General features: G+C 70.9%; 42 protein-coding genes and 5 pseudogenes. 21 read left to right on the forward strand and 26 right to left on the reverse strand.

Annotation, left to right across the window (positions count from 1 at the left end; genetic code table 11):
- Positions 1 to 71: 71 nt before the first annotated feature.
- Positions 72 to 968, reverse strand: a complete 897-nt coding sequence (locus ACFV0T_RS36075; RefSeq protein ID WP_385788815.1) for a DUF4097 domain-containing protein — start codon at positions 966 to 968, stop codon at positions 72 to 74.
- Between the two features lie 871 nt (positions 969 to 1,839).
- Here ACFV0T_RS36075 and ACFV0T_RS36080 point away from each other — a divergent pair.
- The gene (locus tag ACFV0T_RS36080; RefSeq protein WP_385788816.1) at positions 1,840 to 2,640 is read left to right on the forward strand and encodes a BTAD domain-containing putative transcriptional regulator; all 801 of its coding nucleotides are present in this window, start codon (positions 1,840 to 1,842) and stop codon (positions 2,638 to 2,640) included.
- Here ACFV0T_RS36080 and ACFV0T_RS36085 read toward each other — a convergent pair.
- The 5 genes and pseudogenes from ACFV0T_RS36085 to ACFV0T_RS36105 form a co-directional block, all read right to left on the reverse strand.
- On the reverse strand, positions 2,630 to 4,159 hold the full coding sequence (locus tag ACFV0T_RS36085; RefSeq protein ID WP_385788818.1) for a tryptophan halogenase family protein: 1,530 nt from the start codon (positions 4,157 to 4,159) through the stop codon (positions 2,630 to 2,632). The two genes, ACFV0T_RS36080 and ACFV0T_RS36085, sit on opposite strands and share 11 nt — an antisense overlap.
- A gap of 792 nt (positions 4,160 to 4,951) precedes the next feature.
- Positions 4,952 to 7,912 (reverse strand): BTAD domain-containing putative transcriptional regulator, encoded by a 2,961-nt coding sequence (locus ACFV0T_RS36090; protein ID WP_385788820.1) that lies wholly within the window; start codon positions 7,910 to 7,912, stop codon positions 4,952 to 4,954.
- 427 nt (positions 7,913 to 8,339) lie between these two features.
- A complete protein-coding gene (locus ACFV0T_RS36095) occupies positions 8,340 to 8,504 on the reverse strand; it encodes a hypothetical protein (protein WP_385788821.1) in 165 nt (54 codons plus the stop codon).
- Positions 8,505 to 9,243: 739 nt separating this feature from the next.
- Positions 9,244 to 9,621, reverse strand: a complete 378-nt coding sequence (locus ACFV0T_RS36100) for a hypothetical protein (RefSeq protein ID WP_385788823.1) — start codon at positions 9,619 to 9,621, stop codon at positions 9,244 to 9,246.
- Between the two features lie 214 nt (positions 9,622 to 9,835).
- A pseudogene (locus ACFV0T_RS36105) lies at positions 9,836 to 10,279 on the reverse strand (HD domain-containing protein); the annotation flags it as partial.
- Positions 10,280 to 10,400: 121 nt separating this feature from the next.
- Here ACFV0T_RS36105 and ACFV0T_RS36110 point away from each other — a divergent pair.
- The gene (locus ACFV0T_RS36110; protein WP_385788825.1) at positions 10,401 to 10,751 is read left to right on the forward strand and encodes a hypothetical protein; all 351 of its coding nucleotides are present in this window, start codon (positions 10,401 to 10,403) and stop codon (positions 10,749 to 10,751) included.
- Between the two features lie 676 nt (positions 10,752 to 11,427).
- Here the strand turns inward: ACFV0T_RS36110 and istB are convergent.
- On the reverse strand, positions 11,428 to 12,012 hold the full coding sequence (istB, locus tag ACFV0T_RS36115) for an IS21-like element helper ATPase IstB (RefSeq protein ID WP_385788884.1): 585 nt from the start codon (positions 12,010 to 12,012) through the stop codon (positions 11,428 to 11,430).
- Between istB and ACFV0T_RS36120 the strand changes: the two genes are divergently transcribed.
- Complete coding sequence (locus ACFV0T_RS36120; RefSeq protein WP_385788827.1) at positions 11,945 to 12,100, forward strand: hypothetical protein; 156 nt, start codon at positions 11,945 to 11,947, stop codon at positions 12,098 to 12,100. The genes istB and ACFV0T_RS36120 overlap by 68 nt on opposite strands.
- On the opposite strand, the gene istA is transcribed toward ACFV0T_RS36120, so the two are convergent.
- From istA to ACFV0T_RS36135, 3 genes and pseudogenes are all read right to left on the reverse strand, one after another.
- Positions 12,086 to 13,093: an IS21 family transposase gene (istA, locus tag ACFV0T_RS36125; protein ID WP_385788829.1), complete on the reverse strand. Its 1,008-nt coding sequence runs from the start codon at positions 13,091 to 13,093 to the stop codon at positions 12,086 to 12,088. The genes ACFV0T_RS36120 and istA overlap by 15 nt on opposite strands.
- A 58-nt stretch (positions 13,094 to 13,151) precedes the next feature.
- Positions 13,152 to 13,849, reverse strand: a pseudogene (locus ACFV0T_RS36130) (ATP-binding protein).
- Entirely contained in the window at positions 13,821 to 14,123 is a 303-nt protein-coding gene (locus tag ACFV0T_RS36135; protein WP_385788830.1) for a hypothetical protein, read from the reverse strand. Before ACFV0T_RS36135 ends, ACFV0T_RS36130 begins: the two are co-directional and overlap by 29 nt.
- Positions 14,124 to 14,378: 255 nt before the next feature.
- On the opposite strand from ACFV0T_RS36135, the gene ACFV0T_RS36140 reads away from it, so the two are divergent.
- The gene (locus tag ACFV0T_RS36140) at positions 14,379 to 14,795 is read left to right on the forward strand and encodes an RlpA-like double-psi beta-barrel domain-containing protein (protein WP_385788832.1); all 417 of its coding nucleotides are present in this window, start codon (positions 14,379 to 14,381) and stop codon (positions 14,793 to 14,795) included.
- 351 nt (positions 14,796 to 15,146) lie between these two features.
- On the opposite strand, the gene ACFV0T_RS36145 is transcribed toward ACFV0T_RS36140, so the two are convergent.
- Entirely contained in the window at positions 15,147 to 15,314 is a 168-nt protein-coding gene (locus ACFV0T_RS36145) for a hypothetical protein (protein WP_385788834.1), read from the reverse strand.
- An 828-nt stretch (positions 15,315 to 16,142) separates the two neighbouring features.
- Between ACFV0T_RS36145 and ACFV0T_RS36150 the strand changes: the two genes are divergently transcribed.
- The gene (locus tag ACFV0T_RS36150) at positions 16,143 to 16,667 is read left to right on the forward strand and encodes a VOC family protein (RefSeq protein WP_385788836.1); all 525 of its coding nucleotides are present in this window, start codon (positions 16,143 to 16,145) and stop codon (positions 16,665 to 16,667) included.
- A 119-nt stretch (positions 16,668 to 16,786) separates the two neighbouring features.
- On the opposite strand, the gene ACFV0T_RS36155 is transcribed toward ACFV0T_RS36150, so the two are convergent.
- Positions 16,787 to 18,772 carry a hypothetical protein gene (locus ACFV0T_RS36155; protein WP_385788838.1) on the reverse strand — a complete coding sequence of 662 codons (1,986 nt, stop codon included), beginning with the start codon at positions 18,770 to 18,772 and terminating at the stop codon, positions 16,787 to 16,789.
- A gap of 330 nt (positions 18,773 to 19,102) precedes the next feature.
- Here ACFV0T_RS36155 and ACFV0T_RS36160 point away from each other — a divergent pair, with 330 nt between their 5' ends.
- Positions 19,103 to 19,525 (forward strand): hypothetical protein, encoded by a 423-nt coding sequence (locus ACFV0T_RS36160; RefSeq protein ID WP_385788840.1) that lies wholly within the window; start codon positions 19,103 to 19,105, stop codon positions 19,523 to 19,525.
- Between the two features lie 549 nt (positions 19,526 to 20,074).
- Here the strand turns inward: ACFV0T_RS36160 and ACFV0T_RS36165 are convergent.
- Positions 20,075 to 20,941 (reverse strand): LLM class flavin-dependent oxidoreductase, encoded by an 867-nt coding sequence (locus tag ACFV0T_RS36165; RefSeq protein WP_385788842.1) that lies wholly within the window; start codon positions 20,939 to 20,941, stop codon positions 20,075 to 20,077.
- 276 nt (positions 20,942 to 21,217) lie between these two features.
- On the opposite strand from ACFV0T_RS36165, the gene ACFV0T_RS36170 reads away from it, so the two are divergent.
- The 3 genes from ACFV0T_RS36170 (at position 21,218) to ACFV0T_RS36180 (ending at position 23,398) form a co-directional block, all read left to right on the forward strand.
- Complete coding sequence (locus tag ACFV0T_RS36170; protein WP_385788886.1) at positions 21,218 to 21,412, forward strand: hypothetical protein; 195 nt, start codon at positions 21,218 to 21,220, stop codon at positions 21,410 to 21,412.
- Positions 21,413 to 21,797: 385 nt separating this feature from the next.
- Positions 21,798 to 22,121, forward strand: a complete 324-nt coding sequence (locus tag ACFV0T_RS36175; RefSeq protein WP_385788843.1) for a 2Fe-2S iron-sulfur cluster-binding protein — start codon at positions 21,798 to 21,800, stop codon at positions 22,119 to 22,121.
- Complete coding sequence (locus ACFV0T_RS36180; RefSeq protein ID WP_385788845.1) at positions 22,118 to 23,398, forward strand: NAD(P)/FAD-dependent oxidoreductase; 1,281 nt, start codon at positions 22,118 to 22,120, stop codon at positions 23,396 to 23,398. Before ACFV0T_RS36175 ends, ACFV0T_RS36180 begins: the two co-directional genes overlap by 4 nt.
- Before the next feature lie 312 nt (positions 23,399 to 23,710).
- Here ACFV0T_RS36180 and ACFV0T_RS36185 read toward each other — a convergent pair whose 3' ends face one another.
- Both ACFV0T_RS36185 and ACFV0T_RS36190 read right to left on the reverse strand, forming a co-directional pair.
- Positions 23,711 to 24,481: an LmbU family transcriptional regulator gene (locus ACFV0T_RS36185; RefSeq protein WP_385788847.1), complete on the reverse strand. Its 771-nt coding sequence runs from the start codon at positions 24,479 to 24,481 to the stop codon at positions 23,711 to 23,713.
- A 96-nt stretch (positions 24,482 to 24,577) separates the two neighbouring features.
- Positions 24,578 to 25,117, reverse strand: a complete 540-nt coding sequence (locus ACFV0T_RS36190; protein WP_385788848.1) for a winged helix-turn-helix domain-containing protein — start codon at positions 25,115 to 25,117, stop codon at positions 24,578 to 24,580.
- Between the two features lie 1,078 nt (positions 25,118 to 26,195).
- On the opposite strand from ACFV0T_RS36190, the gene ACFV0T_RS36195 reads away from it, so the two are divergent.
- Entirely contained in the window at positions 26,196 to 26,885 is a 690-nt protein-coding gene (locus ACFV0T_RS36195) for an HAD family hydrolase (protein ID WP_385788850.1), read from the forward strand.
- Positions 26,886 to 27,332: 447 nt separating this feature from the next.
- On the opposite strand, the gene ACFV0T_RS36200 is transcribed toward ACFV0T_RS36195, so the two are convergent.
- Entirely contained in the window at positions 27,333 to 28,373 is a 1,041-nt protein-coding gene (locus ACFV0T_RS36200) for a ParB/RepB/Spo0J family partition protein (RefSeq protein WP_385788851.1), read from the reverse strand.
- Between the two features lie 1,607 nt (positions 28,374 to 29,980).
- On the opposite strand from ACFV0T_RS36200, the gene ACFV0T_RS36205 reads away from it, so the two are divergent.
- Complete coding sequence (locus ACFV0T_RS36205) at positions 29,981 to 30,658, forward strand: ScbR family autoregulator-binding transcription factor (RefSeq protein WP_385788853.1); 678 nt, start codon at positions 29,981 to 29,983, stop codon at positions 30,656 to 30,658.
- 566 nt (positions 30,659 to 31,224) lie between these two features.
- Here ACFV0T_RS36205 and ACFV0T_RS36210 read toward each other — a convergent pair.
- The gene (locus ACFV0T_RS36210; protein WP_385788855.1) at positions 31,225 to 32,493 is read right to left on the reverse strand and encodes a HEAT repeat domain-containing protein; all 1,269 of its coding nucleotides are present in this window, start codon (positions 32,491 to 32,493) and stop codon (positions 31,225 to 31,227) included.
- Between the two features lie 439 nt (positions 32,494 to 32,932).
- Here ACFV0T_RS36210 and ACFV0T_RS36215 point away from each other — a divergent pair, with 439 nt between their 5' ends.
- Positions 32,933 to 33,661, forward strand: coding sequence for an HAD family hydrolase (locus ACFV0T_RS36215; RefSeq protein ID WP_385788857.1), 729 nt, complete (start codon positions 32,933 to 32,935; stop codon positions 33,659 to 33,661).
- A gap of 478 nt (positions 33,662 to 34,139) precedes the next feature.
- Positions 34,140 to 34,391 carry a hypothetical protein gene (locus tag ACFV0T_RS36220; protein ID WP_385788858.1) on the forward strand — a complete coding sequence of 84 codons (252 nt, stop codon included), beginning with the start codon at positions 34,140 to 34,142 and terminating at the stop codon, positions 34,389 to 34,391.
- Between the two features lie 835 nt (positions 34,392 to 35,226).
- On the opposite strand, the gene ACFV0T_RS36225 is transcribed toward ACFV0T_RS36220, so the two are convergent.
- Both ACFV0T_RS36225 and ACFV0T_RS36230 read right to left on the reverse strand, forming a co-directional pair.
- A complete protein-coding gene (locus ACFV0T_RS36225) occupies positions 35,227 to 36,567 on the reverse strand; it encodes an MFS transporter (protein WP_385788860.1) in 1,341 nt (446 codons plus the stop codon).
- The gene (locus tag ACFV0T_RS36230) at positions 36,564 to 37,103 is read right to left on the reverse strand and encodes an ArsR/SmtB family transcription factor (RefSeq protein WP_385788861.1); all 540 of its coding nucleotides are present in this window, start codon (positions 37,101 to 37,103) and stop codon (positions 36,564 to 36,566) included. Before ACFV0T_RS36230 ends, ACFV0T_RS36225 begins: the two co-directional genes overlap by 4 nt.
- Between ACFV0T_RS36230 and ACFV0T_RS36235 the strand changes: the two genes are divergently transcribed.
- From ACFV0T_RS36235 to ACFV0T_RS36245, 3 genes are all read left to right on the forward strand, one after another.
- A complete protein-coding gene (locus ACFV0T_RS36235) occupies positions 37,071 to 37,712 on the forward strand; it encodes a hypothetical protein (protein ID WP_385788863.1) in 642 nt (213 codons plus the stop codon). The two genes, ACFV0T_RS36230 and ACFV0T_RS36235, sit on opposite strands and share 33 nt — an antisense overlap.
- Positions 37,713 to 37,785: 73 nt before the next feature.
- Positions 37,786 to 38,187, forward strand: coding sequence for an SMI1/KNR4 family protein (locus ACFV0T_RS36240; protein ID WP_385788865.1), 402 nt, complete (start codon positions 37,786 to 37,788; stop codon positions 38,185 to 38,187).
- Between the two features lie 282 nt (positions 38,188 to 38,469).
- Positions 38,470 to 38,598 (forward strand): hypothetical protein, encoded by a 129-nt coding sequence (locus ACFV0T_RS36245; RefSeq protein WP_385788867.1) that lies wholly within the window; start codon positions 38,470 to 38,472, stop codon positions 38,596 to 38,598.
- Positions 38,599 to 38,934: 336 nt separating this feature from the next.
- On the opposite strand, the gene ACFV0T_RS36250 is transcribed toward ACFV0T_RS36245, so the two are convergent.
- Both ACFV0T_RS36250 and ACFV0T_RS36255 read right to left on the reverse strand, forming a co-directional pair.
- The gene (locus ACFV0T_RS36250; RefSeq protein WP_385788869.1) at positions 38,935 to 39,453 is read right to left on the reverse strand and encodes a relaxase domain-containing protein; all 519 of its coding nucleotides are present in this window, start codon (positions 39,451 to 39,453) and stop codon (positions 38,935 to 38,937) included.
- Between the two features lie 427 nt (positions 39,454 to 39,880).
- On the reverse strand, positions 39,881 to 41,098 hold the full coding sequence (locus tag ACFV0T_RS36255) for a pentapeptide repeat-containing protein (protein ID WP_385788871.1): 1,218 nt from the start codon (positions 41,096 to 41,098) through the stop codon (positions 39,881 to 39,883).
- A gap of 288 nt (positions 41,099 to 41,386) precedes the next feature.
- On the opposite strand from ACFV0T_RS36255, the gene ACFV0T_RS36260 reads away from it, so the two are divergent.
- The gene (locus tag ACFV0T_RS36260; RefSeq protein ID WP_385788873.1) at positions 41,387 to 41,662 is read left to right on the forward strand and encodes a hypothetical protein; all 276 of its coding nucleotides are present in this window, start codon (positions 41,387 to 41,389) and stop codon (positions 41,660 to 41,662) included.
- Positions 41,663 to 41,983: 321 nt separating this feature from the next.
- Here the strand turns inward: ACFV0T_RS36260 and tpg are convergent.
- A pseudogene (gene tpg, locus ACFV0T_RS36265) lies at positions 41,984 to 42,505 on the reverse strand (telomere-protecting terminal protein Tpg).
- 66 nt (positions 42,506 to 42,571) lie between these two features.
- On the opposite strand from tpg, the gene ACFV0T_RS36270 reads away from it, so the two are divergent.
- The gene (locus ACFV0T_RS36270) at positions 42,572 to 44,371 is read left to right on the forward strand and encodes a S8 family serine peptidase (protein WP_385788874.1); all 1,800 of its coding nucleotides are present in this window, start codon (positions 42,572 to 42,574) and stop codon (positions 44,369 to 44,371) included.
- Positions 44,372 to 44,896: 525 nt separating this feature from the next.
- On the opposite strand, the gene ACFV0T_RS36275 is transcribed toward ACFV0T_RS36270, so the two are convergent.
- The 4 genes and pseudogenes from ACFV0T_RS36275 to ACFV0T_RS36290 all read right to left on the reverse strand — a co-directional run bounded on the left by ACFV0T_RS36275 (position 44,897) and on the right by ACFV0T_RS36290 (position 48,946).
- Positions 44,897 to 45,115 (reverse strand): hypothetical protein, encoded by a 219-nt coding sequence (locus tag ACFV0T_RS36275; RefSeq protein WP_385788876.1) that lies wholly within the window; start codon positions 45,113 to 45,115, stop codon positions 44,897 to 44,899.
- Between the two features lie 1,330 nt (positions 45,116 to 46,445).
- A pseudogene (locus tag ACFV0T_RS36280) lies at positions 46,446 to 46,936 on the reverse strand (IS5 family transposase); the annotation flags it as partial.
- Positions 46,937 to 47,376: 440 nt separating this feature from the next.
- On the reverse strand, positions 47,377 to 47,673 hold the full coding sequence (locus tag ACFV0T_RS36285) for a hypothetical protein (RefSeq protein ID WP_385788878.1): 297 nt from the start codon (positions 47,671 to 47,673) through the stop codon (positions 47,377 to 47,379).
- 766 nt (positions 47,674 to 48,439) lie between these two features.
- Positions 48,440 to 48,946, reverse strand: a complete 507-nt coding sequence (locus tag ACFV0T_RS36290; protein ID WP_385788879.1) for a hypothetical protein — start codon at positions 48,944 to 48,946, stop codon at positions 48,440 to 48,442.
- Between the two features lie 358 nt (positions 48,947 to 49,304).
- Here ACFV0T_RS36290 and ACFV0T_RS36295 point away from each other — a divergent pair, with 358 nt between their 5' ends.
- From ACFV0T_RS36295 to ACFV0T_RS36305, 3 genes and pseudogenes are all read left to right on the forward strand, one after another.
- Positions 49,305 to 49,688: a hypothetical protein gene (locus ACFV0T_RS36295; protein WP_385788881.1), complete on the forward strand. Its 384-nt coding sequence runs from the start codon at positions 49,305 to 49,307 to the stop codon at positions 49,686 to 49,688.
- Positions 49,689 to 50,102: 414 nt separating this feature from the next.
- The gene (locus ACFV0T_RS36300) at positions 50,103 to 51,098 is read left to right on the forward strand and encodes an N-acetylmuramoyl-L-alanine amidase (RefSeq protein ID WP_385788883.1); all 996 of its coding nucleotides are present in this window, start codon (positions 50,103 to 50,105) and stop codon (positions 51,096 to 51,098) included.
- A 36-nt stretch (positions 51,099 to 51,134) separates the two neighbouring features.
- Positions 51,135 to 52,105, forward strand: a pseudogene (locus ACFV0T_RS36305) (N-acetylmuramoyl-L-alanine amidase); the annotation flags it as partial.

The raw sequence follows: 52,105 nt of genomic DNA on the forward strand, positions 1-52,105 counted from the left end.
GCCGGGGGGTGTGCGCCGCCCGTCCGCGGGCTCTGGCTGCCGCGGGGCTGCGGGGTGTGTCCCTTGCGGGTTCAGGGGGTCTGTTCGCCGCCGGTTTTCGGGGTTTCCTCGCCGGGGGCGAGGGCGGCGCGGCGGATGACGATGTCGCCGCTGTCGGTGCGGGCGTATACCTCGACGGCCGGCCCGCCGCAGTCGGCGCTCATGCCGCCGAGCAGTTCGAGGGAGCGGTAGACCGTTCCGTGGCGGGAGTCGAGGTCCAGGCGGGTGCCGGCGCCGCCGGCGATGGCGACGTCGAGGGCGCCGGAGACGGTCTCCAGCACCAGCGGCCCCTGTCGGGCCTCGTCGATACGGATGTCGCCCTGCGTGGTGCGCACGTCGAGCGCGCCGTGCGCGCGCCCCACACGGACCTGTCCGCTGAGCGCCGACACGGACGTCTCGCCGCCGACCTCGCCGAGGTAGGTGGCGCCCCGGGTGCGGTGCAGGCGTACCGCGCCGTCGACGGCGGCGATCCGCACGTCGCCGCACTCGGCGACGGCGTCGAGGTCGCCGCGGACCCGTTCCACGGTGACGTTGCCCAGCAGCGAGTTCAGATACAGCGGTCCCGTTTCGGCGAAGCGCAGGTGACCGCAGGCGGTGGTGATCCGGCACTCCCCCAGCCGGCCCTCGCCGATGAAGTCCGCGGCCAGGGCGTCGCCCTGCACCTCGGATCCGGCCGGCAGCTCGATGTCGACGCGCACGTTCCCGCCGCCGGGCGGCAGGCCGGACGGGTTCGCCACGGACACGACCAGCTCGCCGTCGCGGTAGCCGACGACGACCGCGGCCGCGGTCACCACGTCACGGAAGTCCGCACGGTCGCCCGGACGCACCCGCACATGGGTGTCGGTGCGCTCGCTCGCGGCGATCCGTACGGTGCCGACGCTCAGTTCGATGGTGGCGAGGATCGGGTCGGGTGTGTCGAAGACCGGCATGGTGATGCCTCAACGAGACGGCGCGCGGCCGCAACGCAGGCAGAGGTGTGCCACGGAAGCGGGAACGGCAGCGCGGGATGGACGGGAGAGGTGCGAAAGCGTGCGGAGGGGGCGGAGGGGGCCTGTGCGGCCCGGCCCGGCACGGACCGCGGACGCGTCCGCCGTACTGCCCGGACCGGACGCGGGCCGGGCGGGGCGGGAGGGGGCCGGATGGGGGTGCCGCCGGCCGCACGGGGGCGGGAAGGGGCAGGTGACGGTGGTGCGGGGGCTGTCTGTTCGCCGTTACGGTGACGACGCTAGCCGGGGCGCCCTATCGGTCCGTTATCGGATCGGTATCGCTCCCGGCGCATGCCGGAAACACCCGGCGCCCACACCTTCGCGACTCGCCTCACCAGGCCTTTGCCCCGTCCCGGGGCAGGCCCGGCGGCGGCGCGGGCGGCAGGGTGCGGGCGCGTACCGCGTGCGGGATGCGGCACGGCCGCGGCCCTGGGCAGGGCGGGGGCGCGGGGTGGGGTGAACGGGCTTCTGGCGCAGAGGTCCTGACGTCCTGTCGGTTGCCGGCTGCCGTTGGTGCGGCGCGGAGTGCGGCGTACGGTGCATGCGGCGCGGTACAGGGCGAAAATCCCGTACCCGCGCCTTTCCGCAGCACATTCCGCGCTCTGCCCGTCGCGCGGTGTCCGGCGCCGGGCCGCCCCGGGCGGCCGTCCCGCGCGGGCCCGTGGGCGGGGGCGGGGTGGTGGTGCCGGCCCGGCTGGTGTGGCGTGCCGCAGGGGGGTGGGTGTGGCGTCCCGTCGACGGGACAGCGGCCGAGCCGCGGGCGGTGCCCGCGCGATCCTGCACATCTCGTCAAGGACGTCTGTGAGGTAGGTCGATGGAGTACCGCGTTCTGGGCCCCGTACAGGTACGTGAGGGCCAGGTGGAGCGGCCGCTGGACGGGGTGAAGCAGCGCACCGTGCTGGCGGCCCTGCTGATGGCGGAGGGCTCGTTCCTGGCCGACACCCGGCTGAGCTGGTTCCTGTGGGGGGAGCATCCGCCGGCGACGCTGACCGCGCAGCTGTACACGCATGTGTCGCGGCTGCGCCGGGTGCTCGGGCCGGGGGCGGTGCTGACCCGCCGTGCGCAGGGCTACGCGCTGGGCACCGGGGGCGCCCGGGTCGATCTGGTGCAGTTCCGGGAGCTGGCCGCTCAGGGCCAGACGGCGCTGGCCGGCGGGGACTACGGCGAGGCGGCCGGGGTGCTGCGGGAGGCGCTGGCGCTGTGGCGCGGGCCGGTGCTGGCGAACGTGTCGGAGCATCTGGCCCGCGCCGAGGGCCCGGCGCTGGAGGAGGCGCGGCTGTTCGTGCTGGCCGGGCGGGTGGAGGCGGATCTGGCGCTGGGCCGGCATCCGCGGCTGGTGCCGGCGCTGACCCGACTGGTCGCCCGGCACCCTCTGCATGAACGTTTCCGCGCCCAGTTGATGACGGCGCTGTACCGGTGCGACCGGCGGGCGGAGGCGTTAGCCGTCTACGACCGAGGGCGGCGGCTGCTCGTCGGTGAGCTCGGGCTGGAGCCGGGCGTTCTGCTGTGCGCGGTCCACCGTGCGGTCCTGGTGTCGGATCCCTGTCTGCACCGTCCCCTCGATCAGTGGCGGCACGGGGCGGACGGCGCCCCAGGGCCCGGGGTCAGGCACTGATCCGGCTGACGTAGTCGTACTGGGTGGGCAGGGCCCGTACCAGGGCGCGGGCCCGCTCCTTGACGGCTGCGAACTCGCGGCGTGCGGGCCGCTCGTCGGCCAGGGCCAGGGCGGCCGGCGGGTGCGGTGCGAGGGCGCCGGTGCCCAGCAGGATGGAGGTGTAGGCGTGCCGGGGCAGGCCCGCCGGATGCGGCGGGGCGCCGGCGGGGTGTTCGCGGCGGTGTGCGAGATGGGCGGCCAGGGCTCGGGGCGGCTCGCAGGTCTGGGCGTCGCGCCAGAACTGGGTGTGGCCGCGGGCGGCGCCCAGGTAGTGCAGGGTCAAAAAGTCGCGGGCGGCGTCGAGTTCGCGGGCGGTGGCGGGGTTGTAGTCGTCCCGGCCGGCCGCCATCGCATCACCCGAAGCGTCGCCTCTGGTGGCGGGGAGGTGGCGGACGAGGCGTTCGAGGGCGTGGTGGACGAAGGAGATCCCGGTGGCCTCCAGGGGTTCGACGCGGCCGGCGGCGGCGCCGACCGCGACGCAGTTGTGTTTCCACGCCTGCAGGCTGCGTCCGCAGGCCAGCGGGGTGTGCGTGGCGGGCACGCCGGCCGCTTCGGGGCCGGCCGCCTCGCGCAGGGTGTGTTCGGCTTCCTGGGGGGTGCAGTAGGCGCGGGCGTAGACGTAGCCGGTGCCGATACGGCCGGCCAGCGGGATGCTCCAGGTCCAGCCGGCCGCCTGCGCGGTGACGGCGGTGTAGGGCGCGATGCCGTGCGCTTTCATGTCGGCGGGCACCCGCAGGGTGACCACGCTGTCGCCCGGCAGGGTGTCCTGGTAGGAGACGAAGGGCACTCTCAACGCCTGGCCGAGAAGCAGGGCCCTGGTGCCGGTGCAGTCGACGAACAGGTCGCCGGTGACGGCCTCGCGGCCGGCGGTGCGCACGTGGGCGATCCCTCCGCGCTCGTCCAGGGCCACGTCCACGACGTCGTCGGCGAGGTGGCGCACGCCCCGCTCGAGGGCGTAGCGGCTCAGGCGGCGGGCGAGGGCGGCCGCGTCGACGTGGTAGCCGTAGGGGGCGGCCGGCATGGTGCCGGTGGGCGGGGGGCCGGTGAGGGGGTGCGGGCCGCGGCCGGCGTCGCACAGCCAGGCGGCGACGAAGCAGTCCCGGTCGAAGCGCCCGCTGGGCCCGATGCGCGGCCACCACTCGGTCAGCGGGAAGCCGCCGGCCTCCCGGGTCTGCTCGAACGGCAGGTAGAAGTGGTGGCGGGGGCGGCTGAAGTCCTGGAAACGGACGGCCAGTTTGTACGTGGCATCGCAGGCCGGCATCCAGTCGTCCTCCGCCAGCTGCAGGGTGTCGAAGAACTCCCCCAGATCACCCAGGCTCGCCTCGTCACCCTCGCCGTCCTCGTGGCCGTCGGCCGTGCCCCCGGCCACGAGGGTGACCTCGACGCTCTCGCCGCGTACGGCTTTCAGATACGAGGCGGTCATCCATCCGGCGACGCCCCCGCCAACGATCACGATCCTTTCGGCGTGCTTCGCACTCACGTCAGCACCTCGGTTCCCGTGGTCACCTGTGAACCTGCCCGGTTTCTTTCAGGCTCGGCCGCCCACTGTGGCAGCCGGATCTATACGGCTTCTATATCCGGGCCCCCGCCCCCGTTCCCGGCCGGCAGGAACGGTTCTCCGGCCCGTGCACGCACCGGCGGCGCCGTCCTGGCAACAGGACAGCGCCCGCCGTCACCGACACCGACCGGCGCGGCGGCGCGAGGAGTTGCCGGGCGGCGGCGGGAGGGCGAGACGGGGCCGGGACACGGGCCGGGGGATCCGTCCGCGTGGCCGGCCCGGACACCACGAGGACGGGAGGAAAGGACGCGGCGGCGGGAGGCGAGGCCCGCAGGGCGGCAGGGCGGCAGGCTCGCGCACGGACGGGAGGACGTGGGTGAGGGGGCGGGCGGGGGCGGTTGCCGACGTGCTGTCGCAGTCAACCGCCGTAGCGCCCCTCCCCCGACCTGCCTGCCTGCCTGCAGGGCAACCCGCCCGCACGGCCGCAGGGCGCTGGGGGCACGGAGCGCTGGGGGCGCTGGGGGCTGGGTACGGAGTGCGGGGTACTGGGTGCGGGGTACTGGGTGCGGGGTGCGGGGCCGGACCGTGGGCGGCCCCTCCACCCGTCCGCCCCTGCACCCTTCCACCCCGCCGCCTCACCGCCCCGCTGTTCCGCCGTCCGCCGGTCTTGCGGTGGTGCGGTGGTGGGGTCGTGAAGGGGACGGGCGGGGGCCGGTTCTGCCGGGCCGGGGGCGTGAGGGTGAGGGTGGGGTGGGGTGGGGTGTGGGGTGGGGTTTAGCTGACGAGTGCGCCGAGTGCTTCTGCGGCGCGTAGTTCCCACACGGTTGCGCCGGCGGCGGCGAACCGCTGCTGGGCGGTGCGCAGGTAGGTGCGGGCGGCGTCGGTCTTGCCCAGGCCGTGGCTGACCTCGCCCAGGACCAGGCCGATGCGTCCGGCCACCAGCGGGCTGCGGCATTCCTCGGCGATCTCGAGTGCGTCGGTGAGGGTGGTCTCGGCGAGTTGCGCGTCGCCGCGGCTCAGGCGGGTCTCGCCGAGGCCGAGCAGGGTGTGGGCGAGGCCGACCATGTCGGTCTTCTCCTTGACGATGCGTACCGCGCGCAGGAACGCCTCCTCGGCGGCGGGCAGTTCGTCCAGGGCGAGGTGGACGCGGCCCAGGCGGTAGAGGGCCTGGGCCAGGTTGCGGGTGTCGGGTGCTCTTTTCTCCTCGAGGCGGACGGCTTCCTGGGCGCACCGCATCGCCGCTTCGAGGTGGCCGCGGTCCAGTTCGGCCTCGGCCATGTTGTGCAGGGTGTGCACTTCGCCGAAGAGGTCGCCGGCGGCGCGGAAGAGGACGAGTGCCTCGGTGAAGCGCGGCATGGCGGTGTCCGGGTCGCCGCGCATGCGGTCGCTCTGGCCCAGGGAGCGCAGGGCCATCGCGCGGCCGTGGTCCTCGCCGGCCTCGGTGTAGAAGCGGAGCGCCTTGTCGAGGTAGGAGGCGGCGTTCTCCAGGCGGCTGTAGCTCAGTTCCAGGGTGCCCAGGCCGAAGTGCATCGCTCCCTGGCCGCACAGGTCGCCGACGGTGTGGGCGGCTTCGGCGGCGGCCTGGCAGCAGGTGCGCCAGTCGTCGGTGTAGCTGCGGGTGCCGAAGAAGACCAGGGCGCTGACGGTGAGGTCCCAGGCGAGTTCGGCCTGGCCGATGCGGGCGGCCTGCTGGACGGAGGCGACCAGGGCGAGGCGTTCGGCCTCGAACCATTCCAGCGGTACGGCGAGCAGTTCGTCGGTGAGGGCGGAGTCGATGCGGCGGCGCTGGACACCGCTGTGCACCCAGGTGTCCTTGCCGGCGCCTTCGCGGCGGTCGGCTTCCTCGGCGATGGTCAGCAGGGTGCGCAGGTAGCGGGTGAGGGCGGCGAGCCGGTCGGGTTCGGAGTCCTCCTGCCGGGCGCGTTCGCCGGCGTAGAGGCGGACCAGGGTGTGGAAGCGGTAGCGCAGCTGGCCGGTGGCGTCGACGTTGACGACTTCGAGGAACTGGGCGTCGACGAGGTCCTCGATGAGGCGTTCGGCGTCCAGGACTTCCTTGTTGAGGACGGCGGCGCCGCTCCAGGCGGTGAAGTCGGGTACGTCGAGCAGTCCGAGTCTGCGCAGCAGTCTGGCCGCCTCGGACGGCAGGTAGCGGTAGCTGAGGGCGAGGCTGGCGCGCACCTGTGACTCGCCCTGGCTGAGCTCGTCCAGCCGGCGGCGTTCGTCGCTGAGCCGGCCCACGAGGTAGCGGGCCGTCCAGTGCGGTTTGGAGGCGAGGCGGGCGGCGGCGATCCTCAGGGCCAGCGGCAGCCGGTCGCACAGTTCGACCAGGCGGGCGGCGTCCGCGCGGGCGGGGGCGATCCTGCGTTCGCCGACGATCGCGGTGAGCAGGTCGACGGCTTCCTCCTCGGACAGCGGGCCGAGGTGGATGCGGGCGCGGGAGGGCCAGGTGAGGAGGTCTTCCATCTGGTCCCGGCTGGTCGCCAGGACGCAGCAGCGTTTGCCGCCGGGCAGCAGCGGGCGCACCTGTGCGTAGGTGCGGGCGTTGTCCAGGACGACCAGGACACGGCGGTCGGCGAGCAGGCTGCGGTAGAGGGCGGTGCGTTCTTCCAGGTCGTCGGGGATCTGTTCGCCGGGCACGCCGAGCGAGCGCAAGAAGCGGCTGAGGATCTCGTGGGCGGTGACGGGTTCGCGGTGTTCGTCGTAGCCGCACAGGTCGGCGAAGAGCTGGCCGTCGGGGAAGTGTCCGGCGGCGCTGAAGGCCCAGCGCATGGCCAGGCCGGACTTGCCGATGCCGGCGGCGCCGGTGACCAGGCCGATGGAGCAGGAGCTGTCGTCGTCGCTCACCAGACTGTCCAGGGCGGCGAGTTCCTCGCTGCGGCCGGTGAACGCGGGCACGTCCGGCGGGAGTTCGGAGGGGATGGCGGGGGTCACCAGCGCCGGGCGGCGTGCGGCGGAGGAGGGGGCGGGGGCCAGGGAGGGGTCGTCGCGCAGGATCGCGTCGTGCAGTTCGTTCAGGTCCGGTCCCGGGTCGATGCCGAGTTCCTCGATGAACTGATCGCGTGCGTCGCGGTAGGTCTCCATCGCGTCCGCGCGCCGTCCCGAGCGGTACTGGGCGAGCATCAGGTGGTGGCGGGTGCGTTCGCGCAGCGGGTGTTCGCGGACCATGGCGGCCAGTTCGGGGATGAGTTCCTGGTGGCGGCCGAGTTCGAGGTGGACGAGGGTCAAGTCGTCGTAGGCGTTGAGGCGGTGTTCTTCCAGGCGGGCCGCCTCGTCCTCGACGGGCTGTCCGCCGACGCCGGCGAAGGCGGGGCCGCGCCACAGCCGCAGCGCCTGCGCGTACAGCTGCGCGGCGTCGGGCAGCCGGCCTTCCTCGGCGGTCTGCTCGGCCTGCTGGACGAGGCCGGAGAAGTCGGCGGAGTCGAAGCGGTGGCCCTCGGTGTTGAGCACGTATCCGGGATGCGCGGTGACGATGACGTCGTCGGTGACGCCCGCGCTCTTGAAGAGTTTGCGCAGGGCCGCGACACAGATCGCGACCTGGGTGCGGGCGGTGGGCGGCGGACTGCTGTTCCAGACCGCGTCCACCATCGTGTCGACCGGGACGACACGGCCGGGGGTGAGCGCCAGCAGGGCGAGGATGGTCCGTTGCCGGCCGCCGCCGAGCGGGACGGTTTCCTCTTCCTCCCCCGCACTCACCGCGAGGGGCCCCAAGACCTTGAAGCTGAGTTGTCCGCCCACTCCGGCTCCCCCTTGTTGAAGTCCTCAATTCCGGACGACAACCAATGTAGGTCACCGGGCGACATGTTCCCCTCCGGTGCAGTGGCGATATCGCCTTAACAGCCGGAGAAGGCAGCAGTGTTGGACAGGGGGTGGCCCTCTGCGGGCTTTTAAACGGGATGAGTTCTCGAACACCCGGTGATGCGTGAACCGAGTCGCGGAGTGGTGCTATTCGTTCCGCCGTGGACTGTGCGGCTTCTTATGGGAAGTGCCGGGTGGAGTCAAGTGAGCGTGCCCTGCGGGCAGTAGCTGCGCTGCCGGGAGCGGGTGTTGCGCGCGCAGCGGGTGCGCTGCGGGTGCGTTGCGGGTGCGAGCGGGTGTGCTGCGCGGGGCGGGCGTGCTGCCCGGTGAGCGGGCCTGGCCGGCCGGGGTTTCGCGGTGCCGTTTTCTACCAGCCGCCGCGGTCGTCCGGGGTGACGACGACCGGCCCGTCGGCGGCGGTCACCGTCGTGGAAACCTGCGTCACGGCCGGGAGGATCACGGTCAGGATCGCCGCGCCGGAAACCAGCGCGAGGGAGACGGACTTCGCGGCGGCACTCAGGTTCTTCCTCATTGTCTTCGTTTCCTGTCTGTGTGGAGCTCAGATCCCTCTGAGCTGCGCTTCCTTGCGTCTGACAGAAAACTTAAAGAACGGCCCTTTCAGCCCGTTATCGGATCTGCTTCGCCTCCCGGGCGCGGCGATAACGACCCGCCCGCCGGGCGATAACGCCCCGCCCGCGGCAGCGATAACAGCCCCCTTTGCAGGCGCTGTCCGTCCCCTCCTCCCTCCGCCGCGGCCGTCCTGCGGGCGAGGAGCATGCCGACCGGCCTTCCGGCGCCCCCTCCTGTGCTGCGAGCCCCGCCCCGCAGTCACCACCCACCCGCCTGGCATCGCACCGCCTCCCCTCCCTTCCCGGTCGGGACCGGACGGCGGGCGTCAGCAGGGCCGGGTCAGGGCTTGGCACTGATGGCGGCGGGAGTCCGCGCCGTGCGGCTGTCCTGGGGTGGTGCGTGGCTGGAGGGCTCACTGCCGCGAAAAACGGAGACGGCGCAGCATCCCGCGCCGGTGGACCGGCATCCGGGCGCGGCCGTACACAGCGACGCTCGGACTTGCCGGCAAGGCGCCGTGCTCGAAGGGGGCAGGGCGGTCGTGGATGACTGCCGCTCGGCCCGGCCGCCTTCCGCCCGGCTGTGCCGACGGGCGAGTCCGGCGCGGATGGCGCAGGTGGCGCAGGTGGTGAGGGTGGCGCGGGTGGTGAGGTGTCGGGGTGACCGGGTCGCGGGCGGCGCAGGCCGAAGGGAGGGCGCTGTCTTCAGCGGTCGACGGCCCACCGCGCGTCCGCGGGCCAGGCTCCCGTGCCGACGACGTGTTCCACGAGCCTGAACGCGTCAGCGACGGGCACGGTGTCTTCGTCCGGGTACTGCTCGTGCTGCCCGTTGGACAGAACGAATCCCCTGCTCGGTCCCACGGCGCCTGGATCCACGGCATGGCCGCCGGGATCGCCCACTGTTTCGAGCAGCATCACCATCGCCCGCTCCGTGTTCGTCACGAAGCCCAGCGAGCGTCCCGCCGAACCGGTCAGCCACGTCTCCGGCTGTCCGCTGCCGGCCCTCGCCCGGAGCATCTCCCCCACCCGCTCCAACGGCACGCGGACGGGGCCGGCGCCGTCGATCACCCAGGACTCGATCACGCGCACGACGCTCTCACGAAGGGACCGGTCCCGGGCCGCCTCGTGCCACCGGCGGTGGTGCGCCGGACGGGGAGCAGCTGCCGCCGGCGGGCCGGCACGGTTCTGCGCCACTGCGGGCTCGCGGGCCGCGGCGCGGATCGGGACGCTGCGGCCGGCGCGGAAGGGCCGGTGTGCGGCCGGGGTTCCTCGTCACGGTGCCGGCCCTCTCCTTGTCTCAGCCGTAAAGCGGGAACGACGCCTGGGACGCGAGGCGTTCGCCGGCGCCGTCGCCGATGCGGGAGAGAACGTCGTCGAGGGCGACGAACTCCTCCCACACAGCCCGGCCGCCCGCTTGGGCCTGCCGGGCAACGAGCAGATCCTCCAGGCCGGACACGCGCTGGTTCTTCCAGATCTTGTCGGCGAGGCTCACCAGGAGGTCCTCCACGCCGGTCTGCGGCTGCGTCCAGGACGCGTGTGTCGCGGCGAAGCGGGCGAGCGCCGGGCTGACGCCACGGCCGAGCAGAAGGGCCTGTCCGGCCTTCTCGTGCGCCGCTCCGGGCCCGGAAAGCTCGCCCATGTGCACGGTCTTCCCGATGTCATGGGCCGCGGCCCCGAAGAGCACCGCCTCGCGGTCGAAGAGCACGGCCGGGCAGTGCTCCTGCATCCAGTCGGCCAGCTGTGTGGACGGTCAGGCGATTCCCCACGCTCGTGGTCACGTCATTCCCCAGGTGCCGACGGGGTCACCGCTGCGTGACCGAGGACCGGTGTGGTGCTCTCGACTGAGGGTGGAGGATGCTCCCATGAGCTTCGATCTTGCAGTGCTTGCGATGGATGACTCGGCTGACACTGCGGCAGTGCGTGCGATGTTCGAGCGGTGCAACTCCCTGAATCATGACGAAGGTGAGCTTGATGAGCGGATAGTCGGGTTCTATGAGCGGTTGCGCTCGCGGTTCCCGGACTGCCCGCCCTATTCGGAGGACTCGCCCTGGATGTCGACGCCGTTGGCCGTCGGCATCGATCACGTGATCATGAATCTGAGCTTCTCCTCCGGGAGCGACGCCGCGGTCAAGGCGATCGAGGAGCTTGCCGGAGAGTGCCGATTGGTTCTATGGGATCCGCAGTCCCAGGATGCCTGCATGCCCAGAGGCTGAGTCACGAGCTGCTGGCGGGCTTCCCACTGGTGGCTTCGTTCACGTGAAGTAGCAGCGATTGGTCAGCCGTTTGGGCAGCAGTTGGTGATCTTGAGTACTACGGATGTTCACCAGAAATGACGTCACCTGACGATCCGCGGCTCGCCGGACTCCTTCGTCAGGACCTCGACCTGCCCCCGGTGTTGCCCGGCCTTCTTCCGCCTCTGAATCCATATCATCATCAGGTACTACTGAAGGGGGCCGTCCGCTCTGGAGCACCGGGGGCATGTGTGAACTGGTTGATAGGCATACGGCTGCGATCGTGGCGCGCAAGAAGGCAAGGCTGGGACCTCGACATTGTGAGGGCACTGCGGCTGCCGGTGCCGCGCCCAACGCAGGAACGCGCCTTCGAGCTCATCCGGCAGAGGAGCTGGGAGGCGGCGATCGACGAAGTCCGTACAGCGACTGGTTACGACCGTCGGGACGCCAGGTGCGTCGTACTCGCCCTCGCGTACGCCTGGAGGCTTCCGACTGGCCGGTTCTCCCACACTCATCGTTTCCCGACACCATGACCTGCCGTCAGCCCCCACCTTGATCATTCATATGGGTCCGGAGAGAACCATTGTGCGGACCGTCATCAACAAGCACGGCCCTCCCCAAAGAGAGCGGAGAGCCGACGAGTTGGTGCCCGCCGTGGTCAGCCGATCTTCGCCGGTTCCTCGGCCCGGGCACGGGTGCTGGCGAGGCGGTAGGAGTCGGTGCCGGTCTCGATGATCGCACCGTTGAAGGTGAGGCGGTCGACGATGGCCGCGCAGAGCCGGGGGTCGGTGAAGGTCTTGGTCCAGCCGCCGAAGGACTCGTTGTAGGCGATGGCGACGCTGTTCTTCTCCTCGCGTTCGGTCAGCACCTGGAAGAGGAGTTCGGCGCCGTGGCGGTCGAGTTCCATGTAGCCGAGTTCATCGATGCAGAGGAGGTCGACGCGGCCGTAGCGGGCGATGGTCTTGTTGAGCTGCTTCTCGTCGGCGGCCTCGACCAGCTCGTTCACCAGTTTCGTGGCGAGGGTGTAGCGGACGCGGTAGCCCTTCATCGCGGCCTCGGTGCCCAGAGCGATGAGCATGTGGGACTTGCCGGTGCCGGAGTCGCCGATCAGGCAGAGCGGCTGGCTCTTCTTGATCCATTCGCAGCTGGCCAGCGTGTGGATGGTGGCCGCGTCGATGTTCGGGTTGGCGTCGAAGTCGAAGGCCCGAAGGGACTTCTCCCGCGGGAAGCCGGCTGCCTTGATCCTCGTTCCGACCGGCGGCGGGCCCGGTCGTCGCACTCGGTCATCAGCAGTTCGGCGAGGAAGCCGCGGTAGGTCATCTGGTCCTTGACCGCCCGGTCGGCGGCGTGAACAGCCGGCCCGTCTCGAACGGCTCCTGGGGCAATGGCATCAACAGCGGCTGCTCGACTGCGAAGTACTCGTCCACCGTCCGCGGCCGCGAACCGATCCTGCGGTGCCCGTCGTGCAGATCCCACTGGTCGACCATCTCGTTCAGTTCGGCGAGGGAGTCGACTTCCGGGACCGGGGTGAAGTGGTTGCGGCGGAAGTAGCCGGTCATCCCTTCGACGCCGCCCTTCTCGTGGGCGCCTTCGATGCCTGGACGGCAGTAGAAGCTCTCGATGGTGAAGTGCGAGCGGAAGGCGATCCACCGGTCGGTCTCCACCCGGGCCCGGCTCAGGCCCAGCACCTGGGCGACGGCAGACTTCAGGTTGTCGTAGCGGATCTTGCTTCGAGGGACACCGCCCAGTGTGCGAAGCGCGTGCACGTGCCCTTCGAAGAAGGCTTCCTGGCCGCAGGAGGCGAAGACCCGGTGGACGGCTTTGCCCGAGTAGGACAGGCGCAGCGAGAACAAGTAGCAGGTCACCAGTTCGCCGGCCAGACGCACGGTCACGTCGCCGAAGTCGACCTCCGCCTCGTGGCCGGGCAGGTGGGTCTGCGGCACGAACGCTTCCACCGGGCCTTTGCCCGACGCCGCGAGGATCTCCGGCTTCCGGTCGGAGACGTAGCGCCGGACCATCGGGTAGGACACGTCGGCGCCGTGCTCCTCAACCAGCCGGTGGAAGATCCGGGTGATCGTATGCCGCTGCTTGCGCGGCGCATCGAGGTCCGTCCGCAGCATCTCGTCGATCACCGGCTTGTACGGATCCAGCGCAGTCGGCCGCGGCGGCGGCTTCTTCCGCGGCTCCGGCCAGACCGAGTCCACGGCCTTCTTCACCGTCCGCCACGACACGTTGTGCTTGCGCTCAAGCTCACGCATCTTCATGCCGGCACGGTGATCACGCCGGATCGCCGCGTACAGCTCGACCTTGGACATCTGCGGCATGACCAGGACCTTTCACCAGGAGCATCCCGATGCTGCCCTGGCAAGTACCTCACTGCTGTCAAAACTCGTGAACATCACCCGACCGTGGACCTGGGTGCCTCCCAAACCCGTGAACAACTGACGGCACTACTCGTGAACAAAGCCACACTGGTGGCGCTCGGAGGGCGCTTGTTGGGTGGCTGGGTCCGTTCATGATGACCTGGTGGCTGGTGTTGATCAGCCGGTCCAGGAGCGACTCGGCGACAACAGGGTTGGGGAACAGGGGATACCAGTCGCTGGGCGCTCGGTTGCCGGTGATGATCAGGGATCGTCCCTGCCGCTCGCTGACCAGCTCGTAGAGGTCGTCGGCCTGGGCGGCGGTCATCCGGCGCATGGCGAAGTCGTCGAGGATCAGGACGTCGGGGCGGATCAGCTCGCGCATGCGCTTGTCCCAGGTGCGGTCCGCGCGGCCGCCGGCCGGCTCGGCCACGATCCGGCCGGTCCGGGCGAAGCGGACGTTCGCGCCCTGTCGGACGGCGAGGTGCCCGAGCGCCTGGGCGATATGGGTCTTGCCGACCCCGACCGGCCGAACAAAATTACGGACTCTCCCGCATGGAGCCAGCACAGGGCGGCCAGGTCCCGGATCTGGGCGGCGGGGAGCTTGGAGGAGGCGGTGAAGCCGAACTCCTCCAAGGTGGCCTGCTGCTCGGACTTGGCGCGGTGCAGGCGGCGTTGGGAGGCGGCGGTCTCACGGCGGGTGATTTCGTCCTGACACAGGACCTGGGGGGAAGTCCAGGTGTCCGAGCTCTCCGCCGTGGGCCTGGGCCAGGCGGGCGTCGAGGGTCTCCAGCATCCCGGACAGCCGGAGCACCGTCAGCGACTCGCGCAGGGCGGTGTCCATCAGCGTCGTCGGGCCCTGGTCCTCGCGGAGTCCGCCCAGCGTCTGGGTGGGAATGTCGGTGGGGAACAGGCCCCCGGGGCCATGGAGGAACGCCGCGGCGCCGGCGTCGCCGGTCTCCGGCTCTGGGTACTGACCGCGGCCCGCTTTCACGCCCGTCAGGGGATGGCTGTGCCGGCGTCGCACAGCAGCGTTGCGCCGGCAGTGCGGGAGGCACCTGCCACGTCCTGGCGGGGCCGAGGCAAAGGGCCGCACAAGAACGGGTGGCCTGTGAGCGCTCGAAGGCCGTCTCGGGGTGCACCGGCGGCCTGCACCGGGCTCGCCCGTCCGAACCCCGCCTGCCGATGACCAGCCGCACACAGCACTAAAGTAGTCACTCACGGTAGTCGCCCTTGCCGGGAGAGTCACATGCGCACCGTGATCATCACCTTCGCCGCAGCCGCGCTCCTGAGCCCCGGCGCCGCGCTGCTGCCGGCAACATCAGCCCGAGCGGATCCCGCCGAACACACGGGGCAGGCCACGCAGAACGATTTCACCCACGGGGAAGTGGCCTGCGGCGGCCGCTACAACGGTGCGGATTTCGTCGTGCGCATCAGCTCCGCCGACTGGGACGCGGCAGCCCACTGCGGTGAGCAGATGAGCATCACCGACCCTGCCGACGGCAAGAGCCTTGTGGCGACCGTCGTAGACGTGTGCGAGCGGTGCGGGACGGGGGACCTCGAACTGACCCCCGGCCTGTTCCAGGCCCTGTTCAACACGGCCGACACCACCGTCCCCGTCAGCTGGACGTACGTCACCGGGCGGCGTGTCCCAGCGGCGCTGTAGTGGCGTGATGAGCCTTGACCGCACGGCAAGCGCCTGCCGTCGGGGAAGAAACGGCCTGACGAGGGCCCTTTTTGCGGGGAGAGGGTTCTCGAACACCCGGTGCGGCGCGGGCCGGGTCGCGAGGCGGAGGCAGTCACTGCGTCGCGGACTTGCGGCTGCTTGCGGGAAGAACCGGGCGGAGCAGGGGCGGCTGCCCTGAGGACAGCGGGTGCGCTGCCGGCAGCGGCTGCGCCGGCGGGAGCGGGCGGCGGGTGGCCGCGGCTGTGCCGGCGGGAGCAAGTGGCGGGTGGCAGCGGGTGTGCCGGGTGCTGTGCAGGGCCGGTAACGGCCTTCGTCGGAGCGCCTTTTCTTCTACCAGCCGCCGCGGTCGTCCGGCGTCACGACGACCACACCGTCGGCCGCGGTCACCGAGTGGGAGGAAACCTGCGCCGTCACCGGGACGACCACCGAGAGGATCGCCGCCGCGGAAACCAGCGTGAGGGAGACCGACTTCACCGCGACACCCAGGTTCTTCGTCATTGTCTTCGTTTCCTGTCTGTGTGGAGCTCAGATCCCTCTGAGCTGCGCTTCCTTGCGTCTGACAGAAAACTTAAAGACCGGCCCTTTCAGCCCGTTATCGGATCTACTTCGCCTGCCAGGCGCGGCGATAACGAAGGCCCGTCCGGCGATAACGAAGGCCCGGGACGCCGATAACGAGGGCCTTGCCCGGGGGGCCTTGCCCGGGGTGCTTGCGGCCGGGGACGGGGCCGAAGGGCCTGCGGCCGGAGACGGGGACGGGGGCCCGGTGGCGTGGCAGGAGCTGTGCCGCCCGGCGGGTGGCAGGCACAGAGCGCCATGACGGGCCCGCGGCGGGCGCCTGCGCCCTGTCCGCCCTGGCCCGCAGGAACAGGCGCGGGTACGGGCAGAGGCGGGGGCGCGGCAGGGGTGGTGGCAGGGCACCCGGTGGCGCGGCTGGGGTGGTGGCGCGCGGGAGGAGGCGGAGGCCGGGGCCGGGGGCTGCCCGCAGCCGGCGCCGTGTCCGTCGCGCGGCGGAGTTCCTGCCGCCGGGTGGCAGCCGAACCCGGTCGAGGCCCGGTTCACCGCCCGGCGCTACCTCGCGCCCGGGCAGCGCCGGCGGGTGACAGGGCGAGCCGTCCAACTCCGGCTCCCGGCGCCACCGGTGAGCCGTTCTCCTCCTCGGTGCGAGGTTCTGGAGAGAGAGGCGGCCGGGACCAGGGCGCTGACGGAGGGCCGTGCTGATTCCGGGAGTATCTAGGCCCGGAACTGTCCTAGATGATCCCTAGGGTCGGCACGTCACGAAGCACCAGTCGGCACGTCACGAAGCACCACAGGAAGGGGACGGCAGCGATGAGCCGGACGGCACCCGAGGGCTACACCAGCGTTGCACCGTGGGTGGTCACCGACGACACCGGCGCACTGCTCGATTTCATCACCGCCGCGTTCGGCGGCGAGGAGCTTGCCCGGGTGCCGGTCGAGGACGGCAGCATCGGTCACGGTGAGATCCGGGTCGGCGACACGGTCGTGCTGGCCTTCGACCGGCGGCCCGACTGGCCGGTGATGCCCTGCCTGCTGCGGGTGTACGTCCCGGACGCGGACGCCGCCATGGCTGCTGCTGTCGCGCACGGGGCACGCGTGGTCACCGAGGCTGCCGACAGTGCGTGGGGGGATCGCGGGGGCAGGGTGCGGGACCCGTTCGGCAACATCTGGTGGGTGATGAGCCGCATCGAGCACGTCGCACCGGATGCGGCCTGGCAGCGCATGTCCGAGCCGAGGTACGCCGAGGCGATGCGCACGGCCCAGGAGACCCTGGACGCCACGCTCAGCGGCCGGCAGGCGGGGGTGGCCAGCACCCCGCGGCGCCCCACCCGCTGAGATCGGTTTCCGGCCCGGCTGCAGGCGGCGGGAGTCGAGGGCCGGCAGCGGTGCGCAGGCGCGACCATGCGTGAGTGCCGGGCCTGCGGCGTGCCGAGGCCCGCACAGGCCGCGCGGGCCTATGAGCGCAAGGGGTCCCACGCCGGGCTGAGGGAGATCGCCCGTAGCTGCTGCATCGTCAGGGCGGGCGCCGGGCGGGTGACGGCACCGTCCTCGCCGGCCGTGTTGGAGGCGCTGATGACGATGCGCAGACCGCCGCCGCCCATGGTGTCGACCGTCCACGTCAGGTGTCCCGTGACGCCGCGGCCGTCCGGTCCCTGCCGTCTGGCGATCATCGTGCCGTCGGGCAGCCGCTCGGAGCCGTTGTAGAGCGTGTTGACGTCCTCGTCGACACCCGTGCAGTGCCGGACGTCGATGCGGACGTAGCTTTTGCCTTTGCCGTCGTCGACGACGGCGTACGCGCCGTCGATGCCCTTCTCGACGACCTCGGTGCCCTTGGGCAGCAGGCGCACGAAGGTGTCCAGGACCCTCTGCACGGGCGGCGGGGGCAGCCGGCACGGCTCCTGCACGAGCGTGCGCCGGCGCTGGTCCTCGAGGAGGGCGCCCACCACCCGCCGCCACGCCGGGGCCGTGGCCACGTGCTTCAGCTCCTCGCCGGACAGCGGCGGCTCACCCCGGGTGAGCGCAGAGCCGTCGTTGGCCGGGGAGTTCCACTCGCTGACCCGGATGTACTGGCCGCCGGGGGTGAGCAGGGAGGCCGACCACAGCCTGGTGGCCGTGCGCCGGTCGGGATACTCGTATCCCTTGAACAGCTGCAGCCGTGAGCCGTCGGGCAGCCGGCTGACGACGCAGCTGTCGAACCAGAGCGGGTCCTTGCCGGGGCATCCGATGGTCAGCTCGGCCTGAACGCCCGGTTCGAGCCAGGCGACGAAAGCGACGCTGACGGCCGCCGGTCCCCGGCCGTCGTCGTAGACGACGTGCGCGTACGGGTCGAACTCCTCGCCCAGCCCGCGTCCGAGCCGGTCGGTGATCTCGCCTTCGGGCAGCAGGCTTTCGAGCGTACGGATCATGTCGGCCCGGGAGGTGGGGTTCGCGGCCGGTGCCGGGGCCGGGTGCCGCGCGGTGCCGGCGGTGACCGCCCACGGCGCGAGCAGCGCCCCCACCAGCCCGGTGACAGCGATCCCGGACACCAGGGCGGTGCGCCGCAGCAGCACGCGTCCGCGTGCCGCCCCCGCGGCGGCGAGCCCCGGCGGCCCGGCGCCTATCTCGGCGGCGATCTCATGCAGGGCGCGGCTGAGCCGCCTTTCGAACCCTTCGAACCCGTGGTCCCCGTCGTCGCTGTGGTCCCCGTCGTCCCCGTGGTCGCTATGGTCCCCGTGGTCGCCGTGGTCGCCGTGGTCGCCGTGGTCCCCGTGGTCCCCGTGGTCCCCGTGGTCCCCGTGGTCCCCGTGGTCCCCGTGGTCCCCGTGGTCCCCGTGGTCCCCGTGGTCCCCGTGGTCGCCGTGGTCGCCGTGGTCGCCGTGGTCGCCGTGGTCGCCGTGGTCCCCGTGGTCCTCGTGGTCCTCGTGGTCCCCGTGGTCCCCGTGGTCCTCGTGGTCGCCGGGCTCGACGTGATCGCCGGGCTCGGCAGGGTCTTCGCCGAGCAGCTCGCGCAGCCGGCCCACAGCCCGCGCGCACTGTGTGCGGACGTCGGCCGGGCGCATCTTCAGGGCGGCGGCGGTGTCCTTCACGGACCACTGCTGCCCGTAGATCAGAACGGCCACGGCCCGCTCGCCGGCGGGCAGTCGCCCCAGCGCCTGCAGCAGCGGCGTGCCGGCGGCGCCCGGGCCGTCGGGCGCGTCGGGCGCTGCGTCGGCCGGCTGCGCGGCCGGGCCGGGGCGCCGGCGGGCGAGGCAGGTGCGGGTCAGGACGCTCTGCGCGTGCCTGTCAGGATCGCCGGCCCGCCACCCCCGCACCCGCCGCCCGTGCAGGCGGCCGAGGGTTGCGTGCACCAGGTCCTCGGCGAGGCGGGGGTCGCCTGCGGTGAGCAGATACGCCAGCCGGTACAGCTGCCCGGCACGCGCCGCCCCGGACTCGGCGTTCGCCTGCGTGCGGGCCTGTCTCATGCGTGGTTCCCCCCTGTGCGCCGTCCGGACGCGCACCGGCCGCTTCGCTGATCGCGGTGAGCCGAGGGAGTTTCCCACGGGCAGATTTACGTCAAGGGACAGCCAGGCGGCCGCAGATCAGGGAAGCGGTGACCATGCGGTGTCCGCCGCCGGTCCGCCGCCGCCCAGTGCTCTGACCGCACACGTTCACCGACTCGGGCAACCGCACCCCCGCTCGCACGGGCGGTAATCTCTGCGCCCGGCCGGATGTTGCGCCGGCAGTCGAAGGGCAGGGGGGCCATGGGAGTCACGCGCCAGGACAGGGCGGGGCCGGCCCCGGCGCCGGCGCCGGTGAGAGAGCCGAGTCTGCTGCCGGCCCTGGGGGTGTTCATCGTGCTGGCCGCAGTACTGGAACGCTGTCTGTCGCTGTTCGGCGGACCGCAGACGTACATCCTCTGCGATGACCTTGCAGAGCTGTCCGGACGACTCGACCGGGAAGCGGGCGTGAACCGGTGGCTCCTGCTGGCCGGCCTCGTGCTGTCCGTGACAGCCCTGGCCATCTCACGCCTACACCGTGTACGCCGCGGACGCCGCGGACGGGTTCTTCCCGTGCTCATGCTGACGCCGGTTCTGCTCTCGGTGGTCGCGGCGGACGGCTACGCGGCGCGCGCGGACGCCGTCGCCCTGCAGATCTCGACAACTCAGACGTGCGACGAACCCACGAACGTCTACGACACGTCCCGAGGCTGGTTCGACTGGAACCCACTCGGCTGACCGTGCCCGAGCACGTGAGGTGCTGTGACCGCACAGACACCTCAGGGCATTCAACGTGCCAAGCCCCATGCGGACATGACCGCCCGTCAGCCGCCTCACCCAGCCGCACACCGCCCGCCCGCCGAGGACGAGCGCGACGTCCGGCACAGCCGCGGCGGGCGGGGCGGGCGGCGCAGCCGGGGCGGGCGGGGCCGGCAGGGCGGGCAGGTTGACGGCGACGCTCGCTCACGCGTGCGGCAGGCGGAGCCGGACCCCGGTAGAAGGTGAGGCCGTGCTCGCCTGCCACCAGCCCGCAGGGGTGGCCCTGTCCACGAGAACGGGCTCTGGTCCACTTCTTGTGGCGAGTAACGCTGCGTTATGGCTCGATATCGAAGAGCGCGAGGGTGGGAGGCGCTGGGACAAGCACTGTGCGAAGACGGTTGAGGTTCGTGCGCCATTGCTTCCGCTCTTCGGGACGGGCCCAGTTGGGTGTAGCTCTTCTGCGGAGAGGTGCCTGAGTTCTGTCACCGGCTCCTGGCAGGCCGGCACCTGCGCCTTGGTGTGGGGCGCCTAATCGAGTACCGGTGGCCCCGCCTCGATGCGCCGCAGCACCGGAGCCAGGCAGTCCACATCGGGGCCGGGATCGAGTTGCCTTTCGTCCCACCAGGTGGCACCCGCGTCGCGCAGCGGGCCGATCACATCCTTGGCCTTGGCAGAGTCCGCCGGAGTGGCGCCGCCGACTACGAGGTCGAAGGGGCGCTGGGTGTCGCCTTCTCGATGACCGCGCACATAGGTGATCAACTCCCGCACGTCCTCGCGGTCCGGCGGGTATCCATGCAGGGCGTTCTTGAACAGAGGAACCGCGCCGTCCCACCGCGCGGCCCGTCGCATGGGCGGACGGTTCGGCCAGAATCCCCCGATCCACACCGGCGGCCGGGGCCGCTGCACGGTGGCGGGCTGCAGACTCACGTTCCGCGCCTGGTAGTGCCGACCGTGATGGTCGACGGCCTCGCCCGTCCAGAACCGCCCCAACAACTCCAGCCCTTCGTCCAGTCGCTCGGCGAGCACACGCCGATCGGTGGAGTCGCCGAAGCTGCCGTACTCGTCCTCGACCGGCCCACCCAGCCCCGCGGCGAAGACGACCCTGCCTCCGCTGAGGTTGTCCAAGGTGGCCACCTGCCGCGCGAGTTGCTGCGGCCGATAACGAGCTACCGGAGTGAGCAGCGTCCCCACCCGGATCCGTGACGTCGCGAGTGCGGCCGCCGTCAGCAGCATCCACGCGTCCCCGAAGGGCCGCCCCGAGTACCCCCGGTAATGGACGTGGTCCCAGACGAAGAGCCCGTCCCACCCGGACTCCTCGGCCGCCGCCGCTACGGTTGCCACGTTACGGGAGTCGGCGAAGTCGCCGAAGTTCGGGATATTGATCGAGAAGCGCATCCGGGCATCGTGGGCTGCCCCCACCTGCCCAGGCAACGGATTATGCGCGGTCACACCGTGGAATCCATCGGTGCCCCCGGCTGCGGGGGCACCGAGGAACGAGCAGCCGGGGCCGGGCGCGGAACCGAGCCCGGGGATGAGCAGGTGGAGGACGACTGCGCGTCTACCCCGCCCCCGACCGGCACCGATACCAACTCGCGGTGTGAAGCACGATCTCCCTCAGCAAGAGCTGCACCCTTCGTCGATTCGCGGGGATCTGCGCATCAGGCACCGACAATGCGATCACTGAGCGAGGAGGACGCGCTTGCGGAGGAGTTCGAAGCCTGCGCGGCCGAACATCTGCCGCTTGAGCATCTTGATCCTGTTGACATGGCCCTCCACGACGCCGGGGTTCCGGCGCCCGTTGCACAGGCCGGCGGGCGGCCGGCAGCACGCGCGGGACTGCTGCGTGAAGGTGACTGCGGCCTGTGAGCGGCCGGCGCAGACCGCGCACCGCCCCGGTGCGCGCAGTGTCCTCAAAGACGGGAGCCGGCGGTCATGGGAGCCGGGGGCCAGGAGAGTTGGGGGCCACGGGAGTTGGGGCCATGGGAGTTGGGGGCCATGGGAGCGGCGGGGGTGATGGCCCGGCGCGCCCCGCGGATCCGCCGCGTCCCGCGGATCCGTGGGGCGTCCCGCGGATCCGGCGCGTCCCGCTGGTGCGCCGTGTCCGTCATGTGGAGCCCGTACCGGCGTGACGTGGGCGTTAAATCACCGTGTTTTCCGGGAAGTTAAGGCGGTCGGTGACGATCGGGATGTCCGGGGCCGGGCCGTGCCCCGTGTGCCTGTGCACGCTCGCCGAACTCTCCGAGGAGACCTCATGCCCCGTATCACCTACGTGGCCGCCGACCAGAGCGAACGAACCCTCGACCTTCCTGTGGGCACCACCGTCATGCGTGGCGCGCTCTTGCACGACGTCGACGGCATCGCCGGCCAGTGCGGCGGATACGTGCAGTGCGCCACCTGTCACGTCTATGTCGGCCCGGACTCCCCCGCCGCGCTGGATGCGGTGGACTCCGAGGAGGACATGATGCTGGAGTTCACGGCGTGTCCGCGCACCCGTGACAGCCGCCTGAGCTGCCAGATCAAGGTCACCGAGGACCTTGACGGTCTGCGCGTGCGCCTTCCGGAGCAGCAGCTGTGACGGGCGGGCGGGAGCGGGGCGGCCGGATCGTCATCGTGGGGGCCGGGCAGGCCGGCTACCAGAGCGCCGCGTTCTTGCGTGAGCGCGGCCACGCGGGTCCCCTCACCCTCATCGGCGACGAGGGCGTCCTGGCGTACGAGCGGCCGCCGCTGTCCAAGGCCTACCTCACGGGTGAGGTAGGCGAGGAGCAGCTGTGGCTGCGGCCCGAGACGTTCTACACCCGCCGTGCGATCGAGCGGGTCACGGGCAGTGTCGTCGCGCTGGAGCGGGCCGCGCGCCGGGTCCGTCTCGGTGACGGGCGCGTGTACGGCTACGACCATCTGGTTATGGCGACGGGGGCCCGGGCCAGGACGCCGGCGGTGCCCGGCGCCGGGCTGCGCGGTGTGCACACGCTGCGCACCCTGGCCGACGCGGCGGCACTGAAGACGCAACTCGCCCGCGCTGGGCGGGTGGTCGTCGTCGGCGCCGGGTTCGTCGGTCTCGAATTCGCGGCGGCGGCACGGCAGTCGGGATGCCAGGTGACGGTCCTCGAAGCACGCGGGCGTCCCCTGGCCCGCACCGCTTCGGCGCCGGTGGCCGCACATGTCGCGCGTCTGCACGAGGCGCACGGCAGCAGACTCCTCTTCGGCCAGGACATCGTGCGCTTCCACGACGGGGGCGGGGGGCGGGTGGCGGCGGTGGAACTGGCCGGCGGCCGCCGGCTGCCCGCCGACCTGGTGCTGGCCGGTGTGGGGGCCACCCCGTGCACGGCACCGGCCGAGGCGGCCGGACTGCGGGTCGAGGACGGGATCGTCACCGATTCCTGGCTGCTGACCAGCGATCCGCACATCTCCGCCATCGGTGACTGTGCGCTCTTCCCGCATCCGCGTGCCGGGACCCGGCTGCGCGTCGAGTCGGTGCAGAACGCCGTCGGCCACGCCCGGCTGGTCGCCGACCGGCTGACCGGCACCATCCGGACGTACGACGACCTGCCCTGGCTGTGGTCCACCCAGTTCTCCACGACCCTGCAGATCGCGGGGCTGGGCCACCGCCACGACGACGAACTCGTCCTGGGCCAGGACCCGGACGCGTTCTCCGTCCTGCTGTTCAGAAACGGGGCACTGACCGCGGTGGAGTCCGTCAACCGGGCGGCCGACCACATGGCGGCCCGCCGCCTCCTGGCCGGCAACATCCCACTGGGACGGCTGGAGGCAGCCGCCCCCGGCTTCACCCTCCACGGCCACCTCACAGCCCGCACCAGCCACCCCACCAGCCGTCCCGTACCAGCGGCCGCGTGAAAAAGGCGGGGCCACCCCTGCCCCTCGCACGCCACGGCAGGACCACGCCCTACCTGGCACGGTCTTCGCCTCCCATGCTGCGACGCGGCACGCCCCGACCGGGCGGCCGCACCGGCACCGCGGGTGTGCCGGCACCCGACCGGTGCCGGCACACCCGCCACCACCGTCCACCGTCCGCTGTCCACCGTCCGCAGCGCGCCCACGGCGCGCCCGCACCACGCCCCGCGCCGTACGGGGAGGGCGGGCGGGGTGTGCGGGGTTGCCTCAGGGCGGTGGGTGATGCGGCGTCGGGCGGGGGTGGGTGATGTGGCGTCAGGGTGTGGCGGGCGCCGGCCCGTCGGCGGGTGCGGGCGACCGGTCGGCGGGTGCGGGCGGTGCGACGGCGGCGGGCGGCGCGGTGACGGCGGCGGGTGCGGTGACGGTGACGGCGGTGATGACCAGTTCGGCGGCCGAGTCGAGGGTGGCGAGCACCCAGGCGTCGATGGCGACGCCGCTGTGCTCGGCGGCCTGGTGCCAGCGTTCGTAGCGCTCGCGCGGGACGGCGAGCTGGCGCAGTCCGGCGCCGTCGGGGGCTTTCGCGGGCTCGGGGCCGCGGGCCTCGCGCAGCGCGGTGCGCAGCTGCTTGGTCGTCCACGAGGATTCCTCGGCCCTGCTCAGCCACCGGTCCTGCTCCTGGGCGGGCAGGGAGGCCACCTCGGCGTGGTGCTGGAAGGTCAGCCGCGCGTGCCGCCTGCTCATGTCGAACCGGCGGGCCACCCAGGCGTAGTTGCGCAGGGTCTGGTACTGCAGTCCGGCACCGCGGATGCCGTGCTGGTAGCGGTCGGCGTAGTGGTCTTTGCCGTAGGTCAGCCAGTCGCCCAGCCACCAGGCGGAGGAGTCCACCACGCCCGCCAGCTGGCGTCCGGCCCGTTCCCATTCCTCGAAGGAGAGCACGTCCGGGATCTGCAGTCCCACCCTCGTGGTCAAAACCTGCTCGGGCCGCGCCCGGTGCGGGCCGCGCTGCGGGGGCGGGGTGGTGCGCGCCGCCCGGGGTGCGGGCTGCGGCAGGGCCGTCGTGGCGCTCTCGGCGCCGGTACTCACCATCACAGAGACCCCCGTCTCGATCAGTTCCGTCTAGGCGTCCAACGAGCCGCTCGGGTACACGGCCGGACGGCGGTGCGCCGCGGCCGGCGAAAAGGGTCAGGACGTCGCCGCGGCCGCCTCGGCGTCCAGGACGTAGCCGCGGCCCCACACGGTGCGGATCGTCAGCCCCAGCGCGTTGATCCGGTGCCGGATACGCATCATGTGCAGGTCGAGCGCGTTACGGCTCATCGATCCCTGCCCGTGGCCGAGCCGGGAGCGAAGCGCCTCACGCGGCACGACCTGGGCGAACTGCGCCACCAGCAGCGCCAGCAGCGCCGCCTGCATCGGCGAGAGCGTCACCGACCGGGACGCGAAACGCAGCACACCGTCCTCGTCCAGCTGGGGCGCACGGTTGCGGCGGTAGCGGTGCACCAGCGCGTCGGTACGCGCCTTGAGATCGGGAGAGGTGACCGGAGTACGCACCCAGTCCTCGTAGATGTCGTCGCAGACCGGGGCCTCCAGACCCGCTTCGACCACCAGGATCCGGGGCGTTCCGCGCGAGCGGCACTCCTCACGCAGATCCCGCTGCGCGGGCCAGCGCAGGAGCTGCACCTCCCCGAACACCTCGCTGCGTGTCCTCGCCTCTTGCGTGATCATCCGAACCCCGTTTCCTCGGCAGCCCACGTCGCGAGGGCCGGGCGTCGCGGTGTCTCCTTCGGGTGCGGGCGTGACGCGCCGGCCGGTCCAACAGGGCACCCGGCCCCCTGTCGTGCCTCCGCACGGCCGAAAAAATACCAGCAATCAGGTTTCTTTACAACGGATCCGGCCACCCGCCGACCGCCCCCGCACGCACCGCCCGCGCACCCGCAGGCCCGCCGCCCGGGCCCCGGCGACAGGCCTGCCGCGCCCCGGGAAGGAGCCCCGCCGCAGGACTTCCCGGAGCGCGGCGGCAGGGGCGCGGCGGCCGGGGCGCGACGGCAGGCCGGCGACAGCCCGCCCGGAAGGGCCGGCCGCCCGGAGGGGGCCGCCCGCCCGCGGGCCCGGCCGTTCGCCCGGGCCCGGGCGGCGGCTGCCGCGGCACCGAAAAGGGGCCTCGCCCGCAGGGCTTCCCGGGGCGCGGCGACAGACCGCCAGCGGCCGCCCAAAGGGGGCCGCCCGCGCGCGGGCTGGCCCTCCGTCCGGGCCCGGGCGGCACGCTGCCGCGGCACCGAAAAGAGCCCCGCCCGCAGGGCTTCCCGGAGGGGGCAGCGGCCGTCTCGCGCAAGGGACTTCACGAAGAGGGCCTCCTGCGGCACGACAGCCGGGGCGGCCGGGCGGCCGGGCGGCCGGGCGGCCGGGCAGTGTCACCCTCCGACGGGCCGGCAGGGGCTCCACGGTGCGCCCGGCCACGCTCAAGGGCGGCGCGGCGGGTGCCCCTCCGGGCCTGGCGCGGGCATGCCCGGGGCCGGGGTGCGCGGCGGACGGGACACCCGCCTGCACGGGCAACGAATCCGGCCCGTCGCGGAGGGCCACGTCGGGCCGCGTTCAGGTCAGGCTGTCTGTGAGCACTTGTTTCGGCTCCAGTGCACGGAGTTGGAGTTGTTTCTGGCCCCAGCGGCGGGCCGCAGGGGGCGTGTGCTGGTGTGATTCACGCCCCTGCGGCAAGGTGTTTGGGCCCCACGTGGACTGCCCGGGTCGCCGATCTCGACCGTCCTGGGCTTGCGGCCGGCTCGCCGGCGCCGCCAGGATCGGCTGCATGATCAAGGGTGTGATGTTCGATTTCTCCGGGACCCTCTTCCGGATCGAATCGGCCGCGCAGTGGCTGCGCACGGTGGCAGCGAAGGCCGGTCTGGACGTGCCCGAGGGTGAACTCGACGCGTGCGTCAGCCGGCTGGAGGAGTTCGGGGCTCAGCCCGGAGGGGTTCCTCCGCGCACAGTGCCGCCCCGCCTGGAGGCACTGTGGCGGGAGCGCGATCTGACCGCCGAACGGCACCGGGCTGCCTTCACAGCCCTTGCCCGGGAAGCGCAGCTGCCTGCGGCCGACCTGGCCCAGGCCCTGTATGAACGTTCCCAGGTGTCCGGGGCATGGCTGCCTTATCCCGACACCGGGGAAACCCTCCGCGCCCTGCGCGCGCGAGGCATCCCGGTCGCTGTCGTCAGCAACATCGGCTGGGACATACGCCCTGTCTTGCGCGACCACGGTGTCGATGCCCTCGTGGACGCCTACTTCCTCTCCTTCGAGCGCGGGGTGAACAAGCCCGATCCCCGGATCTTCCAGATGGCGTGCGACAGGCTCGCAGTGGCACCCGGCGATGCACTCATGGTGGGAGACGAGCCTGTTGCGGACGCCGGCGCCGCCACGCTGGGGTGCCGGGTCCACCTGGTCGACCCGCTGCCCGTCGACCAGCGTCCGGGCGCGCTGGCCGAGGTGCTCCAGCTCCTCTGACGTGGCCCGACCGGGACGGCTTTCGGCGCGATGCCGAGGGCCCGGCGACCGAACACCGTTCGGTCCCCGGGCTCGACACCGCGCAAACGTACCCGCTTGCCAGTCCAGAACGACGTCATCCCCGGTCCGATCACGCCGCACGATGCGAGGCGCAGGCCCCCCTGACCCCGGCCTGAACCGTCTTGTCCTACCGGTCAAGCCAGAACCGCCCGGTACGTCAGCGGAGCCCCGAAACGCTGGGGCGCCGGCGCCCGAAGAAGCGCATACCAACAGGCCAGGTCAGGCCGGGCCGTGCCGGGGCGCACCGAGCCGGGCCGGCTCGGACCAGGTCGGACCGTGTCAGGTCAGGTCAGGTCAGGCCGGGCCGGGCCCGCTCGGGTCGGGTCGTGTCGGGTCGGGTCGGGTCGGGTGTGCCGTGCACGCCGGCGGTGCCGGTGCGGGCGCCGCTCACCCGCGGGGTGTCTCGAGGGCGTGGGCGAACCGCAGCCAGAGTTCGGCGCATTGGCGTGCGGCCTGCGCCAGTGTGTCCTTGCGGTGTTCGGGCACGCCGCGCGCCAGGCGCGCCCAGCGGGCGTCGTCGCCGATGGCGTGGGCGGACAGCAGGTGCAGCAGCATCCGGCCCGCGTCCGTGCGCAGCGAGGGGTCCTTGCGCATGCCGGACAGGGCCTGCCCGACACCCGGCAGGGAGGTGCGCCGTGCGCCGCGCACACCGGACAGGCCCGCCGCGGCCACGGCCGGGCCCGGAACCGGGGCGGGGGCCGGGACCGGGGCCGGGACCGGGGCCGGGGCGGGGGCCGGGACCGGGGCCGGGGCGGGGGCGGGGGCGGGGGCTGTACCGCGGGGGGCCGTCCTGCCCGCGGGGGGCACCGGGTCCAGTCCGCGGCGCATCCGGTCACGTACGTCCTTCGCGGTGGCGGCGGCGATACCCGCCCGCCCGGCGATCTCCCGCAGCGAGGCACGGGGATTGGCGGCGATCACCCGGCTCGCCCGCAGCCGCCCCTCGGCCGCGTGCAGCGGCCGCACCCGCCCGTCCCGGCCCACCCGGAACCCCAACTGCCCGTCACCCTGCCCGTCACCCTGCCCGTCACCCTGGCCGGCCTGGCGGCGGCGCACGGCGGCGACGGAACCCGCGGACAGCCCGGCATCGGCGGCGATCCGCCGGTCCGACCAGGACGGATGGCATGCCAGCAGGCGCCGCGCCGCGGCCATCCGGTCCTCACGCGTCAGCGGCAGCCCACCGCCGGCCGTGTTCAGCCGCACCGACAGCGCGAACACGTCCTCCTCACCGCCCTCGAAATACTCCACCGCGATCACCGCGTCACCGCGCAACTGCGCCGCCCGCAACCGGTGCATCCCGTCCACCACACGCATCGTCGCCCGGTGCACCACGATCGGCGCCGGCACCTCCCCCAGCCCGGCGAGCAACCGCACATGCCGCACATCCTCCCCGCCCAGCCGCGGCGAATCACCGGCCACCAACACACCCACCGGCACCACACCCCACCCCCCACCAGACATCCCCCCACCAGGCGCCTCCCCGGCACACATCCCCCCACCAGGCACCTCCCCGGCAGGCATGCCCCCAGCAGGCACCTCCCGGGCGGGCGTTCCACCGGCAGGCATCCCCCCGGCAGCCGTCCCCCCGGCAAGCGTCTCCCCGGCAGGCATTCCACCGGCGGGCCGGGCTTCGGCAGCGACGGCGGCACGGGACACAGCGGCAGCACTGACAGCGGCACGCGTCCCCCCGACAGCCGTCCCCCGAGCGGACGTCCGCCCGGCAGGCGTCTCCCGGACAGGCGTCCCCCCGGCGGCCGTCCCCCGAGCAGGCGTCCCCCCGGCAGGCGTCCCCCCGGCGGGCGGGCCTTCGGCGGGCGGGCCTTCGGCAGCAGCGGCGGCACAGGACACAACGGCAGCACTGACGACGGCGGGCGTCCCCCCGGCGCACGTCTCCCCGCCAGGCGCCTTCCCGGCGGGCGTTCCACCGGCGGGCCGAGCTTCGGCGGCAGCAACGGCGGCACGGGTCACGGCGGCGGCACTGACGACGGCAGGCGTCTCCCCGACCGCCGTCTCCCGGGCGGGCGTTCCACCAGCAGGCGCCTCCCCGGCGGGCCGGCCTTCGGCAGCAACGGCGGCACGGGACACGACGGCGGCACTGACGACGGCAGGCGTCCCCCCGACCGCCGTCTCCCGGGCGGGCGTTCCACCAGCAGGCGCCTCCCCGGCAGGCCGGCCTTCGGCGGTGACGGCGGCACGGGACACGACGGCGGCACTGACGACGGCAGGCGTCTCCCCGACCGCCGCCTCCCGGGCGGCCGTTCCACCAGCAGGCGCCTCCCCGGCAGGCCGGCCTTCGGCAGCAACGGCAGCACTGACGACGGCGCGCGGGATGCCGGCCGCGGGCGGGAGGTCGCCGTCAGCCGGTGCGGGACGTCCCGGACCTCCCCATCCTGCGCCCGAAGTACCGCCCGCCCCGCGGGGGGCGCCCGGCCCGCGGAGGGCACCCGGCCGCAGACCCGCGCTCCGCCCCGGGACACCCCCTGCCGGCAGCGCCGTACTCCCGGTCCTCCCGGTACTCCCCGGCACCTCACGCATAGCGTTCACCCTCAATCCATTGCAACGAACCGGGTGCGGACTGTTGCATTAGACTCAAGACCATTGCAACGATTTCTCGGCAACTAGCTGCAATGACAGCAATCATGCGCAACAGCTCTGTTGTGTACTCAATGAATGCAACGTAGCGTTTCCATCATCAGAAACGGCGAGCGGGAGGAGTGCACGCCCACCGGCACGAGAACGCGACGCGGGAGCCCGCCCCCTCCCGCCGCCCCCCGCGTGAGCCGCGCCGGCACGCCGGCGGCACCCGACCGGCCGCACGGCCCGGAGATACGGCCGGGGAGCACGCACCCGGAGGCGACCCCGCCCATGGAAACATACCGGTACGGCGGTTTACAACTCCGGCGCAGGGCACGTCACGCGGTCACCGTCGCGCAGTGGTCAGGGGCGACTACAGCAGGTTAGATGATACAGAACCAGCGTCCTGGTTTTATATTTTGGGGTTGTGTGGTGCAACCAGTCGTCCCGAGGAGCCCCCGGCAATGAAACAGGAACGTGCCGCCCATACCCGCCGGTCGCTCATCCACTCCGCGGCCCAGGCGTTCGAGCAGCACGGCTACGACCGGGCCAGCCTCGCCGAGATCAGCGCCAGCGCAGGCGTCAGCACCGGCGCCCTGCACTTCCACTTCACCAACAAAGCCGAACTCGCCTCGACCGTCGAAACCAGCGCCGCGATCCTCCTGCGCAACAGCGCGGCAACCGCCCGGCAGCCCCACATGGACGCCCTGCAACAGCTCATCGCCACCACCCACGCCCTCGCCGCACAACTGCGCCACGACGTCGTCGCCCGCGCCGGCTACCGCCTCAACTGCGAAACCCCCCACCACACAAACCTCGAACTGCGCACCGAATGGCAGGAATGCATACACCGCCACCTCACCCAAGCCGCCACCCACCACCTCCTCACCAACGACACCACCCACCACGACCTCACCACCTCCATCACCGCCGCCACCATCGGCTTCGAAGTCCTCGCACGCCAAGACCCCACCTGGCTCTCCCCCACCACCCTCACCCACTTCTGGCACCACGTCCTCCCCCACCCCACCCCCCACACCCCACCCAACACCCCGACCCGCACCCCTGCCGGCGCCCCACCCAACACCCCGCCCGGCACCCCGGCCCACCCCCAACCCGAACAACAGCACCACAACACCTGACACCCCCCACCACACCAGAACAGACCCTGCCGAACACCACACCCCGCCTCACGCCACCCACCCCCGCCACCGCGACCGCGACCGCGACCGCGACCGCGACCGCGACGCATGACGGCAGCAGGATCCGTGAACGGGGTGAACACGTGACCGTGCCGTCACCAGCCACCGGACGCGGACACCACACCGGTCGGCGCCGTCCTGGCGCCGGGCCAGGCGTTCGGCTACACCTTCGATCTCGGGGACAACCGGCGCCACGAATGTGCCGCCGGCCCTGAACCGATCACCCCTCTCGCCCAGCTCGGCACCGTTCCCGACCGGCCCCTGCCCTGCTGGGGATGGGGGGATGAGGTGCCGTCCCCGCCCCGTACGGGCGTCTGCGGGACGCCGACGACGGTGAGCGTCCACTTCCCGCTCCCCCGAACCGACGGTGGCAGGATGCCTGCGCTCCCACGCTCACCACTCTGCACTGCCCAGGCCTGTACACCGTCGTGCAGGAAAACACACCGGGAAACGGCAGGTACTGACACCCCAGGAGCGGCTGTCCTGGACCTGTCCGGGGGATCAGCTCAAAGCCGCATGCCAACCCAGGTGTTCACCCCGACGGCCCGCAGCAGCCGGACCGCGGCGATCCGCTGGTGGCGCGGACGGCCCTCGGCCAGGAACCCGCGCAGCAGCACCTGCGGTACGCGGTCGGCCCACGGCAACAGGGCGGCGGTCGCCTGCCGGACCACCGCCGCCGACGGGTCGTCCAGGAGCGGTCGTACGTCATCGACGCGTACCGCCTCCAACGCCCGCAGCCCCGCCAAAGCGCAGGCGCGCACGCCGGGGACCGGGTGCGCGAGGAGTGCCCGGACCAGGTCCGCGTCCTCAGGCACCCCGCACTCCCCGAGGCCCACTGCGGCGGCGGGCCGGACCGAGGGATCGGCACACAGCGCGCGGTACAGCGGCGCCGGGTCGGTGCCGCCCTGCCGCAGCACCCAGCGGGCGCACGCCCGTACCGTGGCGGACCGGTCGGTGAGGTACGGCTCGGCGTCCGCGTGCCGCCCGGCCCGGCGCAGCGCGGTCACACCCGCCGACCTGACCCGGGGCTGCCGTGACCCGAGCAGCGGCACCACGACCTCCCTGAACTCGTCGAAGGTGCCCTCGCCGAGGGCGGCCACGGCCGCCTCGGCGCACAGGTCCTGCACCACCACGTCGCGGTGGCGGGCGGCGGTCTGAGCGAGCCGCGCTGCGGGGAGCAGCCGCCGCTCGAGGGCGATGCGGTACGCGAGGCGGGCCGTGGCCCGGTCGCCGCTGTCGAGCAGCGCCTCGGCCTGCGCGGCAGGGCCCGCGCGCAGCGTCCCGGTCAGCAGCTCTTGGGCGAAGCCGCCCCGCGGGCGGCGGCCGATCCGCAGGATCAGCGCGGCGTGCGCGGCCAGCAGGTTCGCCGGCGTCCCGGACAGGAGCACGCGGGCCCGTTCGCGTACCGGCCCCACCCAGTCCGCACAGCGGATGACCACCAGCGCAAGCAGCGCGGGCCGCTCCCCGGAATGCTCCAGCGCGGCCTCACGGATCCGGCCGTCACGGTTGCAGAGGGCGAGGGCGAGTTCGGCGTCACCGGGCCTATCGCGCCAAGTGACGGCGGGCAGCGACGCAACCGGATCCCAGCTCAGCCGCCGCCCGGACGGCGACGCGTTCGAGTGGAACAGCTCCGGCCGCTGCCACGCCAGTTCGCGTACCCCGAAGTCAAAGCCGATCCAGGACTCCGGATCCGCCACATCGAGCGCCTGGTCCACAGCAACTCCAGCCGCCAGCCGCCTGACCGCCATATACGACCCGTCTTCGCCAGTCAGCATGGGCGAAGCCTAGACACCGCCCGGCACACCTTCTTGCGTGCGGTGCAAGGCGGCGACAGCTGCGCCGACTGGGCGACAGCGTCACCGGCACACCCACCCCGGCCGGTACCCGGGCCGACCAGCGACAACGCGCCCCCTCCGCCAGGCTGCAGGCGTTCTGCCCGTTGCCGTCCGCGATGTGGCCCAGCTGATCACGCCGCACCGCGGACAGAACACTCAGGCCGGGTCCGCCAAGGCCGCAAACGTCGGACACAGACGGCCGGAACACCGAACAGCCAAAAGGGTCCTCGACGGACCCGGCGCTTCCCAGAGATCGTGCCACACGTGGTCGCGTCGATCAGACCGCGAGCAGTATGCGGGCGCCCGGCGCCCTCTGGGAAACCATCTCCTCGGACCTGACACTCTCCTAGTGACTTCTGATACGACGCACACTGATTCGGTGGCAGAAGAGGCAGAGACTGAGATCGGGAAGCTTCAGGAGATGACCGCGCGTGCGCGGGTCGTCCTTTGGGACTTCGACGGGCCGATCTGTGGGCTGTTCGCGTCGTATCCGGCGGAACAGGTGGCGTACGGCCTGGTGGACTGGTTGGAGGGGCAGGGCTTGCGCGGCCTGTTGACGGACGGGGAGCGGGAGTCCCTGGATCCGCAGGCGGTTCTGCGCGCGGTGGACCGTCGGCATCCCCGCAGTGATCTCGCACTGGAACTGGAGGAGCAGCTCACCCAGGAGGAGCTACGGGCCGCGAAATCCGCCATGCCCACCGCCTACGCCGACCCCTTGATGCACACCTGGTCCGCAGTGGGTGCGCGCCTCGCCATCACCGCGAACAACTCCCCCGTGGTGGCCAAGAGTTACCTGGAAAATCGCGGACTGCTCTCCCGCTTCGCCCCGCACGTCTACGGGCGCACCCGGAAGCTTCACCTCCTCAAGCCCGATCCGCACTGCCTCAACCGCGCCCTGCGCGCCATGGATGCGGCCGCCCAGGACGCGCTGATGATCGGTGATGCGGACACGGACTTCCTCGCCGCTCAGGCAGCAGGTGTTCCGTTCCTGGGCTACGCGCGTAATCAACGCAAGAGGAAGTGCCTGAGGGAGGCGGGCGCCACGGCGATCGTGGACTCGCTGGAACCGGTGCTCCGGGTGGTGCGGACCATGGGCGGCCTGAAGTAATCGATCCTGGACTGATCGGCATCGTCGGCCGGTCCGCCAGGGGGCGACCTTCGAACAGCCCAAGGTGAAGCCGGCCGCTGGACAGGGGGAGTCGAGTCGCCGTCAGTCGGTACTCTGCTGCTCCGGTGGAATCCAGTGAGGGTCGCTGATGACGAATGTTCAGGCTTGATGTGCGTCAGTTTGTCCCATGGCATTAACGGTCTGAACTGGCCCCGCTTTTCCGGCCTGATCTGGCCCCACCGATGAGGCGCGCGGGAGCGTTCGGGGGTTGTTCCGGCTTGAGTTGGCCCCGCCTTGGAGCCTGGGCTGGGACGCTCGCGGTAGGTCGCCGTGAGCGTGCGATGCCGGGTGGCGTCCTCGAAGGAAACTGTTCCTGCTGATCCGCCGGGAGTCGTGGCAGCAGGGGCTGTCGGTCCGGGCGTTGGCGCGCAAGTACCGGGTCCACCGCCGGCTGGTGCGCGAGACACTGTGTTCGGCCGTGCCCGCTCCGCGTCGGATGCCGCGACGGCATTCGCCCAGGCTGGAGCCGTTCAAGAAGACGATGGACCAGTGGCTGCCCGACGACCTGGATACTCCGCCGAAGCAGCGGCACACCGTGAAAAGGATCCTGAGCCGGCTTCAGCAGGAGGCCGGTGCCGACATCCCCTACTCGACGGTGTGGGACTACGTGCACCAGCGTCGGCAGGAGATCGCCGAGGCGGAAGGGCGACACCGGCGGCGGGATTCGTGATCCGCCACAACCAGCCCGGCATGGACGCGGAGGTCGACTTCGGCGAGGCCTGGGGGACCTGGCCGGCGAACGCAGCAAGTGCTTGGTGTTCGCGTTCCCACCAGGCCGCTACACCTCGCCGCCACCCTCATCCGGACCCGGCGATGACCGAGGAACCGGAGCCTGTGACAGTGACTGCCCGCCAAGCCCCCTACGGCCGACCTCCCGAGGCGAGAACGTCATGAGCCCGCTCCAGCCGTGACACACGAGGGCGATCCGGGACGGCAGCGGTGACACCGGATCGACTGCCCTCCCCACGTGAGCAGTTCCGCAACAGGCCCTTCGCCGTCCCGACGGCGGACACCACCAGGTCACCTGCACTCCCCCGCCGCTCCGGGTGTTCCACAGCGCCCAGCCCTGCGCCGGCCTGCACACCGATCCGGGCGCACACGCCCTCGTAGCCTTCCTCCACCCCGGCGGACATCACCCCCGGCCTCAGCACCGAAGCTCCGGCCAGCCGCACCACAGGCCGCTCCTCCTCCATGCAGCCATCGCCCTCCAAGTGACAGCTGCGCAGTGCCCGAACAAGCGCGTTCACACGGCGCCGCAGCGGTGTCGGCTCGCCCGGGTCCGCCCGGAGCAAGAGCCATCCTCCGTCGGACGCCTCCACGCCGACACGGCCGGCGAGGCGCTCGATCTCCCGGGGACAGTCCCGTTCGCCGAGCTCGGGTGACGTCACCTCCCGACGTGTCGCACCAGGCCGGCCGGAGGCCGGCGCGCCCGGCCGCCCGGTCGCTCACCGCGCCCCCGCGGGGGCCTGCCACCCGACCTGCTGCGGCCCTTTCGCGGCAGGGCGTCACACCAGGTCGGGTGCACTCTCCTGGGCGGGATCCTTGGATGCCGGGTGATCCGGGCCGCCGGCCGAGGCGGCGGCCGAGGCGGCGGCCGAGGCGGCGGCCGAGGCGGCGGCCGAGGCGGCCCGCAGCGCCGCTTCGACCCGGCGGTTGCCGGTCATGGATGCCGTGACGGCCGTCATCGCCAGGAGGAGGCCGGCGGCGGCGCACAGCGGGGTGCGGATGTCGTAGGCGGTGGCCAGCCAGCCGCCGAGGAACGCCCCGACGGGGGCGGCGCACATGGCCAGCATGCGGGAGGTGGAGGCGACCCGGCCCATCAGGTGGGCCGGGACGATCGCCTGCCGCAGGGAGGGCGCGAGCACCATCGTGGCGCCCATGCCGGCCCCGCAGACGGCCAGCGCCAGCCCGGCCACGTACGGGTTCGGGGCAGCGGCCAGGCCCAGGACGGCAAACCCTTCGGCGGCGGCCGTGCAGGTCAGCGCGGTGCCGGTGCCGAGCCGCCGGCCAAGGCGGGAGGCGATACCCGCGCCGAGCAGGCCACCGGCGGCCTCCGCCGTGAGGAGCAGGCCGAAACCGTAGGTGCCGATGCCCAGGCGGTCGTGCGCGAAGAGGGCCAGGACCGTCTCCACCGCAAGGAAGGCGATATTCCCGACCGCCGGGCGGAGCGCCAGCCCGAGCAGCACCCGGTCCCGGAACACGTACGACGCGCCGGCCCGAGCCTGCCGAAGCAGCGACTCGCGGACCTCCGGCACGGGCCGGGGCAGGGCGGGCAACGTCCGCACGAGCAGCGCGGACAACAGGAACGACACCGCGTCGGCCAGCAGCGGAACCGCCCGCCCCAGCGCGAGCAGCGCACTGCCCGCAGGCGGCCCCGCGAAACCGGACATGGCGGTCTGGGCGCCGCGCAGGCGGGAGTTGGCGCGCTCCAGGAGCGCGGGATCACGGCGCAGCAGATCCGGCAGGAAGGCCGTGGCGGCCGTGTCGAAGAACAGCCCGCCCAGACCCAGCAGGAAGGCGACGGCCGCGAGCAGCGCAATGCTCAGCACATCCAGCGCGGCAGCCGCCGCCGGTATCACGAGCAGCACCGCACGCGCCGTGTCCGCGGCCCACATCGTGCGCCGGCGGTCCCAGCGGTCCACCAGCGCACCGCCGAGCACCCCGAACAGCAGCCACGGCAGCGTCCCCGCCGCCGTGACGACAGCGAGCGCCATCGGATCCCGCGTCAACGTCAACGCGATCAGCGGCAGCGCGGCATGCGAGACCCCGTCACCGAACGAGGACACCGTCTGCGCGGTCCACAGCCGTCCGAACCCGGCCGGCAACTTCCCAGCGTCCGAGATCACTTGGTGCCCCCCTCGGCCTGCCGGCGCGATGCCGGGTGAAACAGTGCGAAGACGAGTGACGCGTCCGGCAGCGACGGATCGGACAGCTCCCGGTACTCCTCCGCCAGCGCCTCCAGCCGCGCCCCCAGCTGCGCGAACTGCTCCCCGGTGAGCCGCAGATGCGCCATCCGCACATGCCGTGCACCGCCCGCCGGCGCCGCCTCCAGATCCGCCACCGCATGCCGCATCAGCACATCCGGCCCCCCCTCACCCGGATCCGGCAGCTCGACCGACCGCGCGGCCATCGCGTAGTACCGCTCCGTGACACCCCGCACCTTCCGCGTCCGCACCACCCTCACCAGACCGGCCCGCTCCAGCAGCCGCACGTGATAGCTGGAACTCCCCTTCGCAAGACCCACCCGCTCGGCGATCTGCGTGATCGTCGCCGGCTCGAAGCGGAGCACCGCCATGATCCGGTGGCGCGTGAGACTGGAAACGGCGCGCAGCTGCTCGTCCGTGGTGACGTGAAACGTCTCAGGAAGATCATCGGTAGCCATGCCAACAATGGTCAACGATCCTTGACCATTGCGCAAGGGGATTCACACCAACCCCCGCAACCCGCCCCGGACCGCGGCACCTTGCAGCGCACACCGCCGGTCGCGCGGCACCTTACGGCGCACACCGACAGGGCCGACGCCGGCCCCGACCACGACACCGCCGCATCCGCGGTGGAATCGACCCGCCACCGGCACTCCAGCCAGCAACAGCACACCCACCCCCGGGCGACACAGCTCCTGATCACCCCCGACGCGGACGGCTCCCCCGGCCACCGGACCCCAGCCCCGCAACCTCGAACCCGCCCGCCCCGCCGCCGAAACAGGGCAGACGATCACCGCCCGCCACCTGCCTCCGGGCATGCAGGCCACCGCGCTGCGCAGCCGAATGGCAAGCCGCTCCCGCGGAACGCCGGTCTGCGCAGCCACTGCCCCGCCGGGGCAGCTGCGCAGACCGGTCGAGGGCCCATTGCGCAGCACGACAGTCATACCACCGGGGGCGCAAGGCTCCCCGGGATGCGCAGCCGGTTTCCTCGCCTGGAGATCCGGGCCAACCACATCGAAATGATCAAATGTCAGGTGTATGGACGAGCGAACCTACCCCGCCTCTGAAAGCGAGTCCTGCTTACCGCAGTTCAAGGCAGCCACCGTCACCAGGTGTGACCGGACTTGATAGAACGGCCTGATGAGTTCGAACGACGATCAGATCGCGCAAGCCGAGCGCCGCTTCGGAGTCCGATTTCCCGCGGACTACCGACACTTCCTGGCTACAGAAGGGAGCATGGCTCGGTTCGTTCCTCCGGCGGACGACTTCCTGATGATCAATGCCATTGGAGAGCTCATCGAAGTCAACGAGTTCGGCGGCTTCCAGGAACGCTTCCCCGGGAGCCTCGTCATCGGCGAAGACGGAAGCCGCGAAATGCTCACCTACGACTTTCGGCAGGAACCCCCATCTCTGGCCCTGCTCGACGTTTCCGCACAGGATTGGTCGTCCGCCATCCACCAAGCGACTTCGTTCTCCGTCCTGCTCGAACAGTTCCCCGAAGTCGGATGGAAGTGGGACGAATCTGAGCCCTCGTCAACCTGACAGGCACCCTCACGGAATCTGTGCCTGCTCCCGAAAGCCGTGAGCAAAGCCAGCAAGCCACAGCGCCGCGCAGGTACCAGGCCTTCTCCTCTCATCTCATTGCACTGACCGCCACTCCGCCAGCTCGCACCCCGCCTCACGGGTCCGTCCGTCATCGCGGTCAAGTCGACCGTCAGGTCGGCACCGCACCCCGCGTCCGTGACCTGGTGCACGAATATGCGCCCGCCGGGGACGCCGTCGAGGTCGCCCGCAACCCGGTGTTCCTGCGCGATTCGTTCGCCGTTGAGGACACCCTCCGCCCTCGTCCTCGGCTTCGACACCGAGCACTCCTGGGCCGAGACGGTGCTGCGGCAGTGCTTCGCGAAGACCATCAAGGCAGCGACGCCGACGATCGTCACCGACTCACGCTGATCCCCCCAGAAGCCTGCTTCCCCGCGGGCTGCGAGGGCTGGTGACTGCCGGGATTTCATCCGGCCGCAGGCGGCAGCCGAATTCCCCCGACCGGCTGCTGGGCACCGCGTTTCCCACTAGCAGCTTGTGATGAAGAGGTGGGCGGCAAGTGGGGATGCCCTGGGAGGTCGTTACTTCTGGGTCTCGGACGGGCTCATCGTCCGCTATGCCGGAATCAGCAACATGACCCAAGTACTCGTCGGCCTGATTGAGACCGATGAGTTCGCGCAGGTCCTCCAGCGACTCGACGGCTGACAGGCTCCGGCAGTTACGAGAACCTGATTCTGAAACGATCAGTTAAACGCTCACTCGGCTCCCAGGGCCTGACTCCCGGCCCCCCGGGGCGCCATGGCCGGAGGGCATCGGCCGAAACCAAAATCTTTGCAGTTCGGGCGCCTCACTTTGCCCAGAAATTCGAACATGCGATCTAATCGCTGAATGGACGCCACCCCCTTCCCCCACGATCTCGTCCAGGCCCAGACCGCCTGGTACACCACGTACCTGGCCCTCGCCGGTCGCCAGCCGCGCCGTCTCCGGATCCTCGCCGTCGTCCAGGAGCTCGCGCTCCATGCGGTCGGCATCCGGGTGCCGGCCTTCCCCGAACAGCAACTCCATCTGCCGCTCGGTCACCGTCTGCCCGGCGGCGAGCCCGAGCGCGGCCACCCCGCGCCCCCTCCACACCCCGGGCGGGAGCCCTGCCATCTCCTGAGCGTCCTTCAATGCCTGGCCGACGGGACGACGCCCGTCCCCGAACGCGACTCCGCGCACGTAGTACCGCCAGGCATTCCGCCTCTGGACCTTCGCAACACTGATCATTCCGGCAGCGAACACCGGCTCTGACCTGAGGAAAAGAGCGATCCCGTGGGACGGAAGGGTGCACCGGAACTTCACGGCCGATCCCGCACAGCGGGCGCCGGCGACAACGTCGCGCCCCCCTGCGGACACCACCGAGGCCGTGCAAATACTGCGCCCATCTCACCCACCCGAAGCGGCCGACTCCACCGTCAAGCCCACACCTGCGGCGCCGACCCCGAAGTCCTGCGCACGAATCGGAACGGCTCAGCCAGAAGGGCCGATGTCCCATAGCCGCCTGCACCGCGGCTGTCCCGCAACACCGAGCTAGGATCCGGCGGCGAGCCTGCCGGGTCTGCTGTGCCGTCATGGCCGTCGGGCGTCATGCGCCCGACGCACGCGCTGCGGGCTCGTACCGTCGTCAGCCGTCCGTGCGCGCCCTGCATGATCATCAACTGAGCCAGGCCGAAGGCAGGAACAACCCAGCCGACGTCGATCCGCTCGCCGGCACCAGGCCGGACGGCGCTTCGCCGGTCGCCAGTCTGAAGTCGACCGTGCCGCCGGTGAACGCCGGCCTCACGAAGCGGACCGTGCCGCCGGAGAACGTCGACCTGCCGAAGTCAAGGGTGCCGCCGGAGAACGTCGACCCGGCGAAGCGGACCGTGCCGCTGGAGAACGTCGACCTGCGGAAGTCGACCCTGCCGCCACAGAACGTCGACCCGAAGAAGCGAACCGTGCCGCCGCAGAACGCCGACCCGGCGAAGCCGACCATGCCGCCGGAGAACGTCGACGTATTGAGGCTGACCGTTCCGCCCGAGAACGTCGACCTACCGAAGTCGAGGGTGCCGCCGGAGAACGTCGACCCCGAGAAACGAACCGTTGCGCCGGAGAACGTCGACCTGCCGAAACCGACCCTGCCGCCAGAGAACGTCAACCCGGAGAAACGAACCGTTCCACCGGAGAACGTCGACCTACCGAAATCGACCCTGCCGCCAGAGAACGTCAACCCGGAGAAACGAACCGTTCCGCCCGAGAACGTCGCCTCGCTGAAGCTGACCGTGCCCCCCGAGAACACCGAGCCGGAGAAGTCTCCGCCGTCAAACGTGACGCCGGTGAAGTCAAAGTCGTGGCCCTGCCAGGACTGCGGATGCGTGGGGTCCAGACGGAGATGGTCGCGGATGAGGCGGATGACGGTGTGCCGGACCTCCCGCAGGGCCAGGTAAGCGTGCCGGGCCTGTGTGTCGCCCGCCGTCAGGTCAGCCTCCGCGATGTAAGGCAGGCGGAGGTAAGCGCACAGGACGTCGATGCAGGTCTGGCGCAAGGGGCGGGTGGGGGCATCGTCGGCAAGACCGGCCAGGGCGTGTACGCCGCCGAGACGGACCGCGGCGGATTCCTCGCCGAGCTGGGAGACAGCGGTCGTGAACCGTTCGGTGTGCAGACGGGTGGCCTCCCGCAGAGCGCCGTCCTCGTCGACCCGCTGACGCCGGTAAGCCACGATCAAGGCAACCAGGGCACCCGCCCCGGCCACCACACCGAACGACAGCTTCACCAGATCGAACAGCGTCTTGGCGTCGATCAGGCGCTCAGGCTCAAGACCCCGGGCACCGAGCAGGTCCCAGGCCGTGTAGAACACTGCGGCGGCCACAAAGATCGCGCTGGCGAAGGCCAAGGGCAGGACGATCCAGACGTGCCACAAGCGCAGGCCGCGACGTTCGTTCCGGCGCCGAGGAAGGTAGGGGCTCACGTACCACAAGACAGCTCAGGCTTCCCGCCGGTTGCGCTGCCATCCCTCCATCGGAGTGCCACTCCGGGTTCCGGTCCGACCTGTGCCTCGCCCAGGGCCGCCCCGAGGACGGCCTGGCACACCTCGACGCCCTCGCCGCCGCCCGCGGGGGCGAGGAGGACTGGGAGCTGTACTGGATACGGCTGTCGCTGATCGCCGCCCGCGACGGCGTCGATGAAGCGATCGCACAGGCCCGCTCCCATCCCGAGGGCGCCACCTGGTTACGCGGCATCACACATTGCCGTGCTGCTGGCCGGTGCCGGACGCACCGAGGAGGCCGTCGCCGTCCTGCGCCCCCACGCCCACGTTCCCGCAAACAGCCACGACCTGGCCGGGTACCTCATTGACCTCGGCCGTATCGAAGAGGCCGTGGCCGTCCTTCACCAGGACAAGCATCGTCCGCCACAGGCCTCGGCCACCACCGCTTGGAGCGACGACCCCCCGTTCTGAAGGTCAGCCCGGCGCAAACCCGACAGGACAGCCGCGGCGGGCGCCGGGTATGCACAGCGTCTGCAGCAGCACCTACGCCACGGCGGCCGGGACGGCGCCCTCAGTCGTCCAGTCGCCGTCGAAGACCTTGAACTCGCCCACGGAGCACACTGCTTTGAGCTGGAGTACTGGTGACAAAGCGAGACGCGGACGAAGAACGTCACGTGCCCGAGACCGCGGCATTCGTACAAGGCTTCGTCAACCAGGCGCTCGTCGCCGTGCATCGGGTACGGCGGCGGGACCGGACCAGTTGGCCCAGCCCGCCTGCTGTCCAGAGCCCAGCTACAGCTCGAACTCGAGGTGCTCCACGTCCGTGAAACGCACCTCCTCCAGGCTGCTGGCGCGGCGGCCGTTGTCCTGGAAGTAGACCTCTTTGAGTGCTTCGGCGGCGATCTCCCGCAGTTCCTGGTCGCTGGCGCCGGCCTGCTGGGCGTCGAAGAGGCGGGCAGCGTACTGCGGCGGGAGGGCGACGGTGAGGTGGCGGATGCGGTCCTGGTCGGTGGTGCCGATGTAGCCGAGGCGGGCTCGGGTATCGATGACGATGCCGCCAGTGGTCGCTGCCTTCTTGCGGGCCTAGGCCCGGATCTGGGGCTGCCAGCGGGCTTTCACCTCGCGTTCCAGGCGTGCGGCGAGGTCCGGGCGGGGCTTTTTGATCTGGTCTTTCACATACCGCTCGACGTCGCCGAGCTCCCGGTGGATCCCGACCCCCCGATGCCCGGAGTACGTCCTTTTCAGCCATTCCCCCATAACGCCCCTGCACGGAAAGGTACTTCCGTACAGGAGCACGCGCCTGACATCTTGCATCCACCACTCGTTTCGTACGGCCCCGCCGGTGCCCTCAGCACGGCCGGGCCGTCTCCGGAGGACGCTTTGATACCCCACATATCCAGCCGGACTAGACGCACGCTGGTCCTGGCGGCCACGCTCGGTGCCGCCCTCGCGTTCGGCGCCCAGGGCGCCCTCGCGGGCACGCTCCCCGTCGACCCCTCCCCCGCGCCGGCCGCCAAGGCCCACGCTCCGGCTGCCGTGCCGGCTTCCCAGAGTGCGACCTGGGTGGCCGGCACGCGTGCCTACCTCGTGATCACCGCACCCGGTGACAGTTCGGCGGTCCGCTCCGCGATCGCTGCCAACGGCGGCACCGTCTTCTCGAACTTCGACGCCATCGGCGTGATCGTCGCCCACTCGGCGTCCAGCGGATTCGCCGCCACCATGCGCGGCGTCGCCGGCGTGCAGCAGGTCGGCGCCACGCGCACCTCGGACGTCCCGGCCGACGCCTACAACCCGGCGCTACCGGCCAATCCGGCCCAGGCCTCGACCCCGTCCGGAGAACCGGCCCGGGCCGACATGAGCCAGATCAAGGCCGACCAGGCCTGGGCCGTGAACCCGGGCTCCGCCTCCGTCACAGTCGGCATCCTGGACACCGGTGTGGACGACCAGCACCAGGACCTGGCGCCCAACTTCAACGCGGCCGACTCAGTCTCCTGCGCCTACGGCAAGCCCGACACCCGTGTCGGCGCCTGGCGGGACGTCGACACGCACGGCACCCACGTAGCGGGCACCATCGCCGCGGCCAAGAACGGCAAGGGCGTCGTCGGCGTGGCCCCCGGGGTAAGGATCTCCGCGGTCCGGGTCGCTGAGCCGGGCAACTCCTTCTTCTTCGCCGAGAACACCATCTGCGGCTTCGTCTGGGCCGGTGACCACGGCTTCAAGGTCACCAATAACAGCTACTACACGGACCCGTGGCAGTTCAACTGCCCGGACAACATCGACCAGGCCGCCATCATCGAGGGCGTCAAGCGCGCCCAGGAGTACGCCGAGGGCAAGGGCTCCCTCCAGATCGCCGCCGCTGGCAACGAGAACTACGACCTCGCCCACAAGACGACCGACTCCGCGAGCCCGAACGACTCGACGCCGGTCACCCGCACGATCACCAACGCCTGCCTCGACATCCCGACCGAGCTGCCGGGCGTGGTCACGGTCGCGGCCAACGGCACGGGTGTCACCAAGGCCTCGTTCTCCAACTACGGGCAGGGCGTCATCGACGTCGCGGCGCCGGGCAGCAACGTGTACTCCACCGTCCCCGGCGGCGGCTACGGCAGCAAGAGCGGCACCTCGATGGCCACCCCGCACGTGGTCGGCGTGGCGGCACTCATCGCCAGCGCCAACCCGGGCATCACCCCGGCGCAGATCCGCGCCAAGCTGGCCGCCCAGGCCAACGACATCGCCTGCCCCTCGGACAGCCGTTGCACGGGCACGACGGCCAACAATTCGTTCTTCGGCGAAGGCCAAGTCGACGCCCTCAAGGCCGTCGGGACCACCCCGCCGCCCGGTAAGTACTTCGAGAACCTCGTGGACTTCGCCATCAACGACAACGCGACCGTGGAGAGCCCGATCGCCATAACCGGCGTGACCGGCAACGCCCCGGCCACCCTCAAGGTGGGTGTGGACATCAAGCACACCTACATCGGTGATCTGAAGGTCGACCTGGTGGCGCCGGACGGCACCGTCTACACGCTGCACAACCACGCCGGCGGCAGCGCCGACAACATCGCCCAGACCTACACCGTAAACGCCTCCTCGGAGGTCGCGAACGGCACCTGGAAGCTGCGTGTCAACGACAACGCCGCCTCCGACACAGGCAAGATCGACGCCTGGAACCTGACCTTCTAGCGCAGAACCCGGCAACGCCCGCGTACAACACGCACTGCGCCGGCGACAGCTCCTTGCCCGCGGCCACGGACAAGGCGGGCTGCGGTCTGTTCGGCCAGGGCTGCGAACTGCAGGGTGGCAGAGGGCATATGGGCCCCGGCAGCGGTGAACGCCGCGGTCGGGGCCCATATGCCGAAGACGTCCAGGACGGCCGCGAACGACCTGGGGCCGGCGTCCAGCTCACCGTGCGCTTCCCTGAGGAGCTGCAGGGCCGTGTCCGCGCTGACCGTACGGGCAGCGGGGCCGCGGCTGCGCGCGCCGCGGCCCCGAGGATTGCCGGCCGGTTCGACCTGCTGACACCCGCGCGGCGGCGCAGAGGACGCGGCCGAGGGTCTGACCGGCGCCCCCGAAGGTCTGTCCGGCGGCATCGAGCCGCGGCAAGATCATCCGGCGACCTGATGGAAGCGCTCGCGGGCGCACCACCCCATCAGCCGTACATGGCCCCAGCCCCAGGGTCTTTGCGAAGTGATCTTGCGTCTGGGTTTGTCAGGTCAGTCCGAGGGCGGTGAGGGGCCGCTGGGGATCGCGGCTGGTGTGGCGGAGGGCGGCGGCGATGTTGGTGCGGCCCTCTTGGCGGTGGTCGCCGATGGCGAGGTTGCGCGAGCCGGCCATGATGCGGGGCAGGTGCCGGGTGCGGATCTTCGAGGCGTCTTCACCGAAGGTGCGGTCGCGGACATGCTGGAGCTGGCCAACAAGCCCGACCATGCAGGTCACAGCGCTGCGCAGTGCTTGCGCAGCCGATAGCGCAGACCGTGTCCACAGGGCCACTGCTTGTGCGGTTCACTGCCTGCCTCGACGGTGCTGCGCGGTCGGCCGGGCGCCGGTTGCGCAGCACTGGCGGCTACCGCTCCTTGGTGCGCACGCGGTACGCCGCGGACTGCGCAGCAGGGGTCGGCGAGGGTGTTGAGGTGAACACCCAGAGGGTCTGGGGGAGTTGAGGGGCAATGCGGAGCCTTACGGTTGCACACGTGTACCGCACACCGTCATGACGGAGAGGGAACGTGACCAGACCATCCAACACCGGCCTGGTACCGGGGGGCCGCGCTTCGCACTCGCACGCCCTTCGTTGCTCTGGCCGCGCTCTGCGCGACCGTGGCTGGCTGCAGCAGTAGCGGGGACGACGCCGCTTCGACGCAGTCGACCGCCCCCGCCGTTTCACTGCTTCGGCCGCTCCCACGTCGTCGGCGCCGGCGGATCCGCAGGCCGAGGCGAAGAAGACCGCGCTCACGGTCTACCAGAGCTACTGGCGGGAGATGCAGGCCTACTACTCCGACCGTGACGGCACCACACAGGGCCTGAAGCAGTACGCCGCTTCCGAGGACGCTGCGGAGAACGCCGCTCAGCGGGCGCACGGCCGGGGCCGGATCTATATCGGCAAGGCTGCCCTGTCGGAGTCGACGGTCCTGAACCCTCGGCGTGTCCAACGGGGCCGCAAGATCCGCACCACCACCTGGGACCAGTCCCACTGCGTCAGCTATCGCCCCTTGCCCAGAGTGGGAAGCCCGCCACTCACAACCTTCCGCACAATCTGCTGGTGCGCGACGTCTGCGTCTCGCTCCTGCAGCACTTGGCGATGCTGCTGGAGGACCTGGGCGGCATTCCGGTCCTCCTCGGTAGGCTCGGCGGGCAACTGAACCAGTTCCGTCCGTGCCGCCTTGAAGGCCTTCCGCACCTGGCTCAACTGTATCTGTACGCTCTCGGCCTCCGCAGAGTCGCCCGCTTCCAGATAATTGCGCCTCAAACCAATCAGCTCGTGCATCTTTTCGCGCAGTTGGACCGTCTCCGCCCGGAGGTCCGCTCGCCTACGAACAAGCTTGGCCTCGCTCGGTGAAAGGCCGCTGCTCTTGTCGCGCTCGATCGCAAGATCCGTTTCGCGCACGATGGCGCTCAATCGGCGTGCTGCGGCCTCGCGTCGCCGCGCAGCGGCCTCTCGGACCTCCGCCCTCATTGCCTCACGAAGTTGTGCCATCTGACGGGACACTGCCCTCATGCCGGCCTCGTCACCAGTGGCCACATGGGCGTGCCAGGCGGCGCGTGGCAGTAACTGCGTGACGTCGTTGCGGTTTCCGCCGGTCAACGACACCGCGAGCGGGATGCCCTGGGCGTCGGTGACGACGTGGTGCTTGCTGCCCGGCCGCGCGCGGTCGACCGGGCTGGGTCCGCTTTTGGGCCCCTCCGAGCGGCCCGCACATGCGAGGAGTCGATCACCGCCCGCGACCAGTCCAGCTTGTTCGCGGCCCGCAGCTGCTTCAGCAGCACCAGGTGCAGTTCGTCCCACACACCGGCCTCGTTCCACGCGGCCAGGCGCCGCCAGCAGGTCATGCCCGAGCCGAAGCCCAGCTCCTGGGGCAGGTACTCCCACTGGATGCCGGTATGCAGCACGAACAGGATCCCGCACAAGGCCTGCCGGTCCGGGACCCGCGGCCTGCCCTCGACCAGCTTCGGCCCCGGCTCGGGCAGCAACGGCTCGATGAGCGACCACAGTTCATCCGACACGATCCATGGCCGCGACTGTCGTTTCCCCACGACCAGACCAACGACCACTGAAGCTGAAAGTCACATGATCAACAGCTTCTGTTAGGACCTCTAAGCCGGGATTGTCAGGTTGTGGACCAGGCACGCAGCTGGGCGGCAATCTCCTGAACGCGGGCACCCTTGTGCTTAGCCCGCATGACGAGTGCGAGGGCTTCTTCCGGCTCGTAGTGCAGGCTCTGGCCGTTGGCGCTGAGGAACGTCTCGGCGACCAGCCAGGCAAAGACCGTTCTTCGCTTCGAGTGGCTCGTGCAGCGCGACGGTCTCCAGCATGGCCGCGGCTTTGAGCCAGTCGCTGCTGTACACGTCGCGGCCCATGTAGTGGGCCCGGACCCGGGCGCAGACGGCGTCCAGTACGCCCAGGTCGAGACAGTCCGGGTCGCCCGGGAGGGTCTGCGCGATCTGCAGAAGTTCTTGCGGGACGAGGAACCGGGTCACGCGGCGTGACCGTGCTGGCTGCCGTGCAAGTCGCGGCTGCCCAGCGGAGCAGGGTCAGGCCACGAGGCCGTGCTGGTGTCGGCGGCGGGCGTGTCCAGGGTCGCGAAGACCTCGGCGAGCTGCGGGACGCGGTCGCGGGCCCGTCCTAGCGCCTTCACGAACGGGTCGTCAGCGGCAGCGAGCGCCGCGTCACGAACGAAGTCCGCGGGGGACTTGCCGACGATGTTGGCGGCAGCCTCCACGCGCGCGAACTCCTCCGGTTCGAAGGGCGGCACCTGTCCGTTCTGGTCCATACGAGCGACGGTACCAGCGCGAGCGGGCCCGCGGCAGGCGAGCGCGGTGCCGTATCCGGTGCCCGTCATCACCAGGGTTCTACAGCCCTCGCCGAGCATGGCATGCCAGCACATGGTGACGATCAGGGTGGGCAGGGTCGAGGACGACGTCGCCCGGCCCGAGGCGAGAGTGACCGCCTCGGGCCAGGCGACGTGTACCGATCCGATCCGATCCGGGTCACCAGCCTGGTGTCGGTGTAGGCGGTCTCCAGCCAGGTGCCGGTGTCCGCGGCGCCGGGAGAAGCTGACTGCCAGCTGACTTCATCGGCCCCGCTCCTCCGGCATCCCCCAGGGGTGGGGCCGTGCGAGTGCACTGCCCCACCCCGCTCACGGCGTCAGGACTGCTGTCTCCGGTCGGCAGACCTGCGCCTGCGGCGCTCGCTCAGAGCCGTAAGCCAGAAGATGCCGCCTATGACCCCTGCGAACGGCAGGGTGCCGACGGGGTCTCTGGTCGCCGGGACCTGGATGATGTAGAAGAGTGCCCCCACGACGACCCCTGTGACGACGGGATGCTTTGCGGCCCATCGGCGGGTGGACGGGCGCGGATCCTTGAACACGCGTTGTACTCCTGAATGTCTCTTCCGGGGAATCCTGCATCGCAGGCTGTGCTGCCTACTTGACGCCACTCTCCAGAGAGGGAGTTGCGTGGAGCACGGAGGTGGCCGCGACTGTATCGAAGGAGGGGACGGCCCGCCCGAAAGGAACCGGCGGGCCGTCGCCATCAGACTTAACTCCTTACAATCTCCCCGATGGCAGCCTTCATCTCTCGAGATCCTACTGCGAGGTTTGCGATCTTCTCAACCGCCTGGGACACCCATCGTGGATCGCCAAGCTTTTCCGCCCGCCCGAATTCAACGGTCTGCTTGAGGAATTCCTCGGCCTTACAGATATCCCGCCTTCCGAACTTCCTGGCGGCATGCGTGAAATCCGCACTCCAGTCCTCGTATGGATTCCTAAGGGTAGCCCCGAGAAAGGCCGCCCTGGCTCCGCCGCTCGCCATGGAAATGGCTGAGAGAATCACCATCGCGCGGGAGTTACCTAGCCTGGTGGGTTGGACCGAGAGGACGAGATTCATGAACCGCGACCAGGGGATTACCTGAGTCTGGGTCCCTTGGACCCAGTAACTCAGTCCCTGCTCCTGAAGCTTGAAGTACCTACTCTTACGGGCGGTCGGATCGCCGATGATCCACTCATCTGCAACGAGTTCGAGGGGACCCAAGTCATGAGCGGTCATCGATCACCAATCCACTGCCAAGCAGATGCCCAGGCTCCGTAATGTCCTCGAAGTATACGCCCCGACGCAGTTTTTCCACCCCACGGAGGACGCACAGTGGTGACGCGTGAGCAGAACTTGCCGAATGCATAATCGCGCGCACCACCTCCGGCGAAACTCCGCCACTTTCTGCGTTTGCTTAGACGCTGAAAGGTTCCGTTGTCGTATCCACCCGCACGGCGCCGCCCTGAACCGAGACGCTCCGCAGCGGGTGACCTGGGCCACGAGGGTGCTGCTCGGTATCTGAAACGCTCAGGACCCCAAGCCGTGGCCTCGGCCATAAAAGTTTCGGAGGTAAAAGATGGACGTTGCGTGGTCCATGACATCGGTGCAATCAGCACGCTTCGATTCCACCGAGAGGCGCTCGGAACTGCGTGACCTTGTGAGCGCCTTCAGGGAACTGCGAGCCAGCGGTCAGGGGCATCTGGAAGTCAATTTGCCGGATGGTCTTTACCCCTATTTGACTCTCAGCTTCCTGGGTGATCATGCCGTCATTCATCTCTTCACCTCCGAGGACAGTGTTTTCCTTCTTGTTGGGGATGGCTCTGTTTCCCCGGAGGGAGAAGTCGACGTTCCGGTCATGGACGATCTAGGAACCTTCACAGGTGACTTCGTCATGGGAGTCGATCGCGCATGGGATGTTATGGAGAATTTCGTCCGAGCGGGAACGGTCGAAGGGATCGGAGAGTGGTGTGAGCTGTAGCAAAATTTAGCCTCGAAGTTTCGTGACGGTCCGCCGACGTAGTCGGTGGACCGTTTCGGCACAATAGCCCAAGTGCCGAGCCTTCCGAACAGGTCAAGAACGCGACAATCGCGGAGGGGGTTCAATTTCCTGATGTTCGTTACGTGAAGCGGCGATAGTGCATCATAAAGGACAGGGATTCACTATCGCTGATTTGCGTTTTTCTCCCGCTGCCGTGCTTCCATTACTCCGGCACGCATCGGTTGAGGAATGCTCCCGATGCGCGATGCCAGAATTGACAAAGGGGGCGTCGAAAAGCATGAAGAGACGTATGTGGGGACCGCAGCCGTGGTAGTGGCAGCGGTGACCGGCGTCGTCGTGTTCCAGGGAGTCAATGGAACTGACGGCGAGCAAGACGACAAAAGCGCCACACAGGTGACCGGACCGGTCCATACCACCGTGCACACCGCGGCGGTAACGGCCAAGGGCGACCGCGCCGAGGTTCCCCAGCACGACACCGATGCGTTCAGCCTCATCGGTCTGTCATGGACCAAGCCGTCCGTCCAGATACCCGGCACCGTGCAGGTGCGCGTCCGCAGCGCCCGCACAGGCGCGTGGGGATCGTGGATCACCCTGGACCCCGGCGGGCACGGTGCCCCGGCGGAAGAGAGCCGGCGTGGCGCCACCGAACCGGCCTGGGTCGGGCCGTCCGACGGCGTGCAGGCCCGCGTGGACGGGCAGGGCTCACCGCTTCCGGCAGGGATGCGGCTGGAGATGGTGGACCCCGGCGCGGGCCGTGCCGCATCCGACGCCGATCCAGTCGCGTACGCGACCGACGCGCCCACGGCAACACCCGGCGATGAGACGAGCGAGCCGACGGACGCCGCCACGAGCACCGACGCTCCGGTGGACGAGCCGACCCCGTCACCCGGCACGCCCTCCCCCAGCGACCCGCCGGCCACGGCCACCGTCTCCCCGACTGCGACACCGAGCGGCTCCCCCACTTCCACCCTGCCGCCCGCCCCGGTGTCGAACGCGCCCAAGCCGCCGATCACCACCCGCGCCCAGTGGGGCGCCGACGAGTCGATGAACCACGAAGCAGCCGAGTACGGCAGCGAGATCAAGGCGGTCTTCGTCCACCACACCGTGGACGCCAACACGTACTCCTGCGCGGACTCCGCCGCGTTGGTCCGCGCAATCCGCACTTATCACATCAAGTCGAACGGCTGGAAGGACATCGCGTACAACTTCCTCATCGACAAGTGCGGAACGATCTTCGAGGGGCGCAAGGGAGGCGTGGACCGGCCGGTGATCGGCGCGCACAACCCGGGCTTCAACACCAACACCGCCGGCATCGCGGTCCTGGGTGAGTACTCATCCCTCGACGCGTCCGCCGCCGCCAAAGCCTCCGTGGCACGCCTGTCCGCCTGAAAGCTGGGGCAGTACGGCCACGACCCCGCGGGCACAGTGAATCTGACGGCAGGCCTGGACAACGGCAAGTTCAAGCTCGGGCAGACAGCCAGCTTCTATCGGCTCTCCGGCCACCGCGACGGCTACGCCACCGAGTGCCCCGGCAGCAAGCTCTACGCGTCCCTGCCCGGCATCCGTACGCTCGCCGGCGGCCCCGTCACCGGACTCGCCCTCAAGGCCTTCGGCCAGGCAGGAATCTCCGGCACCACCGCCTACACGAAGGGCCCGCTCACAGTAAACTGGGCCATCACCTCGCCCACATCACTCGTCAAGCGCTACGAAGTGATCGTCGACGGCAAGGTCGCAGCCACCCCCGGCCCCACCGCCAGCACCGCGTCGCTGACCCTGCCCGCGGGCACCCACACCGTCGCCGTACGAGCGGTACACATCTCGGGCCGCACCGCGGTGACCCGCAACGCCACCGTCGTCGCCGACGCCACCGCACCCGCCTTCACCACCAAGCCCTCGGTGACACTGAGAACCGGCACCGTCAACACCACCGCCGTTCCCGTCACCCTGGGCTGGAAGGCCACCGATGCCGCAGCGCTGAAGGAGGTGCGCCTGACGGCGCCGTCCGCGCACACCTACGGCCCCATCACCTGCACCGCCGCACTCACCTCGGACTCCGGCACCGCCACCACCTGGTCGATGACGGCCTACGACCAGGCCGGCAACACCGCCACCACGACCACCACAGCCACCCCGGTCATCCTCCAGGAGACCTCCGCCACCAAGACCGGCACCTGGACCAAGAAGAGGTCCACCAGCTACCTCGGCGGCGCCTCGCTGAGCAGCTCGGCGAAGAACGCGTCGATGAGCTGGACGTTCACCGGCCGCTCGGTGGCCTGGATCGTCTCGCGGGCCGCCACCTCTGGACAGGCCGTCATCTACGTCGACGGAACCAAGACCGCGACCGTCGACCTGAAGTCGGCCACCACGGCCTACCGCAACGCCATCTGGACCAAGAA

This window comes from Streptomyces sp. NPDC059582 (genome assembly GCF_042735715.1).
Taxonomy (GTDB): Bacteria; Actinomycetota; Actinomycetes; order Streptomycetales; family Streptomycetaceae; genus Streptomyces.

Coding starts and splice junctions, on each gene's coding strand:
- ACFV0T_RS36275 (WP_385788876.1), bottom strand. CDS start 45,115: ATGGTCGGGCTTGTTGGCCAGCTCCAGCATGTCCGCGACCGCACCTTC.
- ACFV0T_RS36120 (WP_385788827.1), top strand. CDS start 11,945: ATGTTCGGGTTGGCGTCGAAGTCGAAGGCCCGAAGGGACTTCTCCCGC.
- ACFV0T_RS36145 (WP_385788834.1), bottom strand. CDS start 15,314: ATGACGAAGAACCTGGGTGTCGCGGTGAAGTCGGTCTCCCTCACGCTG.
- ACFV0T_RS36170 (WP_385788886.1), top strand. CDS start 21,218: ATGCGATCACTGAGCGAGGAGGACGCGCTTGCGGAGGAGTTCGAAGCC.
- ACFV0T_RS36075 (WP_385788815.1), bottom strand. CDS start 968: ATGCCGGTCTTCGACACACCCGACCCGATCCTCGCCACCATCGAACTG.
- ACFV0T_RS36175 (WP_385788843.1), top strand. CDS start 21,798: ATGCCCCGTATCACCTACGTGGCCGCCGACCAGAGCGAACGAACCCTC.
- ACFV0T_RS36155 (WP_385788838.1), bottom strand. CDS start 18,772: ATGAGACAGGCCCGCACGCAGGCGAACGCCGAGTCCGGGGCGGCGCGT.
- ACFV0T_RS36195 (WP_385788850.1), top strand. CDS start 26,196: ATGATCAAGGGTGTGATGTTCGATTTCTCCGGGACCCTCTTCCGGATC.
- ACFV0T_RS36110 (WP_385788825.1), top strand. CDS start 10,401: ATGAGCTTCGATCTTGCAGTGCTTGCGATGGATGACTCGGCTGACACT.
- ACFV0T_RS36080 (WP_385788816.1), top strand. CDS start 1,840: ATGGAGTACCGCGTTCTGGGCCCCGTACAGGTACGTGAGGGCCAGGTG.
- ACFV0T_RS36230 (WP_385788861.1), bottom strand. CDS start 37,103: ATGGCTACCGATGATCTTCCTGAGACGTTTCACGTCACCACGGACGAG.
- ACFV0T_RS36295 (WP_385788881.1), top strand. CDS start 49,305: ATGACATCGGTGCAATCAGCACGCTTCGATTCCACCGAGAGGCGCTCG.
- ACFV0T_RS36285 (WP_385788878.1), bottom strand. CDS start 47,673: ATGGACCAGAACGGACAGGTGCCGCCCTTCGAACCGGAGGAGTTCGCG.
- ACFV0T_RS36185 (WP_385788847.1), bottom strand. CDS start 24,481: ATGGTGAGTACCGGCGCCGAGAGCGCCACGACGGCCCTGCCGCAGCCC.
- ACFV0T_RS36250 (WP_385788869.1), bottom strand. CDS start 39,453: ATGATCAGTGTTGCGAAGGTCCAGAGGCGGAATGCCTGGCGGTACTAC.
- ACFV0T_RS36260 (WP_385788873.1), top strand. CDS start 41,387: ATGAAGCGATCGCACAGGCCCGCTCCCATCCCGAGGGCGCCACCTGGT.
- ACFV0T_RS36140 (WP_385788832.1), top strand. CDS start 14,379: ATGCGCACCGTGATCATCACCTTCGCCGCAGCCGCGCTCCTGAGCCCC.
- ACFV0T_RS36210 (WP_385788855.1), bottom strand. CDS start 32,493: ATGCTGACTGGCGAAGACGGGTCGTATATGGCGGTCAGGCGGCTGGCG.
- ACFV0T_RS36150 (WP_385788836.1), top strand. CDS start 16,143: ATGAGCCGGACGGCACCCGAGGGCTACACCAGCGTTGCACCGTGGGTG.
- ACFV0T_RS36095 (WP_385788821.1), bottom strand. CDS start 8,504: ATGAGGAAGAACCTGAGTGCCGCCGCGAAGTCCGTCTCCCTCGCGCTG.
- istA (WP_385788829.1), bottom strand. CDS start 13,093: ATGCCGCAGATGTCCAAGGTCGAGCTGTACGCGGCGATCCGGCGTGAT.
- ACFV0T_RS36205 (WP_385788853.1), top strand. CDS start 29,981: ATGAAACAGGAACGTGCCGCCCATACCCGCCGGTCGCTCATCCACTCC.
- ACFV0T_RS36240 (WP_385788865.1), top strand. CDS start 37,786: ATGAGTTCGAACGACGATCAGATCGCGCAAGCCGAGCGCCGCTTCGGA.
- ACFV0T_RS36165 (WP_385788842.1), bottom strand. CDS start 20,941: ATGCGCTTCTCGATCAATATCCCGAACTTCGGCGACTTCGCCGACTCC.
- ACFV0T_RS36190 (WP_385788848.1), bottom strand. CDS start 25,117: ATGATCACGCAAGAGGCGAGGACACGCAGCGAGGTGTTCGGGGAGGTG.
- ACFV0T_RS36290 (WP_385788879.1), bottom strand. CDS start 48,946: ATGACCGCTCATGACTTGGGTCCCCTCGAACTCGTTGCAGATGAGTGG.